Raw genomic sequence first — 42,130 nt, 5'->3', positions numbered from 1 at the left:
TTCGCTATCTGATCCGAGGATCAGCTCGCTTTCATCAAGCGCCCACACTTATCGGCTGTTAATTTTTAAAGAGCATTTCTGCGAGAAACTCCGTGTTTCCCAGCAGCGCTGCGTTTTCAGCAGCAGATAAGCGAGATTATGAACCGTGTTTCGCAGCTCGTCAACAACTTTCTGAACGACTTCGTTGCGACCGCGGGGCCCATCTTCCTGCGCCGCCGTGGCTCGCTACCACCGAACCTCTACAGCACCGCTTCCCTTCCTCCCGCGCCGCGTTTCCGTTAGCGCGAAAGAGGCGTGATTCTAAGCACCCGCCCCCATCCCCGCAAGCTCTTTGTGAAGAAAGTTTGAAAAGGCCTCCGTGCGCTGTCGCGCACGGAGGCCTTGGGCTCGACGGGCCGGAAAGGACAACGCGCGCCGCCCTCCAAAGATATGACGAACACCTCTCTTTCCTTCCGTATATAGAAAGAGGCGGAACGGGCGAGGAACCTGGCGCGGTCGAGTATCATGCCGCGACCGAACCACGCACTCATATCGATGATGGACAGCACGACTCAACCCGGCGACACCGACCTTCGCGACGAATATGCAGCCCTGCGCGAGCGTGCGATCCAGCTGGAACAACAAGTCCCGCCGCTTCTGCAACGCATCTCGGACATGTTGCCGCGCATCAGCGGCGAATCCGAACTCGCGGACACGTATCGCGAGCAGCTCGTCGGCGCGCGCAATGCGGCGCTGGTCTCGATCGAAAACTATCAGCAGGCGATTCCATTCCTGCAAACGGCCGACTCGATCATCGAGCAGCTGGACAAGGCGCCCGAGCGCGACGAAGACATCGAGTGGCGGGAGTCGCTGCTGCAACGGCTGGACGAACTGATCGACGTCGCGGTCGTGATGATCGACGATGCGGACAGCTACTTCGAGCACGCCCAAGCCTGCGACCTGTCCAGCGTGCCGAAATCCATCCTCGAGGATTAAGCAGGCTCAGCCGGAATCACGCGGTGCACGAGCTTCACGTCGTGCCCGCCGACAGCCGTTCTCATCCTCCCGCACGAAACGGCTTCCCCGCGATCGCCGCCTGGCCCGGAACCGCGCGTCGCCGCTACGGCGCATCCAGCACGATCGTCTGGCTCATCATCGGCACGCGGATATAACCGCCCGCCGCATCGCCATACGCATGCGCGTTGCCGTCGATCACGTATTGCGCCGTCAACGCACACAGGGCGGCGTCTCGCGCATCGACGGAACGCAGCGTCGACACATCGATCCCCAGCCGCTCCAGCAATTGCCGACGCTGGTTGCGCTTCTGCTTCGCCGACGCCACGGCCTTGCCCAGCATCGCGCAGGTGATCGCATACGGATAGGTTTCGAAACTCGCGCGCCCGCCCGCGTAGCGCGCGTCGGTCAGTAACGGATAGGCGTGCGCGAGTGCACGGTAGACGCGCTCGCCCATGAACATCCAGTCGAAGAAGCCCGACGTGCTCGCGATGGCCTGCTCCCGCGACGGCGTCGGAAAGCACGAGATCCGTTCGCGCGCGAGCGCCTGTTCGGCCGCGCGGCGGCCGCTCCCCGTCCACCACAGGCTCGGCGCGTCGACGCCGACGGCGATGACATCATGGGCGAGGCACAGTGAAGGCAGCGACTCGGGCGCGACCCGCGCTTCCTGGCAGACGATCGTCGAGCCACGCAGGATCACGAGATCGCACAGCTTCCTGTCGCCGCCGACGTCGACACCCGCCACCGCGGCCGGTTGCCGTGCGGCGGATCGGGCCGATCGCATGCGCGCGCCTCAGTCCGCCGGCCGTGCGGCGTACGCGGCATCGAAGATCGCCTCGAGACCGGGATGAACGCCGCGCATCGGATCGACGACCGACTTCGCCCAGTCGAAGTACGCCTGCTTGCGTTCGAGCGGCCAGTCCGCGGGCGGATGCCGGGCGATGTCGCGCAGGTTGCAGATCTTGTCGGCCAGCTTCACGAGCTTCGCGCGCCGGCTGATGGTGGCCGCGTGCTCGACCTGCAGACGCTTGCGCTCGTCCTTCGGCAGCGACTTGTCGTCGGTGACTTCCATCACGATGTCCGCCACGTCCTTGCCGAACAGCCGCAGCAACTCCTGCTCGGTCGTCTCCGTATCCTCGACCGTGTCGTGCAACACGGCCGCGACGATCACACGCTCGTCCTCGATGCCGGCCTCGTTGGCCAGCACGTCGGCGAGCGCGATCGGATGATTGATGTACGGCGACGCCTCTTCATCCTTGCGTCGCTGATTGCGATGCTTGTCCGCCGCGAACGCAATCGCGGCTACCAGCTTCTTCATATTCTCACCCCTCGTGTGGCCAGACCCGCGACCGTTGAACCGGCCGCGTGCGTTTCGGAACCGCTCATACTACCTGTACGCGACGCCCGTTCCCGTGCGCGGGCATCCCGACGCGCCCCGCATCACGCGCCGGCCGGCGCGCGCTGCAACTCGACCACGTTGACGCGCGCGCCGAATACGTCCCTCACGAGCGGCAACAGGTGGTCGTGGTGCGTCAGAAACAGCACCTGGGTACGCGTCGACAGATCGCGCAGCGCCGCGAGCCCCGCCTTCGCACGCGCATCGTCGAAATTGATGAACAGATCGTCGGCGACGAACGGCAGCGCCGTGCGGCTGCCGAGCTGCAACTCCAGCGCCGCGATCCGCAGCGCGAGGAACAGCTGATCGCGCGTCCCTTCGCTCAGCCCGGCGACCTCGACCGACGTTCCCCGCGTGCGCCGTGCATACAGCGCGGGCGGCGTCCGCTCGGTATCGACGGTCAGCTTCGCGAATTCACCCAGCGTGAGCACGGCGAAAATCTCGCCCGCGCGCCGAAGCATCGGCCCCTGCTTCTGGTCGCGGTAGCGATCCGTCGCCCACTTCAGCAAGCGGCTCGCCGTGGCCGCTTCCAGATACTGTTCGGCCGCGTCGCCCATCGCCGCCAGCGCCTCCTGCCGTTTCGACTCGGCGACGGCCGCGCTCGCCTGGCCGTCGATCGCGCCGAACGCCTGGTCGGCCACGACCTGCTGCTGCGCCAACTCGTTCAGCCGCTTGCCGATATCGGCCAGCGACTGCTTCACCGCTTCGAGATGCGCCGGCACGTCGGCAATGTCCTGTTCCGCCACCTCGGCCTCGACGGCGGACCGGGAAAGCCCGTCGCCGTCGCGCACCAGCGCGTCGTGCGCGGCATCGACCGCCTGCCGAAGCTGGCGCTGGCGATCCGAGCGCTCGGCCAGCGGCAGCGCCGCGTCGATCGACGCGACGCCGGCCAGTTGCAGCAGCGGCTGGATGCGCGCGTCGGCGCCCGCCACCGCGGCAGCCGCGTCCGCGACCTTGCCGTCGGCCTGCCGCACGGCCTCGTCGGCACGATCGATCGCACGGGCGATTTCCCTGGCGGCCGCGAGGCGCATCGTCAGCCGGCGCGCCACGTCCAGCCAGTCGCCGCTCGCCAGCCATTCCGGCGCGAGCGCTTCGGCAAGCCGCCGTGCGCCGGCCTCGAGCGCGTTCAGCTCCGCGCGGATCGCGGCAATCCGGTTGCGCGGCGCGTCTGCATCGGCCAGTTCGGCCGTCACCGTGTTCGCAAGCCCGAGCGCACCTTCCGCCGCGGCCAGCGTCGTCGCACTCGCGGACAGCTTCGCGTCGGCCAGTGCGTCGCGCCATTGCGCTTGCCACGCGTCGTAAGCCGCTTGCGCGTGATCGACCCGCGAACGCGCGGTCGCGCACCCGCGTTCGGCCTCCCGCGCACGATCGTCGAGGCTGTCCTTCTGCGCGGCCGCTTTCTCGGCCGACTGGACGAACGTCTCGGCGACGGCGACGAGCGCGACCAGGCCGTCCGACTCGCCGCCTCGCGATACCTTTAACAGCGCCGCACGCAGCGCGGCTTCCGCGCCGGCGCGGGCAGCGCGCATCGTGTCGAATTCACGGCGCTGCCGATCGAGATCGGCCTGTGCGGCGAACACCGCATCGCGCTTCGCGAGCCAGTCGCCCATCGCCGCCAGCGGCATGCCGGGCACCGCGGCCGCCGTCGCGAGCGCGGCCCATGCGTCACGTTGCGCGGCGAGCTCGCGCTCGCGTTCGTCCAGCGCGGCCTGCCTGCGTGCAACGCCGGCCCGCGCCGATTCGACCTGCTGGCGCAGCGACTGCAGCGTCGCCGCGGCCTGGGTCGCGCCGAGTTGCGCATCGACGAGCTCGTCGGCAAGGCGCATCGCGTCGTCGAGCGCCGGTGCGCCCGCGGCGAGCTCGACGGCGCCGCTGCGAATCTCGCCCCACGCGCCGTCGCGACGCGCACGCGCCGCCAGCACGTCGGCGGTCGTGACGACCTTGTGATTCTCCGCGAAATGCTTCTCCTGCAGTTCGAGCCGTTCGAGCTCTTCGAGCGCGCCATCCCGCGCGTCGCGCGCGGCAGCAGCCGCGCTGGCACGTTCGCTGTCTTCCTTGAGCAGCGCGCCGAGCCGCGCCGCCGACGGCACGTCGAGCGCACGCAGCGCATCGACCGGCATGCGCCACTGGCCGAGCGCGTCGAGCGCGCCGGCCAGCGTGCGTTCGGCGGCCGCGATTTCATGCGCCAGCGTCTGCTCGCGCGCGCCGCTGTTGCGAAAGCCCTGCGCATCGGCCAGCGCCGCGCGCAACGCCTCCGGCACGTCGACGGTCGACAGGCGCGCTTGTTGTTCCCGCACCTGCGCCAGCTCGCGTGTGCGCTCGTCGAGCGATTCGCGCGCGCCGGCGAGCGCCTGGTGCAGCGCGCCGTGTTCGCGCAGCAGGTTCGCGACGGTCTTCAGCGACAGCGCCGTGGGCAACGCGGCGCGCAGCGACGCTTCGTCCGCCGGCCAGCCGAGCTGCGCGGCCGCCGACAACGCGGCGGACAGGTGCCGCTCGACGTCCGCGCCGAGCAACAGCAGATCCTGCGCGTGATTCGTGCACGCGGCGCGCAGCCGATCGAGCGCCTCGATGTCGGCTTCGAGCGCCAGCGTGTCGGCGTCCGCGGCGATCGCATCGCGCGCCTGCTGCTTCGCGAGCAGGTCGGCCCGCCGCTCCTCGAGCACCTTCTGCTCGGCCGCGAGATCGCCCTGCGCCTTCAGCAGATCCGCATACGCGGTCGGCGGCAACTCGATCACCGCGCCCAGTTCGGCCAGCGCCGCATCCTTGACCGTCAGTTCCTTCAGGTACGGCGCGAGCCGCCGCACGCGTTCGAGCTTCGAGCGCAGCGCTTCGAGCCGGCGCTGTTCCGCCCGCGCCTGCTCGATCTGCTGCTCGACCGCTTCGCGCGCTTCCTTGCGATCGACCCAGTCGCGCGTGCGCACCTGGACCGCCTTCAGTTCAGCCACGGCTTCGTTGAATGCGGTTTCGGCCAGCGCAAACGCGCTGCCGCTGCGACGCGGCGCCCACAATTCGAGCGCGCGCGCGTCGAGCTCCTCGCGCACCGGCCCGAGGCTGCCGACGCCGGCAGCCGATTCGAACAGCACCTGGCCGAGCTTGTCCGATGCGTCGAGAATGCTGCGCCCGCCATCGACCAGCCGCCCGTGATCGAGCCCGAACATCTGCTCGAAGAATTCGCGCGTCGCGCCGTCGAGAATCGACGCCAGATAGTCGTCGGGCAGCTTGTCGTCGGCAGGCGTGCGCAACGGACTGCGCCCGCGCGCACGGTGGAACACGAATTCGCCCGCACCGCTCTCCAGCACGCCGCCGATCCGCAGTTCGGGCGTGCTGTGCAGGAAATCGAGCGGCGTCTGCAGCTTCATCCCGAACAGCAACTCGGACACGGCCGTGCGGATCGTCGACTTGCCGGCCTCGTTCGGCCCGACGATCACATGAAAATCCTCGCCGGCCGACGGGAAACGCAGCGTCTCGTCGGTGAACTTGCCGTACTTGATCAGATCGAGCTGGCGGATGCGCATCGCTTACTCCCCCCTCGCCAGCCGCGCGAGCAACGCGGGCCCGACCTGCTCGACCAGCGCCGTCAGTTCGCCCGCGCGCGCCAGCGTCAGCAACGGCACGTCCTCCTTCACGTCGCTGCGGACCTTGCCGACGAACGGCTTCAGGTCGCGTTCGAGCAGCGCGAGGAAATCCGGATCGTGCGCGGCGTCGGCCAGTATCTGCTTCAGGTCCTCCAGCGCTTCGAGCGGCTCGCTTTCGCCCGGCTGCCGATCGGCGACGGACGTCGCGAGCCGAACCTTCTCCAGCCACAGCCGCTCGTTGCCGATGATGCCGATCTGGTTCAGCACCTCCGCACGCAACTGCGGCGCGCGGCCGAAAAAGAGGCCGTGCGCGGGCGTGCGCCCGGTGACGGTGACGCGCACCGCGCGCGGCACGTGGCCGTCGACCGTCAACAGCGCCTCCAGCGACTGGCCGATCTTTCTCGACAGATCGGCCACCGACAGGCAATCGGACGCATCGACCGACACGGCTTCCCAGCGCAGCACGTCGAGATACAGACGCTCGACCTGCGTCCTGCCTGGCTCGACCGTCACGAGCACCGCGCCGCGCCGGCCCGTCTCGCGGATATGGCGCCCCTGCAGGTTGCCGGGAAACACGACGGTGGACGGGCCCGTCCATTGCTGGAATTCGTGCACGTGGCCGAGCGCCCAGTAGTCGTAACCCTTCGCGTGCAGTTCGGCCAGCGTGCAGGGCGCGTAGTTCGCATGCGCCGCATACCCTTCGAGCGCCGTGTGCAGCACGCCGATGTTGTAGTACCCGGGCACCGGGTCCGGATAGCCGATCGCGAGATTGTCGACGACGGCCTTGTCCTTGAAGCTCTGCCCGTGCAGCGCGACGTCGAATTCCGGCAGCGTGAAAGTCTCCGGCTTGCGGTGGCCGAACACGGTGACGTTGTCGGGCAGCGTCAGCTTCTTCGTCATCTCGCTTTCGGCATCGTGGTTGCCGCCGAGGACGAACGCGCGGATGCCGGCCTTGCGCAGGCGCCCCATCTGCTGGCCGAAGAAGATGCCCGTGTTGTGATCCTTCCAGTCGCCGTCGTACAAGTCGCCCGCGATCACGAGGAACGCGACTTCCTCTTCGATCGCACGATCCACGAGTTGCCGCAGCGCCTCGCGCGACGCGTTGCGCAACTGCGCGGCCGGCGCGTCGGGATACGCGCTCAGGCCGTGCAACGGGCTGTCAAGGTGAATGTCTGCCGCGTGGATGAACTTCACGAAGGTTCCTCTGTTTCATGGCGAAGGGGCGACGCCGCTCGCTCGGGCTCGCCCCGTCCATCGTCGTCCCGCCGGCCGCGGGGCCCGCCGCAACACATGCGACACATGCGGCGCGGCGGCCGGACCGGATCATGCCGCCCGTTGCAAGCGGGTCGGGATGGTACCTGAAAGCGGGTCGCGATATGCCGTTCCGCGTCGGTCCGGATGGTGGGCAAGCACGCGATACCGGCACGAACCGACATTGTGCCGCAGCACGGGCGGGCGACGGCAAAACCGCGCGCCGTGGAACGGGCCGCTCACGAAACGGTGGCCGCGCAATCGTGCGGTAGGGGCGATTGCGCTTCGGATCGTGTTTCGAGCGAAGCGAAACGGTAACGGCACGGCATGGAACGGGCGGCAGGAAAACCCACGGAATCGCCCGCGGGCAGCGCGATGCCCCGCGGGCGCCCGGCTACATGCCGTTACTCGCCGCGCGGAACGGGCGGCGGCGCATAGCCGTTGTCGTTGCCGGGAAACGGATTCGCATTGCGGCGCAGCGCGTCCTCGTCGTTTTCCTTCTGCGCGAACAGCGCGACGCCGATCACGCCGACGTTCGCGACATCACCGTACTTCGCGTTCGCGACATAGCTGTCGGGCACGGCCGCAAAGCGGAACGCGGCGACTTCGTCGCGGCTCTTGCGAAAGCCTTCGATCGTCAGCGTACGGCCCGGATACAGCACGTAGCCGCCGTTCGTATAGCTGCCCGGCCGCCCCGACCGCACATCGAGCCCGTCGACCGTCGACACGACTTCGAACGCGCGGTGCCCCTGGTTGCGCAACACGATCATATAGCGCGAGCCCTCGACGCCCGCCATGTGCCAGCGGCCGTTGCTGCGCGCGAGACGCAACGGCGCGCCCTTCTCGTCGGTAAACGACAACGCGATGTCGCCGTTCGCGAGCGCGACGCGGGTCGGCAGCCGGCGCACCTGCGACGCGGAAAGATGGCCGGGCAGCACGTCGTTGTAGTAGACCGACGCGAGATCCGTCGGATTCGCCGGATCCGCGCGTTCGAATTCGACCTGCCGGGTTTCGGATCGCACCGATTCGCCCCACGCGGTACCGAGCCCGCGGCGTTCGCCGGCGTCCGGTGCGGCGGCCGGCGCGGCGGCGCTGGAGGATGGCGCAGACGGCGGCGGGGCCGCGCAGGCGGCCAGCCAGAGCGCGCAGGCGAGCGCGAGCAGACGGAACAGGAGGGTCATGACGTGATGCCTCGGAATGTTATCGGACCGCGCCGGGCGGGCCGGAACGGCGTTTTCGTATCGTCTGTCGTCACGGTGTCGATCGGACATGCCGGCCCGTGCCGGCCGGCGCCGCCATCGCGGCGGCCGGCTGTCGGGGAGCCCTGCTATTTAAGCATGGCGCGCGGGCATTGGGCAGGGGGGGCGCCCCGATCCGGGGATGGATCGAATGCAATACTTCCCGGCACGCACCATTCGACGAGGATCGCTCGTCGCGGCCCGACGGCGCCGGCTTCAACTTATCGTCTTGCGCCCGGCCGCGCCGGCGAGCCGGCCGTCATGCGGTGGCCAGCCTTTCATGCGGGCGCTCGAGAAAACCGTCTTCGTAAAAGTAGTCGAAGAACGTACGCAACCAGTCGTTTGCCGGACGCAGGCTCGATGCGAGCACGTCACCCGCGAGCCGCTTCAGTTGGGTGACGTCGATCGGAAGAATGCGCCCGACCGTCGGATCCGCAACGGGGTTCAGTTTTCTGAGGACCGGGATCAGCATCGAAAGCGGATGCGCCGGGTCCTGCCGGACATGTTCCGCCAGCGCCGCGAGCCACGCGTCGTAGCTCATGCGTTCGATCGCGAACCCTTCGTCCTCGATGAAATCGACCAGTGCGTCGAGCGAGTTCCAGCGCGGGTTGATCACATGCACGCCCTGCCCCGCGGCGGTCGGGTCGAGCGACGCGCGTACGATGATCCGGCTGACAACGTCGACCGGAAGGATGTTGTCGAACCCGACGTCGCGCGGCGCCTTTCCAAACACGATGATGCCCTTGATCAATCGGCAGAACAGGTCGTCCAGGTTCATCCGCCCGCTCCCGGCGTGCCCGACGATCCGCGCCGGACGATATACCGTGACGGGAACGCCGCGCGCGTGCGCCTGCGCGAGCAATTGCTCGGCGACCCATTTGCTCTGTTCGTAGCCACTCGTCAGGTGTTCGTGGAACGGCACGGCGAGCGCTTCCGGCAACGCATCCGAATAACGGTCGAGCGTGCCGACGGTGGACACGTAGTGAATCGGCGCCACTCGATGCAGGCTCGCCAGCCTGACGATGTCCTGGGTCGCCAGCACGTTGACCTGCTTCAGCGTCGCGTACGGATAAACGAAGTTGACCAACGCCCCGTTGTGGTAGATCGCGTCGATTTCAGCGGCGAGCGCGTCGAATACCGCCGCCGACAAACCGAGGTTCGGCTCGGCAAGGTCACCCGGCACGGCGACGATCCGATCGCGGTGCCGCGCTTCCCACAAGCCATGCGACTGCATCGCGGCCTCGATGCGCCGTACGCCCGCCGCTGGCTCGTCGGCGCGAACCAGGCACATCACGCGTGCGTCGGTCGTCGCGAGCAGCGTATGAAGCAGGTGCACGCCCAGGAATCCCGTCGCGCCGGTGAGCAGCACCGTGCGATAAGGGCGCCACGAATACGGCTGCCGTGTCTCGATTGCCGGGTCGAGCCGGGCTTCACCCGGCAAATCGACGATCGCCGTATCGCGACGCACATTGCCGTTCGCGATACTGGCAGCCAGACCGGCGATCGTCGGCGCGGCGAGCAGCGTTTCCATGTCGATCGCATGCTGAAGCCGCTCGCCGATCTGATACAGCATCACGGTTGCCTGCAGCGAATCCCCGCCGAGATCGAAGTAATTGTCGTGAATGCCGATGCGTTGCTGCTTGAGCAACCCGCACCAGATTTCGTGAATCGCCGTTTCCACCATGTCGCGAGGCGCCGCATGGCGATCGTGCTTGCGCACCTCGACGTCGCCTGACAGGAGCCGGACGCGGTCGATCCTTCCTGTCGCGGAACGCGGCAAAGCGGCGAGCGCGACGATCGCGCCGGCCGACAGTGCCGGCACGCCGCGCTGTCCGGCCAGCCGGCGCGCGATGTCCGCGGCGTCGGCCGTCGCGTCCTGATGAAACAGCGCATAGTCCCATTCTCCGCTTTCGGCGATCCGCTCCACGAGCGCGACCTCGTCGACACCCGCGCGCCGTGCAATGTCGGCTTCGACATCCAGCCAGTCCGCCGTCCATTCCTCGGAACATGCGCTCCGGTCGGGCAGCCACGTATGACAGCCGCGCTCCGTCCGCCACGCGCCAAGCGTCGTGCGCAGCCAGGTACCGTCGCGCGTGACGGTCAGGCTGCCACGGTCCGGCTTGCCGTTGCGCAACATCAGATCGGGTACCGAATGCCCCGAGACGACGAGCGTACCGAGCGCGTCCGTACCGGCCCGGTTCAGATGGGTGTCGGCGACGAACACCGATTCATCCGCGGACACCACGCCCGATTCGAAGCGATCGAATTCGTCGGCCGATGAAACCGCATGCGGAAGCGACCACGCAGGCCAGCACAATTGCCGGAAGCGTTGCGCGCGGGGCGCGAGCTCGGCGAGTCGCGCGGCGTCCGCACGCGTCAGCGAGCGTGCGTCGGCCATGATCCAGTCGGTGCGAAGCGCGCCGGCCGACAGGGCGGAGGATGCGCGGACGATGTGACGCGTCGCCTCCGGACTCAGGACGATACCGTGCCAGTGCGCATCCGGAGACGCCGCTCGCGGCAGAAACGCGGGATCGCCGGCGCTTGCGAGCTGATGCACCGACAATCCGGCGCTCAGCGCGCCCAGTACCGCCCACAACGCCGTATGGGACAGCGGCCCCTCGCCCAACGCGACATCGCGCGACGTGCCGCCCGGTAACGTCCGTTCGAACGCGCGCGCGGCTTCGATCAGTCGTGCGTGCGTATAACGGATGACGCGCCAGTCGCCATCGACATCGCGCCGCAGCAACGAACAGGCGCCCTGCCCCGGATCCGAATGATCGTCGCGCGTACCGTCGATTTGCCCGTACATCGGATCGTGTTCGTCGAAGACGTAACACATGACACCGGTCAACGGCGTATGCTGCGCGGTCGTCACGCAGCTTCGCAGCGGTTCCGGCGACCAACCGCCATCGACGACCGCATCGAACGCGGACGACGGCAGGTTCGGGTCGGTCATCACGCAATCGACGCCATACGTCAGCCCGGACAGCAGCAACACCAGCCCGGAGACGGGGTCGTCGCATGCGATCAGCACGCGCTCGCCCGGCCGATAGCCGAAACGCCGCCATTGGCGAACGGCGCGCTGCACGCGATCGGCGATCATTCCATAGGTGACGCCGTGCGCGCCGACCGGCGAATGGCGGGCGTCCAGCCGGGAAAAGGCGATTTGGTCCGGCGCGCGAGCGGCATGCGCGGCAATCCGCGCCGACAACGTCGCGCCGCCGATCGACGCATGTTCGGACGCGTCGGACGCCCTGCCGGCCCCCGTCGACGATCCTGCATCGAGCACGAGATCGCCCACTTTGCGCGGGGTCGCGCCGACCAGCATTTGAAGTAGCCCGCGGTATTGCGCAGCCATGCGCTCAATGAACGCCGCATCGAATCGGGCCGTATCGTAGGTCAACTGGAACGTCAGCGTATCCGTCGGCAATACGACGAGCGCCAATGCGTAACTCGTTTCCTCGACGGCACGCGGGTCGTCGATCCGCCACCCGCAACTCGCGGCGAGCCGATCGAACGCATCGCGGCCCGGGTAATTTTCGAATACGTAGAGCGTGTCGAAGAGCGATTGCTGGCGCGGCACTTCGCTGCATTTCAATACGTCGGTGAGTGCGCTGTGCGCATGCTGTTCCAGCCGTTGCGTATCGGCCTGCAAGCGTCGCAACCAGTCGGCCATATCGAGCTCGCCGTCGAGCGTCGCGCGCCACGGAAGCGTGTTGATGAACAAGCCGGCCATGCGTTCGATGCCGTCCACCTCCGCGGCACGCCCCGATACGACGATGCCGCCGACGACGTCGTTGCAGCCGCCGTAGCGCGCGAGCAGCATCGCCCACGCCCCCTGGCACAGCGTATTGAGCGTCACGCGGGCGACGCGGCATGCCCGGCCGGCCGTCTCCATCCATTCGGCCGGCATCGTCTCGACCCGCGTCGAGCGCGTGCGGCGCGCCTCGGCGCCGGCTGCGGCATCGCTTGCCGGCGCCGGAAATACCGACGGCGCGAATCCCGCCGGCGTGCGATAGCCGCGCAACAGATCGCGCCAATAGTCGAGCGAACCGTCGCCATCCCGTGTGCGCAGCCACGCAACGTAGTCGCGATAGTCGCGCGCGATCGCTGGAAGCGGTGCGTCGGGGCGTGAATAACGCTGAAAGACCTCGCCGAGCAGCAAGGGCATCGACCAGCCGTCGAGGATCGCGTGGTGATAGGTCCAGAGGAATCGATGCCGCTCGCGACCGAGCTGGATCAGCGTGACGCGCATCAGCGGCGCGACGCTGAAATCGAAGCCGCGCGCACGATCGCTTGCCAGCAACTGTTCGAATCGCTCGGCTTGCTCGTCGGCCGCCCGATCGCGCCAGTCGATCACCTCGAACGGCAATCCGACCGTATGCCGGACGACCTGCAACGGTTGCTCTTCATGCAGGCGAATGAACAACGTCTTGAGTGTGTCGTGGCGATGCACGACCGTCTCCCACGCGCCGTGGAATCGCTCGAGGTCCAGCGAGCCGTGCAACACGCAGGAAAATTGCTCGACGTAGACGCCGGAGGCCGGATCGAGTCGCGAATGGTGGAGCATGCCTCGCTGAAGAGGCGTGAGCGGGTAAATCGTGTCGACGTTTCGGGTCATCCTGAGTTCCTGTTGCGGTCATGCTCGACGAACGCGCGGTATCGCGCGCCGCCTCGTTCAGCGCTCGAGTGCGTCGATTTCATTCAACAGCGCGTCAAGCGCATCCTGATCGACATCGAGTTGAGGAACGTCGTCGGGTGTCAGGCCGCCCGCTCCGTCGGCGCTGCAATGACGAATCAGCGTCGTCAGCGCCTCCTCGACGCGGCACATGAGGCAGCCGATGCTCTCGTCGACGCCCGGCACCCCGAAGAAGCCGGCCTCCACGGTCAGCCTGCCACGCGACACGTACGCGACGATGTCCAGCAGGTGCGTGCGCCGCTGGCGCGGGCTGCGGATGCCGGGCGCCGGTTCGGGCGGCCCGCCGTACAACGGCGACGACGGCCCCGACAATTGCTCCAGTTGACCGAGGTAGGTAAACAGGATCGGCGCCCGCGGAAACGACGTCAGCGCCTCGTCGCCAGCCTGCGGCTTCGTGTCGAGATAGCGGAGCACGCCATAGCTCGCGCCCTTGCGCGGCACCTCGCGCAGTCGTGCCTTGACCGACTTGATGAGCGTCGACGGATCCGCGACCGTAGCCGGCGTGTCGATCAGTACCGGATAGATCGACGTGAACCAGCCGATCGTGCGGCTCAGGTCGACCGCGTCGCCGAGTGCGTCCCGGCCGTGCCCCTCGACGTCCACCAGCAGCGCGTCGCAGCCGCTCCATGCATGAAAGCCCGCGTGCAGCGCGGCAATGAGCAGATCGTTGGCGTCGGTTCCATAGGCACGCGGCGCCGTGGTTCGGAACGCGTGCGTCAGATCCGCATCGAGCGTGATCGCGCAACTGAGCGACGATTCCTGATAAGCATGCTGAACGATCGAGGTCAGCCCGTGACGCATCAGCGCGACTCGCTTCGGCCCGGCCAGCACGTCGCGCACCCGTGCGTTCACGCTTCGCCAGTAGCGACGATCGTCGTCGAGCGCATCGCCCTGCGCCAGGGCAAGCCACTGGTCGACCCATGCCTTCACGGAGGTCGTCTTCGGCGGCAACGCCGCCGCCGTGCGGGCACGCAGCCGCAGATAGCAATCGGCCAGATCCTGCAGCAGGATGCTCCAGGACACGCCGTCGATCGCCATGTGATGGACGACGATCAGTAGCCGGCTGCTCGACACGCCGGTGCTTTCGAGCCACCTGACCGCCATGAGCCGGCCGCCCTCGAGGTCGAGGCCGCTCTGCGCCGCGTCGATCGCCGCGCGCCACGTGCGTTCGCAATGCCGGCCGGCCGAGTCGATACACGGAACGATCGCAAAATCGACGGTCTCGGCGCCGCTGTCGCCGGCAAACGCGTGCCGCATCCCGTCGCCGTGCGCGACGAAACGCGAGCGCAGCACGTCGTGATGGCGCACGACGACGCGGAGCGCCTCGGCCATGATGTTCGCGTCGGGCGTCTCCCCGAGCGGAACGAGCAGCGCTTGGTTGAAGTGCGACCGATCGACGTCGACGCGCTCGACGAACCATTGCGCCGCCGGACCGAGCACCGTCTCGCCATGCACGGGCCCCTGATCGACGTCGAGACCCGGCGTCTCGCGCACCACCGTCGCCAGACCCGCCACGGTCGTATGCAGGAAGATGTCCTGCGGCTTCAAGTACATGCCGTCGAGCGCGGCCCGCGATACGATGACCGCGGCGAGAATCGAATCGCCGCCCAATTCGAAGAAGTCCTGATCGACGCCGACCGAAGGCTGGCCGAGAACGTCGGCCCAGATCGTGGCGAGTTTGCGTTCGATGTCGGTCGACGCGCTACGGTCGGCCCGCTCGCGCGCGCGAGGCGGCGGAAGCACGCTTGCATCGAGTGCGCCGCCCGCGTCGAGCGGCAGCCGGTCGAGCACCATGATCGCGTCAGGGTGCATCGAATCCGGCAACGCATGCTTCAATGCCGAACGAACCGCGTTTTCGAGTGCATGCGCATCCGCGTGGCCATCATCCGCGACGAGATAGGCGACCAGCATTTCCTGTGTGTCCTGAACGACGCACGCGCATGCGACGGCGGCCACGCCGGGGACCGCGGAGATGGCCTGCTCGACAGTGCCGATCGCGATAGGCACGGGCCGGTGATGCGCGACCCGTAGCGAAGGATCCGCGCACAGCAGGGCGTCGCCGCGGCGGACGACCGGCACGCCGGTGGGTATCAGCATCCGGTCCGGTGGCGCGGTTTCGACTGAAGCTCCCCCAACCGACGCGCGGACGGACGCGCCGTCGAAGAAATGCAGTGTTCCGGCCTGACGATCGTCGGCGAACGTACCGGACGCGCCGAGCGCGAACGCAATGCGCCCCGGATACGACGGCGCCAGCAATTGCCAGCCTGCCGGCCCCGCCGCGAACGCGCACAGCGCCGAACCGGCGTCCGCGCACCGCACCGGGACGAAGTACGCCGCTGTGGGTGCCCGGCTGGTTGCGGCGAACGACGTCAACGGGTGCGGATGCTCGCCGTAAGCCACGAGCGCGCGTGCTCGCCCGATGCCGGCAACATCGGCACGCTGCAACAGAAGCGACGGCAGGATGAGCGACGGGCCGTCCGCGAGCAAGCGGTCGAGTTCGGCGTACGCGATCTTCGCGACCGCCGGATCGCCGGAAGCAAGCGCTTCGATCGACGCCCGCCCGGACAGTCGCGCCGCGCCGCCGACCACCACGGCCCGGGCCAGCGCCGCTGCCGACAGCCCGCCATGCGCGCCATGCGGAACGAGCACCGTTGCGTGGGCGTCGAGATGGAGCAATTGACCGACATAGTCGAGCAGCGGCTCGACCGCCGACGCTTCGCCCGCGGCAACGCCGTCGCCACGCGCGGCGACATCGCGCTCATGCACCACGTCGATCGCGTCGATCTCCCACCCGGACCAGCCGTCGCCACGCCCGCGGCACACGGCGTCGGCCGTGTCGCCCGACACGGTATGGCACGCGCCGACGGCGCGGATGGCGAGCAACGCGACCGCGCGCTCGGCAACACTGCGCATCCGGAGCTCGACGCGCTTGCCGACACCGATCCCGGCGGCATCCAGTTGTGCACGAACGGCGCGCACGGCATCGCGAATCTCACCGTGGCGGATCGCGCGATCGTCGAATTGCCAGACCACGCGCGATGCATCCTGCGTCATATCGGATTCGGCGCAACCCACGCGGCCGACGAACGCATCGGCCGCGGCAATGCGGTTTCGCGCATCGTCGACAGGCTCGGCCGCGAGCGCGTACTGGTGCAAAGGACGGCTCGCGTCGGCCACCACCTGTCCCACGAGGTGCGCATACTGGCTCGCGAATCGCTCGATCGTTCCGATGTCGAACAGATCCGTATTGAACGTCCAGGCGGTCAGATAGTCGTCGCCGAGATCCTGCACGTTGAGCGTCAGGTCGTGTGTCGCGCCACGCGTACCGGTGCTCGATGCGGCGAGGCGTTCGCGATAGAACGGCGCGCCGCTGCCGCCTTCGGCCGCGAAATCGCCGCGAGCCTGGTTCCAGTTGTACATCACCTGGTAGATCGGCGATCGGCTCGGATCGCGCGCCGGACGCAGTGCATCGACCAGCAGCGGAAACGGATAATCCTGGTGATCGAGCACGCGCAGCATCATGTCGCGCGTGCGTCGCAGCAGCGCGTCGAACGAATCGTCGGGCCGGACTTCGCACGCGAGCACGACCGTGTTCACGAAATGACCGACCACGCTTTCGCTGCCCGGCGCATTGCGCCCGGAAGTCGGTGCGCCGATCATCAATCGCGCCTGCCCGGTATGAAGGTGAAGATGCAGTTGGTAGACCGCGAGCAGCAGCATGTACGGTGTCACCCGCAGCAGCCTGGCCGTGTCGCGCACCTGATGCGAAAGCGCCACTCCGAGCGGCCGGTCGTAGACGCGGCCATGCTCGGTTTTGCGCGGCGGGCGCAACCGGTCGGTCGCCAGGCTCAACACCGGAAATCCGTGTGCCAGCTCACGCCGCCAGAACGCCGCGAGATGCTCGCCGTCCGCCCCGTCGAGCCGCGCGCGCTCGTGTTCGACACAATCCTTGTACTGCACCGGCAGCGGCGGCAATTTCAGCGGCTCCCCCGCGCAGGCGAGCCGGTAAAGCGCGCGCAGCTCGTTGAGCAGGATCTCGAGCGACCAGAAATCGGCGGCGATGTGGTGAACGTTCAACAGCAGCACCACGCGAATCGCGTCGGCGCCGTCGTGCTCGTTCAGCAGCAGCTTGAGGCGGATCGGCGACTGCGTCAGGTCGAACGGGCGATTCGATTCTTCGTCGATCCACCGGCGGATGGCGGCTTCGTCGGCCACGAACACGCGATCGACCGAGAACTGGGCGCGCGCTTGCGACCCTACCTGCTGACGCGGCTCGCCGTCGATCACGCGGTACGCGGTGCGCAGGATCGGGTGGCGTGCGATCAGATAGTCGACGCAGCGGCGCAGCGTGGATAGGTCGACGTCGTCGTCGAGGCGCGTTGCGTATGTCACGTTGTATGCCGCGCTGTCGGGATTGAGCTGATGCAGCGACCAGAGCGACTTCTGCGCAAACGAAAGCGGGTAGGTGCCCGCCGTTCCCGCAAACTGCTCGAGCAGCGCGATGAGCGTCGCCTTGTGGGTCTTCAGCTCGTCGACGAGCGAAGGTGTCACGGCGCCCTTCGGCGCCTTGTATTGCAGCTTGCCGTCCTGGGTCCACAGCTCGATTCCGCGCCCGGCCAGTTCGTTGATGAATTCGATCGAGCTCACAGCTCTCCTCCTTCCATTTCCACGCCGAACGTCGCTTCTGCCGACACCACGTCGATCCGGTCCGCGGCGCGCGGCGGCGATGGGCCATCGAGCGCCCGCGGCTCGCCGCGATCGAGCGTCGCCACGATGGTGCGCACGACGTCGTCGATGGTCGCGCCTTCGAGCAATCGTCCGAACGGGACGTCGACGCCCAGCTCGCCGCGCAATGCATTGCGGAATTCCGCGGCCATCAGCGAATCGAGCCCGAGCTCGATCAGCGGGATATCCGGCGCGATCCGCTCGGTCGACGTATGCAGGGTCGCGGCGATCGCATCGGTCAGGTATCCGCGCAGCACCTGCATGCGCGCGTCGTCCGGCAACCCCGCCATGCGCTCGCGCAAGTCGGGGCCGGCACCGGCCGGGCGATTCGCCGGCGGCGCCGGCGGCACGAGCGCGGACAACAGCGTCCCCATCGCCCGGCTCGGGCTGCGCTTGATCAACGTATCGACGTCCACGCTCCAGATCTGCGTCTGCCCGTCGGGCTCGGCCACCAGCGTGTCGAACAGGCGCAAGGCGACGTCCGGCTCGATCGGCTCGAGGCCGAACGATGCGATGCGGCGCAGTTGCCGCGCGTCGAGCTGATCGACCATCCCGTTGCCGCCCCACAGGCCCCAGTTCATCGTGTGTCCGGGCAGGCCGTCCTGGTTGCGCAACGCCGTCAGCGCGTCCACGTAGGCGTTCGCGGCGGCGTACGCACATTGTCCCGGCGAGCCGATGCAGGCCACGATCGACGAAAACGACACGAAGTGCCGCAGCGGCAGATGCGCGGTCGCGCGATGCAGATTCAACGTTCCCGCGACTTTCGGCGCGAGCACCTTCAATACGTCGGTCATCGGCTGGGTGGCAAGCAGGCCGTCATCCAGCATGCCCGCCGCATGCAGGACGCCCACGAGCGGATGCGCGGAATCCACCTCGAGCGCATGGACGAGCGCGTGCACGTCGGCGGCCGCGGCAACGTCGGCCGCCACGAATTCGACGATCGTGCCGTGCGCATCGGCGATCGAGGCCAGCCGTGCGCGTTCGCTGTCGGCGGGCAACTGACGGCTGGCCGACACGATCTTCGGCACGCCGTTGCGGATCAACTGCTCGATCACCCGCGTGCCGATCGCACCGCGCCCGCCCGTCACCAGATAGGCGCCGCGCGCGAGCGATTGCGCCGCGCCGGCGTCGCGTGCGACGAGCCGCGGGACGTATACGGCGTCGCCATGCGACACGAACTGCGTCTCGCCGCTCTGCGCGGCGCCCGCCAGCGCAGCCAGCGCGCTCGCGCACGACGTCGCATCCGGCGCCGGCAGATCGACCGCCAACACCGGCATGTCGCCGCTCTCGTGCATCAGGCTGCGGGCGATGCCCCAGGCGGCCGCCTGAAACGGCGACACGCGCACGTCGATACCCGGCACGCGCTGCGCCGCCTGGGTCACGATGCATACGGTCGGCGGGCCCTCCGGCCAGCCGGCCGACTGCACTTCGCGCCAGACGTTCGCGAAGCGCCGGTAAGCCGCGCCGACAGCGGCGAGCTCGTCTTCCGATGTCGCATCGTCGATTGACGGCCACGTGTAGAGCAGCACGGTGGGTCGCGCATCCAGGCCTGCGAGCGCCTCGTCGAGCGCGGCGCGAATGCGCCGGGCGCCGTCCTCTCCATCGAACGGGTCGTTGGCCGGCAGCGCCGCGATCGCACATGCGTCGCCGGCGCCTTCACATGCACGCGGCAGCATCGCATCCAGCGCGGAACCGTTGCCGATCAGCACGACGTTCGCGCGTGCGCCGGCCGCTTCATGCGTGAGCGCAAGCGGGCGCCAGACGAGCGTGTTCAGCGCGACAGGCCGCGCGGCCGGTTGAAATCGGCGCGGGTCGACGGCCATCAGCCGCAGTCCGGAGACGACGGCGACGCAGCAGCCCGCGTCGTCGTATAACCAGAGATCCGCGGTGGCCAGGCTTCGCTTCACCCGGGCTCGCACCGCGCACCACGCCGCCCGCACGCCGGGCATCGGCAAGCAGGCGATCCGTTCGATGCCGATCGGCACGAAGGCGGTGTTCAGCTCCGCATCCCACAGCGCGCCCGCGACGGCCTGAAACGCATTGTCGAGCAGCGCCGGATGAACGATGCGGACGAGGTCGTCCGTGCCATCCGGCTCCATGTCGATTCGGACCAGCGCCGCATCGCCGCCTCGCGACAGCGCGCGAATCGAGCGAAACGCGCCGCCATACGCGAGGCCGGTCGCATGCAAGCGCGCGTAGAAGCCGTCGACGGGCAACGCGTCGCGGCATTGCGCGCGCCATGCGTCGAGCGCCGGCACGTCGGGGACGACGTGCGCCGTCCCGATCCGCGCGGCGCATTGCAGCGTCCATTCGGGCTCGGCGGCGGCCGTGTCGTGACACGCATGAATGTCGATCCGCGCGCCTTCGTCGCCCGGCTGTTCGGCACCGGCCGCGTGCACGACGGTGCCGAATGTCACCGCCTTGCCCGGCTCCAGCGTGAGCGCGTGATCGAACGACACCGCTTGCGCGACGAGCCAGCGGCCGGCCGCGGATGCCGCGTCGGCGCCATCGCGTCGCGATGCGGCATCGAGCAGCGCCTCGACGAACCCTGCCGCCGGGAAAACGAGTTGCCCGTGCACCCGGTGCCCGCCCAGAAACGGCAGATGCCGATCGGACACCTGGCTCTCGTAGCGACGCGGGTCCGATCCCGGGATCGCGAGGCGCCGGCCCAGCACGCCGCGATCGGCGGCCCGACGCAGGTCGGCCGCGCGCGTCAGCACGTGCGCCCGCTGCGCCGGCTCCCGCGCATTCACCCAGTAACGGGATGCTTCGAGCGGGTACGGCGGCAGCACGCCGCGGCGCGCGGCCTGCCGCATCGGCACACCGGTGCGGGAGTGCTCGTATGCGTGCCAGTCGACACGACGGCCGCACATGTAGACATGGCCCAATGCGCGCAACAACTGCTCGGTCTCGCGCCCGTCGCTGTTCATCGACGGCAGCGCGATCACGTTGTCACGGTCTGCCCGCTCCGCCATGCATGCGGTGACGAGGCTCGAAAGCGTCTTGCCGGGCCCGATCTCGACGAGCGTCGTCACCTTGTCGTCGAGGAGCGCGCCGACACCCGCGCGGAAGGCCACCGTGGCCCGGACATGCTCGACCCAGTACGCGGGGTCGCACAGGCGCTCGACCTCGAATCGCCCCGTCACGTTGGACACGATCGGAATCGCCGGCGCGCGATACCGCACGGTCGCGGCGACCGCGCCGAATTCGGCCAGCATCGGCTCCATCAGCGGCGAATGGAATGCGCGCGATGCCGCCAGCGCCTTCGTCGCGATGCCGCGCGACGCGAACAGCCGCGCGATCGATTCGATGGCGTCCGGGTCGCCCGACACCAGCACGCTCTCCGGTGCGTTGTCCGCGGCGATCGCGACCCGTCCGGGGTAGTCGCGCACGGCATCGGCGACGTGACGCACGCTGGCGAACACCGCGAGCGCGCGGCCCGGCGCGGTGAGCGTATCCATCAAGCGCCCGCGCGCCGCCACGAGGCGGCAGCCGTCCTCGATCGAGAACACGCCGGCGATGCACGCAGCCGCGTACTCGCCGATGCTGTGGCCCATCACGACGTCGGGCACGACGCCCCAGTGCATCCACAAGCGCGCGAGCGCGACTTCGAGCGCGAACATCGCGGGCTGCGTGTGACGCGTATCGTCTATCCGGTCCTGATGGTCGCCCCACAGCACATCCGCGAGCGACAGTTCTCCTTGCGCCTCGATATGACCGTCGCACGCGTCGAATACGTCTCGAAACGGCGCGAAGTCCCGATAGAGCTGCCGAGCCATCCCGGCGCGCTGCGCGCCCTGGCCGGTAAACAGGAACGCAAGGCGGTCGCGCGCGCCGCCGGGCTGCCCGCCCAAGACGGCCGTGGCCCGCGCCGCGTCCGACAGCGCATCGAGCAGCGCGTCGCGAGAATCCGCGACGATCGCCACGCGATGCCGATGACTGTCGCGCGCGACGCGCAGCGCGCTGGCGACCGCGTCGGGCGCCAACGATGCGTGTGCCCGCACGTGCGCCGCGCAGTCTTCGATGGTCTGCTTCAGCATCGGCGCCGTGTGTGCGGACAACGGCCAGATGTCGTGACGCGCGTGCCCGGCTGGCGCGACGTCCGCATCGGGTTCCGCAGCGCGCGCCTCCTCCCACGCCTCGACGATCAGATGCGCGTTCGTGCCGCTCATGCCGAACGAGCTGATCGCCGCCACGCGCCGGCCCGGTCGCGACGACGGCCATGCCGCATGCTCGGTCGCGACGCGAATGCGGTTGGCATGCCAGTCGACGTGCGCGGTCGGCGTATCGAAATGCAGGTGCCGCGGCAGTTCGCCCTTTTGCAGCGCGCAAACGACCTTCATCAGCCCGGCGACCGCGGCGGCCGACTCGAGGTGCCCGATATTCGTCTTGATGCTGCCGACGTACAGGTCGCCGCTGCGATTCGCATCTCGGCAGTACACGTCCTCGAGCGCACGCAGCTCGATCGGATCGCCGAGCGGCGTGCCGGTGCCGTGCGCCTCGACGTAGTCGACGTCGGCCGGCGATACGCCGGCGTGCTCGAGCGCCTCGCGGATCACGTCGCGTTGCGCACGGCCGTTCGGCGCCGTCATCCCGTTGCTGCGCCCGTCGTGATTGACGGCGGAGCCGCGGATCACCGCCCGGATCGGCCTGCCCTGCGCGCGCGCATCGGACAGCCGCATCAGCGTGACGACGCCGCAGCCTTCGCCGCGCACGTAGCCGTCGGCGGCCGCGTCGAAGGTCCGGCAGCGACCGCTCGGCGACAGCGCCTGAAGCTCGCTCAGCGCGATCGTCATCTCCGGCGACAGCATCAGGTTGACGCCGCCCGCGAATGCGACATCGGACTCGCGGGTGCGCAGGCTGTGGCACGCCAGATGAACGGCGACGAGCGACGACGAGCACGCGGTGTCGAGATGCAGCGCCGGGCCATGAAATCCGAACAGATAGGAAATGCGTCCGGCCGCGAAGGGCCGCGCGGTCCCGAGCGACGTCTGCGCATAGCTGAGCGCGTCGCCCGACACGCTCTCGCTGACACGCGCGTAGTCGTCGACCGACGAGCCGACGAACACGCCGGTTCGGTACGACGCGATCGTTTCTCGCGAAAAGCCGGCGTCCTCGAGTGCACGCCACGTGCATTCGAGCAGCAGCCGCTGCTGCGGATCGATGTGCGGGGCCTCGCGCTCCGACACGCCGAAGAATCCCGCATCGAAACGATCGACGTCGTCGATGAACCCGCCATGCCTGCTGTAGCTCGTGTCGCGACGGCCCGGCCGCGGATCGTAGACCGCATCGGTCCATCGGTCGGCCGGCACGGGGCCGACGGCGTCGGTGCCGGCCGCGAGCATCGACCAGAGCGCGTCGGCGGAATCCGCGCCGCCGGGCAGGCGGCAGCCCATGCCGACGATGGCGATCGGCTCGTTCATCGCGCTGCGCGCCTGCGCCAGTTCGCGTTGCAGCGCGTCTATCTTCAGCAGCGCCTGCTTCACGGGGGTAAGGGGCGCGGCAGGCGCCCGATTGGACTCGATCATGTGTACAACTCCAGACGTTCGCGGAACGGGACTGCCGGGGGATGCGCTCAGCGCTGCAGCGCTTTGAGCAGTAGCGCTTCGGCCTGCTCGTCGGAGAGCGCCGCAAGCTGCTCCGCGGTGTGCGACGCCTCGGCGCCGCCGTCGACCGGCGCGGAACGCGCGTGCGGGGCGGCCGACGCGGGCGCGTCGCTCGATCGCAACGCATCCGCCGCGCCCTGCATCCGCGCCAGGTGCGCCGCAAGCTGCTCGACGTTCGAACAGTCCCAAAGCACGGCCGCGTCGAACGTCAGCCCGATCGCGTGCTGCACCTTCAACGAAAACTGGAGCGCGCTCATCGAATCGAAACCCATCTCGACCCATGCGGCCGTGCGCGACACCTGCGTCTCGGCGATCCTGAGCCGCTCGGCGACGATCCGTACGATCCGGTCCGCGATCTTGCGCTCGAGCAGCATCGGTCCGGAAAGGGTCGAGGCCGGAGAAACGCTCGGCGTCACCGCGCCGCCCCGCGAAGCGCCGGCATCCTTCGCATAGGCGCCGTCGGTCCAGCTGGCGACGGCGCGCAACTCGCCTTGCAGGTACGCACGGCGACACAGCGCGCGCGCGATCTTGCCGCTGGAGGTCTTTTCGATGGTCGCCGGTTCGACCAGCACGATCGCGTGCGGCGTGACGCCGAAGTCGTCGCCGATCGCGACCACCATCGCGCGCAGCGTTGCGTCGAGATCCATCGTCCGGCGCGCGGTGCGACCGACTTCCTGGATGATCACGAGCTTCTCATCCCCGTCCGCCTGCACCGATACGGCGGCGCCACACCCGCGGCGCAACGCCGGCACGGCGTCCTGCACGCACGCCTCGATATCCTGCGGATACAGGTTGCGCCCGCGAACGATCAACATGTCCTTCACGCGGCCGGTCACGTACAGGCGGCCGTCGACGATCGCGCCCAGGTCGCCCGTGCGCAGGAACGGACGTGCGTCGGGTTCGGCGCCGGGTTCGTCGTCGAAGAGCGCGCCGAACGTCGAGCGTGTCGCTTCCGGGTTGCCGTAGTAGCCGACGCCGATCGCGCCGCCGCGCACCCAGATCTCGCCGACACCGTTCGGGTCGGCCACCGGCCGGCCATCGGGGCCTGCGATCCGGATTTCGGTGCCGGGCGGCGTGCCGCCGCACGACACGAGACTCTTCGCGTTCGCGTCGCCGGGCCGAACCGGTTCGACGATGCCCGCGGCGAGCTTCACGTTATCGACGTCCAGATAGTAGGCGCCTTCGCCACACGGCACGCCCGATACGATCAGCGTCGCCTCGGCCATCCCGTAGCACGGATAGAACGATCCGGGCGCGAAGCCGTGCGGGCGTGCGGCGTCGATGAAATCGGTGACGGTCTGGCGATGAATCGGCTCCGCGCCGCAGAAGGCGACGCGCCAGCTGGACAGATCGAGCCGCGCCCCGTCGTCGGTTCCGTTGAGCGCGGCGGCGGCCAGCGCATACGCGAAATTCGGCCCGCCGGACGTCGTCGCACGGTGCGCGGAAATCGCGCGTAACCATCGGCCCGGCTGCTGGACGAACGCCACGGGCGACATCAGCACGACGGACAGCCCGATCGACGCGAGCTGCAACGGCATGGACAGTCCCATGTCGTGATAGAGCGGCAGCCACGACAGCATGCGCGTGTCGCGGTCATGCTGCATCAGCGTGGCGATCGACCGTTGATTGTCGATGATGTTGCCGTGCGTGATCATCACGCCCTTCGGCGTGCCCGTCGATCCGGACGTGTATTGGAGGAACGCGATATCGTCCGACGCCGGCAGGCGCGGCAACGCCGACGTATCCCGCGCGCCCGCCTCGACGAGCGCCTCGTACGTGACGAGCCGGCAGCCGGTGAAAAGCTGCTGCGTCGTGCGCAGGGTCTCGAGCGTAGCGATCGACGTCGCCGGCGCGACGATCAGCGTCGCGCCGCAATTGTCGGCAATCGCGTGCAGCTTGGCCCATTGCGCGACCTTGCGTACCTGTTGCGGATGATAGGCGGGCACGGCGACGCGCCCCGATGCCAGACATCCATAGAAGGTGCAGACGAACTCGGCGCTCGTCGGCAACAGCAGCAGCACGCGCGCGCCCGGCTCGGTCAGTTGCGCGAGTCCGCGCGCAACCCGCATCATGCCGGCATGCAGATCGCCGAACGTGCTTTCGCTTTCGATCGCTTCGCCGTCGCGCAGGATGGTCAGCGCGACACGATCGGGGTCCCGCTCGGTGTGATGGGCGAGGGTCTCGATGATGGAGGTCGGTTCGACTTCCATCTGAAACACGTTCGGATTCGGATGCGTCGTCATGGTGTGTCCAGAATGAGGTCCGTACGAGCCGCCGCGCGACCGCGGCAGCCCGCGCACGGGTGTGATCTCACGCGTCTCGCAGGAATGCGTCCGCGATCGCGCGGCGATTGAGCTTGAGGTTGCGCGTGCGCAATCCGCTTTCGACGTCGAATGCGCGGTCGGTGAAAATCACCTTCACCAGTTGCCGTTGTGCCGGCAGCGTGCCGTTGACCGCACGGACGAGCTCGCGCAGCGCGTCGGTGACTTCGGGATCGTCCGGCCGGCGCGTCGCGATCACGACACTGAGCCCCGCCTGCGGGCCCGCCATCACGACGGCTACTTCGACACGCGGATCGCGATACAGCAGCGCTTCGATCGGCTCGGGATGGAATTTCTCGCCGTTGCTCGTGATGATCGCGTCCTTCTTGCGGCCGACGACGCGCAAAAAACCGTCGCCGTCGAACTCGGCGATGTCGCCGGTCGCGACCGCGTTCGGTGCGATGAAGGTCGCGCGACTATCCTCTTCCGGCGCATCGAAGTAGCCGAGCGACAGCAGGGCGTTTCGCGTGACGACGACTTCGCCGTCTTCCAGCAACGAGACGCTGCCGGGCTCGGCCGGCTGGCCGACCGTACCGACGCGCACCTGTCCCGGCTTGTTCCACGCGACCATGCCGGCTTCGGTGATCCCGAATGCCTCGTACAGCTCGATCCCGCAATCCCAGAAGAAATCGAGCGCTGCGCGCTTGATCGGCGCCATCCCGGTGACCATGTAGCGGATGTTGCCGCCGGTCAGCGCGCTCAGCCGCTCGGCGAGCGTCGATGCGTCGCTGCCGGGCCCGGCAGCCGCGCGCGCCAGCGTATGCAGCGTCTCGTACAGCACCGGCGGCGCGATCACGAACGTCGGCCGGTGCCGCTTGAGCCCCGGAAAGAGCCCGTGGAACGGCACCGACACGAGATCGATCCCGTGATACAGGCAGAAGTAGTACGTCATCCGTTGCTGATAGTTCGCGAACGGCAGGAACGTCAGAAATCGCTCGCCGGGCGCGACGCCGAATGCGTCGCCATACAGACCGAGCAGGTGCGCGGTGCCGCCGCGGCTCATCACGAGCCCCTTGGTCCGGCCCGTCGTGCCCGAACTGAACACGAGCGAATGGGTATCGGGCACATGCTCGACGCGCACCGGCTCGATACGCGTGTGCGAATCGCCGCGGCCGGCTGGATCGATGTCCACGATCCGCCCGCCGATCGTCTCGGCGGCATCGAGCCATCGAGCGTCGACGGCCAGCGCGCTCAGCCGGTAGCGCTCGATCAACGCGCCGCACGTGTCGGGCAGGCCGTCGTTCGGGAAAGCGACCGACACGCAGCCGAGCTCGATGCACGCGAGATCCCACACCATCCACGGATAGCCGTTCGGCGCCGCGATGCCGACGCGCGCGCCCGGTACGAGGCCGATCGCCTTGCCACGCTCGACCGTGGCGAGCACGTCCTCGAACAAGTCGTGAAAGGTCCGGACGGTTTCGGCGCCCTTGTCGTCGACGAAGGTCAGGGTATGACTGCTGCCGCGCAAACGCGCGACGAGATCATCGAAGGTCATCATCGGCGTTTTCCCGTCAAGCGTGCGCGACGCCCTCCGCGGACACGTAGTACTTTTGCGCGGCGCTCTCGTACATGTTCCAGAACAGCTTGCACGTGTGGCGCACCGCGAACAGCGCTTCCTGTTGCATCTGCGCGGTCGTGCACAGGTCGGTCACGAGCGAGATGCCCTCGGCGACGTGCGCGACGTCCTCTTTCTGGTGAACCGAGAAAAACCGCGTGTCCTCCTCGGTGAGCCCGTAGCACTTCGCCAGAATGGAGTGGCGCGCGTCGCCCGCGCGGGTTTCCAGGCTCTGCCCTTCGCTCGCGATCATCACCGCGGCGGCGCCGATATGGTAGGCGCCCTCGCCCTTGCAGTTCTCGAGGCGATAGTCGATCAGTTCACGCGTGGCCGCGGACGGCGTCCATGCATCGCGCTCCTCGTCGCTGATGTTTTGCGCGCGAATGAAGTCTTCCATGAGCTCGACATGGTTCTTCGTTTTCGAGAAGCGTCCGGTTTCCTCTTCGAACAGGTTGTACAGCAGCCGGCGCTTGTGGTCGGGAAACGGGCAGCGGAAGTACAGATTCTCGATGTACTCGAGAAAGTACCGGGTGATCTGGTATCCCTCGAGCGTGATGATCTTCAGCAACCGCCAGTTTTTCTGAGGCGTAAACAACTCCGCGAAGATCGGATGATCGAGCGTGAGCTGCTCGTCCAGCGTGTCGCGCAACGCGCGGGAAAACGTCGCTTTGTCCATCAGCACGGCTTCGTTAGTGAGGGTCATGATCGTTCCCTGTCGGTGAGGTAACCGGCAATGTAATGGCGGCTTTCAAGGCTGAAACCTGTCCGTTCGGGCGAGTGTCTCGCCTGTACGCCAACCCTGTACGTCAGTGCAGGTAGGCAGTGCGATGGCATGACGCTATAAAGCGGAACCCCTACGGCACTTGGAGAATCCGATGGACGATCACGCGACCGTGTTCGCTACGCTTACCGAACTGATTCCGCAGATTGCCGCGCTCGATATCGCGCCGGACATGCTGACGCGGGAAACGTCGCTCACATCGGATCTGATGCTCGATTCGATTTCGCTGCTGTCGCTGATGGCGCTGACCGAGGATCGGCTCGGCGTCAGCTTTGCATCGCACACGGAACAGGTCGCGAACCTCGAAACCATCGGCGACGCGGTCGATCTGGTGGAAATGCTGTTGTCCGTGAAAGCGTAACGAGATGACGATGAACGATCATCCGCTCGATGCACGCATGATGCCGTCGGCCGGCGGCTACGGCCGCGTCTGCCTGCTGGATGCCGGCGACCTCGACGCGCTGCGTGCGGCGGCCGACGGCAATGCGACGACGGGCACGTACGCGCGCCTCGCGAAACTGGGCGAGGCATTGAACGCATCCGGTTCCGGGCGGCTCGCCATCGTGATCGACGGTCCCGACCTTCGTCGCACACGCGAATTCGCGTCGTTGCCCCGAACCCTTTCGGCCGCGCTCGACGTCGCGGCGGCATCCGTCGCGAACGCATGCATCGTCGTGCTCGGCGATGCGCTCGCCGATGGCACGACGGCCTTCGGCGACGCGGGCGCGTCATCGCTATCATCCGTCGACACGCTCGCCGACGCGGTTGCCGACACCGTGTTCGAGGTACGCCGCCGTATCGATACGTACTTCGAGCAAGCGCCGCTGGCGTTGCCTGCCGACGCTGCCGGCGCGGCTTGCCTGCTGACGGCTGAAGCCGTACTTGCGTGGCTTGCGACGGAAGCGTCGCCCGGCCTTCACGTCGTGCATGGCGAGCGGCGCATTGCGTGGCGCGAACTCGCCGAAACCGTCGCGCGACGGGTGCCGATTCCGACCCGAACCGATGCTGCCGAGGCCGAAGCGGACGCCGTTCTCGCGCTGCTCGAAACGAATCTGAAGCATGCCGAACGGTTGCTCGGGTACGCGGACGGCGCGCACGTGCCGCCGCCCGGCATCCCGTCTCACCGACTGCGCTGCGACGGCTTCGACTGGCAGGGCCGGATCGCCGCGCGCGTCGCCGCTCACGCCGCCCGGCACGAACGGCGCGACGCGCCCCGATTTGTCGACCTGCCGTCCGCGCGCCGGATCACGACCGGCAGCGGGCACGCGTACCTGAGTGCCGGGCGCGGCCCCCGCGCCATGTTGCTGATCAACGCATTCGGCATCCCGCACGACGTATGGCACGACTTCGCGGCCGGATTGGCGCCGGATTTCTCGCTCTATCTGGCGGACGACGCCGACGATGCACCGGCCGACGCAGGACTGACACGCGCGTACTATTCGGGCCCCGATGCGCCTGAGCGCTATGCGCGAAGCGTGACTGAACTGCTCGACGTGGAGGGAATCGACGCGATTCATGTCGCGAGCTGGTGCGGAGGCGCCCGATATGCGCTGGCGCTCGCCCGCGCCCTGCCCGGCCGCATCGCGTCGATGAGCCTGATCGCCCCGTCGTTTGCCGGCGCTCAGGACTACGACGGCGCGGACAGCGCCTACGAAAACAATCTCAACACGATGTGCTCGCTCGTCGCGCGCATGCCGAAGGCCGCGGACAGCATGGCCAGATCGATGACGGGGCTTCTGGACAAGCGGGCGCGAAACGACGCGCTCGAAGGCGGCCATGCGTCGATGTTCGCGCTACCCGACTCCGCGACCCGTCACTGGCTGCACGCGCCGTTCGTGTCGGCGGCGAACATGATCGAGTACAGCGGGCAATTGCTGAATTTCCGCGCGCACCGCATCGAGGCCGAACGCGACACGTCGATCGCCGGCATCCCCGCGCTGCTCGTGACCGGGGAATACGACGAAATGACGTGCGCGATCCGCGCGCGAGCCATTACGTCGGCACAGCTTCGTCCGATCCAGGTCGAGCTTCAAGGCGGCAGTCATCACATGGTTCATCAGAATGCGGCGCTCCTGGCAAAGCTCGTCGGCATTTTCGTCGACGCTCCGGCCGTGACATCCGACGCACTGCCGCATCCGAGACTGCGAATCGTCCCGGCGGCCGACCGTGTCGAAATGGAGATGGAAATGGAGTCGGGCGAACTGTGACGTACGAGCCTCCGGATGCCCGTTCGGACAGTTACAGGCCCGGGGCATCGATCACTAAAGTCGCACTGTGGCAGCAAGCCGGATCCCACGCGGCCGATCGCGTCGTGTCGCTCGCGAACGACGCGCAAGCCAATGCCAACCCGCTGGTCGGAGATTTCGAATGTACGCAAACAGCCTTGTCGAACTGATCGGCGATACGCCGCTGCTGTATCTGAAAAGCCTGTCGAACGAGCACAGGAAAATCCGCGTGTACGGAAAGCTCGAGTGCTACAACCCCGGCAACAGCGTCAAGGACCGGAGCGCGCTTCAGTTGCTGCGCCAGGCCGAGCGCGACCACGGCCTCAAGCCGGGCTGGTCGATCGTCGAATCGACGTCCGGCAACATGGGACACGCGCTGGCGATGCTGTGCGCCACGCGCGGCTATCGCTTCATTTGCGTGCTCGATCCGAAAACACCGAAGACGAATGCCAATCTCGTGCGGGCATTCGGCGGCGAGGTCGAGATGGTCGAACACCCCGACGAAACGGGCAGCTATCAGCGCAAGCGCATTGCGGTCGCGAAAGCGATCGCCGCGAGCGTGCCGAACTGCGTGAACCTCGATCAATACAACAATCCGGCCGCGATCGACGCCCACTATTACTCGACCGGGCCCGAAATCGTCTCGCAGCTCGCCGACCGGCTCGACGCCGTGATCGTGTCCGCCAGCACCGGCAGCCATCTGAGCGGAATCGCCCGCTACGTGAAGGAGCGCGATCCCGCAACCCGCGTGATCGGCGTCGAGCCCGACGGCTCGGTCGTGTTCGGCGGCACGTACCGGCCGCATCTGCAGAACGGCGCGGGGCTCAGTTTTCAGCCCGGAAACATCCTGATCCACCTCGTCGACGACACGATGCGCATCGTCGATCGCGATGCGTTCATCGGCTGCCGCCGCCTCGCGCTCGACGAAGGCCTGCTGCTCGGCGGCTCGTCCGGCGCGATCGCGCAGGCCGCACGCCGCTACGTCGCCACCCTGCAAGGCCCGGCCAACATCGTGCTCGTGTTCCCCGACAGCGGTACCAAGTATCTCGACACGATCTACGACGATCAGTGGCTGATCGATCACGGCCTCCAGGCCGTGCTCGACGACCTGTGCACCTCCGCGACACCGCCACGCGCCGAAAGCGCAGTGGCCCTCGAAACCACGTGACCCAGGGACACCCATGAACGACTCCATTCGCACCTTGCTTGCCGACGGCGCACGGTATCCGATCGCGTTGCCGAAGGCCAACATCACGCACGTCACGTATCGCTGGACGAACGGCGTCGACGATGCGCTCGGCGCGCAGATCGTCGAACTGATGCGGCGCACGAGCGAAACGGCGCCGATCATCGGCTTCGCCGAGACCATCACGGACGCGGAAGCGGACCGCTATCTCGACGAACTGCGCTCGAATCTCGCCGCGGAGAAGGTTCGCCTGCTGACGATCTTCGCGAACACCGGGCAACTGATCGGCCTGTGCACGCTGCGCCGCAACGTGAATCCCAACAACCGCCATATCACCGATCTCGCGAAAGGCATGATCCACGACGCCTGTCGCGGCGGCGGCGTGCTGCCTGCCGCGTTCGTCGAGATCGCGTTGCAATGCGATCGGGACAATGTCGAACTGGTGACGCTCGACGTGCGAGACGGCACGCCCGCGCATCGCGTATGGGAACACTACGGCTTTCAGACGTGGGGCACTTTGCCGGACTACGCCCGTGCGAACGGGAAGGTCCATGCCGGCCACTTCATGATGCAGCGCGTGGCGGACCTCAAGGAACGCGCGCTCGGCATGCTCATGGGCCGCGACGCCAACCGAACCGCCGCCAGCGCATCGGCATGAGCGACGCCCTCTACACCGGGCCGATCATCGACTCGCACTGCCACATCGCATCGACGCGCTTCATTCCCACGGCGTTCCTCGAGGGATTCTGCGCCAACATCCATGTGCGGCTCGTCGCCAACGGCATACGGAAATCGCGATCGGAACTGCTCGATACCTACCTCGCGCAAAGTCAGGACCACTTCGGCGATGCACTCGTGGCCGACATGACGTCGGCCGGCATCGGGCAGGCCGTGCTGTTGCTGCCCGACTTCACGTACGTGATGAAAAGCGATCTCACGATCGCCGAGATGTATGCCGAGCATCATGCGATCCTGCAGCGTCACGGCGAGCGCTTTCACGTGTTCGGCGGCATGGATCCGCGCTGGGGAGCGGACGGTGTCGCGTTGTTCGAGAAAGGCGTGACCGAGTACGGCTTCTCCGGATTGAAACTGTACCCGCCCTGCGGCTACAGCCCGAGCGACAAGCGCCTTTACCCGCTGTACGAAATCTGTCGCGCCCATCGCTTGCCGGTTCTTCTGCACGTGGGTCCGACCAGCCCGGCGCTCGAGTTCGCGTACTCGCACCCCGATCTGCTCGACCGCGCGGCGTTCGATTTCCCCGACGTGAACTTCATCCTGGCGCACGGCGCCGTCCATCACGTCGACGCCTGCGCGCGACAGTGCGCGTATCGGCCCAACGTGTATCTCGACGTCAGCGCGTTTCTCGGCTCCCAGCATCCGCAGGGGTGGTCGGTCGCGCTCGCGGAGCTGTTCCGCATGAACATCAATCACAAGATTCTGTTCGGCACCGACTGGCCGGTCTTTCGCAACTCGGGCGGCCATCGCAAGGTCATGGAGCAGTTCCTCGCGCCCGACGGCCCGCTCGCGTCGGTCGCGCCGGTACAACGCAAGTGGCTGATGTCGGGCAATGCGCGCGCACTGCTGCCGGCATCGCGCACGATCGATGCGATGGCGTGATTCCGGCCGTCGCGTGCGACGGCCGTCCCGCACGCACTACGGGCTCGCGGCTGCCTCGATGATCGGCGCCCTGCTCGTCTGGACCGCGTGGCCCGGGCATCGGGCCGACGCGATGGCGGAAACCGCCGACACGCTTGACCACTGGCGCGCCGACGAACGGGCGCAGCTCGAATCGATGCGCCTGCCCGCGAACGCCGGCGTCAAGGTTGACCCGTCGAATCGCGTGGCCACGTCCGCACAAGCAGCGCAGCTTGGCAAGCGTCTGTTCTCCGACCCCCGGTTCAGCCGAAACCGCGCGATCGCCTGCGCGAGCTGCCACGCCCCCGATCGCCAGTTCGAAGACGGGCGCCCGCTGGCGATCGGCGTGGGCGTCGGCGTGCGCCGCACGATGCCCGTCGTCGGCGCGACCGATGCGCCGTGGCTGTTCTGGGACGGCCGCAAGGACAGCCTGTGGTCGCAGGCGATCGGGCCGATCGAGGATCACAACGAGCACGGCGGCACCCGGCTGCGCGCCGCCCATGTGCTGGCCGAGCACTACCGCGACGCCTACGAGCCTCTGTTCGGACCGCTGCCCGACCTGAGCGCGCTGCCCCGTGACGGCGGCCCGCTCGGCACGGACGCGGAGAAAGCTGTCTGGCAGGGGCTCGACGAACGCACCCGCACCGACGTGTCGCGCGTGTTCGCGAATCTCGGCAAGGCGATCGCGGCGTACGAAGCGACGCTACGGTACGGGCCTTCACGCTTCGATACCTATGTCGACGGCGTCCGGACCGGCGATCCGGTCAAGCTGGCCGCGCTGACCCCGACCGAAAAGGCAGGCCTCCACCTGTTCGTGAGCAAGGGCCAATGCATGACCTGCCACACCGGGCCCATGCTGAGCGACCGGCAATTCCACAACATCGGCGTACCGCCGCGTAGCGGGACGGCTGCCGACACCGGTCGCGCGACGGCGGTCGACAAGGTGCTGCACGACGAATTCAACTGCATGGGGCCGTTCAGCGATGCGAAGCCCGAGCAGTGCGAGGAGCTGCAATTCATCTCGACCGACGACCCGCAGATGCTCGGCGCATTCAAGACGCCCAGCCTGCGCAACGTCGCACTGCGGCCGCCGTACATGCACGCGGGTCAATTCGCGTCGCTGGACGCCGTGATGCGCCACTACGCGGACGCACCCGCGGCCGCGATCGGGCATAGCGAACTGAAGCGGATCGCATTGTCGGACGACGAGCAACGGCAGCTCGTCGCGCTGCTCGGTGCGTTTTCCGGCCCTGTCGTCGAGCGCTGATCGTCCGCGCCGCCGCCCGTCAGCGTGATGCGTCGCGAACGGCGACGCCCATCACCTTGACCTGGCCGCCGAACGGCAACGCAGCCGCCTGATAGACGGTCCGCGCAGGCCGGCGATCCGCGGGAAACAGATCGGCATACACGCCATTCACTTCCGCGAGCGCGCCGATGTCGGAGAATGCGATGTCGACGAACACGAGATCGCGTGGGCTGAATCCCGCCGCTTCGAGCGCGCGGAACAGGTTCGCGAACGCGCGTCTCGCTTCTTCGGCCGGCGTACCCGGCACGTAGCGGCCGTCGGCGTCCAGCGAAAGCTGGCCGCTGAGATAGCAGGTGTCGTTGGCGACAACGGCATGGCTGATCGGCGACGGCCATTGCGGCAGATCGTTGCCCGACGTCACATAGCGTTTCATGCGCTTCCTCTCCTCGAATCGGGCGGTGCTGCCCGTCACGCGATACGTACGGGCATCCGTTCCCGCGTTACAAATAGTGCTTGACGAGCAACTGAAAGAGATTCGACTGCGGCAGCGCGCCGTATTCGGTCGTCGACGCGCCCGCATTGATCTGCCATTGCAGCGCGACATCGGTTCTGGCGAAGCGATAACGCGCCTCGAGCCAGGTAAGCCGGCTGCGATCGGCGAGGTTCAACCTGACGAAACCGGACAGATCCAGACGCTGGATCCAGGCATCCTGCCACCTGACCATCGCGAAGAGCCCGTCGCGCGTCGTGGCGTCCTGCTGGGCGGCCGCCAGCGTTCGATAGGCGGCGTAGCCGGCCGGGGGGCCGTTGCGCAGCGCCTGCCAGCCCGCGCGATCGAGCGCGGCGCCGTCCCGGTCGTACTCAAGCGTGACGGAAAGATTGCGCGACGTCGTGCAGGTCGCGCCGGTCGCGAGCTTCCAGCGGAACGCGACGTCGCTGTACGGCTGCCCGAGCGCGCGTGCAAGCGTCGACGGCCCTCGCCCGCCCGACCACTCCACGTACCCGACGCACGCGTTGTTGACGAGATGAACCAGATTGACGCCGAACTGCGGCGAACTGCCGGGCTTTCCGTCGTCGTAGATCACGATCTGCGGCGACAGATCCGAGATGACGCGCTGGCTGAACTGGAGCATCCAGCGCGTGCGCTGATTCGTCGCGCCGAAGTCCGGCGAGAACGACGCGTCGGTTGCGCGATCCGCGATCCGCGGTGCGACGAGCGCGCTGACGGAACCGTCGGCCCACAATTGCTGGCCGCGCAGCATCACCGTACCGAGCCGGTTCTCGCGCAGGCTCGCGGGATCCACCGACGTCACCGAACGGACCGCGTTGTCGCGGAAAAAGTCGGTGGGGTTGTAGCCGGTGGCGACACCGAGCCGCACATTGACGCGGCCGGCCTGCAGCAGCGTGCTGCCGCCGCCCACGCGGCCGTCCACATACAGTTCCTTCAGCGTATTGATCGCGCCCGAGTCGCCGTCGAAGCGCCACGGACCGTTCAGGTCGAGTCGATCGGCGAAACTGACGCCCCAGCCGTTCGAGAATGCATGGCGCGCACTCAGGTCGAGCGACAGGCGCGTGGCCGTGCGCGTGCCGCCCGGCCGCAGGGTGGCGAAACGCAAGCCGGGTTCGAGACTGAACTGGTACTTGCCGTCGTCGACCTTCTGCACCGGCGTCGCGTCGGCAAGCGCGAGTCCGGCCTCTTCCGCATCGTTTGCATGGCATACGCCCGCCATGCCGGCCAACGCGATACAGGCGATGCCGATTCGCGTCATCATTCCGGCTGGAAACGCGCCATGAAATCGGACTGGAACCAGGCATCCGGAATCTCCCGCGCCACGTAGTCCGCGTATCGCATCACGGTCACGAGATTCGGATTGAGCCCGTCGATGATCACGATCTCGGTCGGCCGCAACGCGCCGAGCTGCTGTTGAAAGCGTCGATAGAAGGCCGTCTTGAGAAGCTTGCCGCTTTCGCTGAAGAAACGTGCCTTCACGGGGCGCGAATCCGTCGTATCGATCCACATCTCGATCGAGTGATAGGTCATGTCGGATACGCTCTGGACGAGCTTCAACCGGTACGCGCGGCGCATCTGGCGCTCGCCGTCCTGCACATCCTCCTCCGCCTCGACCTGCGCACGATATCCCTGCGCGAAATTGACGGTGACCACGTCGCCGTTCGACGCCTGCCCGAGCAACCGTTGCTGCGGCGAAATGCGGATCGTCGCCTTGCTCGCCGGATCGAAAAACCACAGATCGTTGCCGCTCTTGAGCATCAGCTTGTTCGCATCGCGCGCCGGTGCCGCGAATCGAATCAGGCTGCGAAACTGGCCGCTCGCCGGGTTGATCCGCGAATAGGCGGTCAGTGCGTTCGAATCGGTTTGCTTGCCATCGGTGTATTGGGTCAGCGTGACATTCAGCGTGAACGGTTCGCTCGGGTTGCGAACGGCATCGCTCGCGGCGAGGATGCGCTGCGGATCGGGCGCGGCGTGCGCGGTACAGCAGGCGAGTGCGAGGATCGCGGCGGCGCCCAGGCGCGCCATCGAATGCGTCTGCATCGGAATCTCCGGGGCAAATACGGAATGACGGGGACGAGTGCGGCCCCCGCCCGGAACGGGCGGAGAACCGACTGGCTAGAGGACGTACGGGGACGCTGCGACGCGCAGCTCAGTAGCCCGGATACTGCATCTGTAGCGCGACCCAGGCGGCCGTGCGCTTGCCGAATTCGGACGAGATCGCATTCAGCGATGCATCGAGCGCATGCAACGGATAGCGCGTGACCGGTGCGGACAGCATCCGCGTCGGCGCGTCGACGCCGGCCACACGATCGGGAACGATCGTCAGCCCGCGCCGGGTGCGCACGGGTTCGCGGCTCGCGGCCACCGTGTAGGCGGTCGAGCGGAACGTCGTCGAATAGGCGTCGGCCTCGAGCACGAGCGCAATTTCGTCGACGCCCGGCGCGATCGGGATACCGAAATCCTCGTGCGACCAGAACGACACATAGTTGGTTGCGATCGTCGCCATCGCCGGCAATCCGAGGCTGAAGCGGTCGGTCGCGATCTCGGACGACCATGCAGGGCGTCCGAGCCGCTCGGCGACCTGCAGCGCGCGTTCGTGCCCGGCGAGCGCCTCGACGAGCGCCAGCGATACCGGAATCGTCGCGGTGACGCCGGTCGTCGTGACGACCTTGCCGTCGGCAACGTAACGCTTGCCGTCGACCCAGCGCGTATCGGCGAATTTCTTGCGCAGATCGTTCATCGAGTACCAATGCCCCGTTGCGCGGCGGCCTTCCAGCAGCCCCGCGCGTGCAACGACCCAGACGCCGTCGCACACGCCGATGATCGTCGCGCCCTTCTTCGCCTGCCCGGCCACCCATGCAAGCAGCGCCGGATCGCTGTCGCGATGCACGGCCGGCACGATCACGTAGTCGGCCCCTTGCGGCACGCGCTCGTCGAACTGCGCGGTGGTTTCGTCCGGAATGACGTTCATCGGCGCCGGGAACATCCGGATCGGGCCCGGCTTCGTCGCGAGCGCGACGAGATCCGCCGCGCCCGATTCGGCCACGATGCCATAGGGAACGACGTAGTCGGTCAGCTCGGTATAGTAGTTTTCGCCGACGACGGCGACGATCGGGCGCGTGCGCCCGAAGCGCGGCTGATAGGCGGGCAGCCGGTCGGCGCGTGCCGCCGCGGGCGCGGCCGCTGCCGGCGCCGACGCTTCGCTCGCGGGCCCCGCATGGGCAACGTTCGCGATGCCCGATGCAAGCGGCGCGAGCAGCAACATCATCCAGTACAGCATGACTTTTCGCATTGAAGCCTCTCCGTGTATGGAACTCATCCAGTAATCAGGCATGGCGCCCGTGCCGGCCGTCACGACGCCACCACCGGCGGCAACACGACGTTGAACGTCACGTCGTCGTCGCGCTGCGCGTCCCGGACCTTCAGCGTGATCGTCCACCAGCCGGGCATGCTGAACTTCATCCCCTGCAGCCGATACGCACCCTTTCCGTCGCTCTCGACCACGCGGGGGCGCGTCGGCAGACCGTGCCCGTGCTGCGGCATCCCGCCGCTCACGTCGATGCGCGCACCGCGCACGGGCTCGCCCGACGCACGGCTCACGCTGACCGTCCAGACATGGATCCGGTTCAGCGGCGGCGGTGTCGTGGGCGGCTCGAGCGTCACGACGTATGCGCCCGACGCCGTCGTTCGCGTCAACGACAGATTCAGACCCGCGGGAACCGACTGCTCGGCCGGTGCGCCGCATGCGCCGAGCATGGCGATGCAGCTCCCGGCGAAGGCTAACATGACGATCCGCCGACGAATCGATTTCATTGACATTTCAACGACGCCCGATCCGGCCGCTCGATCACGCGTAGCGGAGCGCATCGACGATCTCCATGCGCGACGCGCGGCGCGCGGGCAGCAACGCGGACAGCATCGACACCACGAGCAGGCCGATCGCGGTGCCGACGATCAGGTCGTTCTCGCCCCACACGCGAATGATCAGCGGCACCGGCGAACGGCCCGGCGGCGTCCACGTCAGACCGCTGACGTTGATGACGCCGGCGAGCAACGCCGCGCTGGCGACGCCGAGCACCGCGCCGATCACGCCGAGCAGCAGCCCTTCGCACAGGAACAGGCGCCGCACGCCGGCGCGGCGCAACCCCATCGCGCGCAGCGTTCCGATTTCGACCGTGCGCTCGAACACCGCCGTGCTCATCGTGTTGCCCACGGTAAACAGCACGATCGCGGCGATCAGCAGTGCGACAAAACCGAACAGCGTCGCGAACATCGCAAGCGCTTGACCATAGAACGGGTTCAGCACCGTGTAATCCACGACTTCCGTGTCCGTACCCGCGAATTTCGTTTTGAGCAGCGTCTCGAGCCGCGCCTTCGCGGCAGGCAAATCCGACGTGTGGCGCAACTGGACGACGATCGCCGTGGCCTTCGGCTGCTCGGTGCCGTACACGAGTCGTTGCGCTTGCGCGAGATGCAGGCCGACGTACATGTCGTCGTATTCCTTGATGCCCTGTCGTTCCGCTTTCACGACCTGCAGTTCCGCCACGTTCGGCGCACCGCGCGCGGTCGCCGCAAGCAGTTCGATCCGCCGGCCGCTCGTCCCGGCGGCCGGCGCCGCGCGCGTTCCCTCGGCAAGGGCCGCGATATCGCCCGGAAGCGGCGAGGCAGGCGTGGCGTCCGCGGACTTCCTGGGCGGTTTGCAGTCGGGCACCTTGAGCGGCCCGCACAGTTCGAGTACACGCGCGAGGCCCGTACCGATCACGGCTGCGTCGCCCGTCGTTCCGGTCAGCGCCATCGGCGGGATCGTCACGGGGAAGCGATAGTCGTTCCAGGCGCGCATCCGGTTCTGGTCGTCCACGCGCACGCCGAGCGCGAGCGCGGTACGCGACAACCCCGCGTCGAAGTTGCCCGCGATGCCCTGCAACTGCAGCGTGGGCGTCGCGACGAGCACCATCGTCGCCAGTACCGGGTCGGCCTTCACCGCGTCGATGATCGCTTCGTAGTTGTCGATCCCGTACTCGGAAGGATTGCCGCTGCCGAACTCGTAGAACCCCTTGCGTTCGATCTGCAGGTGGCCGCCGTACTTCACGTAATCGGTTTGCAGACCATACGTGATGTTGCGCGTATAGCCGCCGAACAGCAGCACCGCGTGCGCGCCGACGATCATCGCAAGCAAGGTCGTGATCGAGCGACGGCGGTTGCGCAGCAGATTGCGGAGCGCGAGCGAAAATGTCTTCATGCGAACGCCTCCTGCTCGTCCGTGCGGGTCACGTCGGACACGATCCCGTCGGCAATATGGACGACGTCGTCGCCCGCCGCGATGACCTGCGGATCATGCGACGAAATCACGAACGAGACGCGCCGCTCCCGCTGCAAGCGCCGCATCAGCGCGATGATCTGCTGGCCGGTCTTGCTGTCCAGATTGGCGGTCGGCTCGTCCGCCAGCACGAGGTTCGGCGACGCGACGAGTGCGCGTGCGATCGCGACCCGTTGCCGCTGGCCGCCCGACATCTGTCCCGGACGATGGTGCGCCTTGTCGGCCAGGCCGACCGCATCGAGCATGTCCCGCACCTTCAGCGCCCGCTCGGACTCCGTCAATCGCGTGCCCGCGAGAAGCAGCGGATATTCGACGTTTTCGTGCGCCGTGAGCACCGGCAGCAGATTGAAGTTCTGGAAGACGAAACCGAGCCGGCGGGCACGAAAATCCGACAGCGCGTCGTCCGACAAACGGCCGACCTCTTCGCCCGCCACGACGATGCGGCCGCGATCGGGCCGGTCCACGCACCCTACAAGATTCAGCAACGTCGACTTCCCGCTGCCGGACGCGCCGGCAATGACGGTCAGTCTTCCGTCACGGATGTCGAGCGTGACGTCGCGCAGCGCGGTCACGTTGACGGAGCCCATCAGATACGACTTTTCAACGGCTTCGAGTATTACGGCGTTCATGGTCTCGATGTACGAAGTTGGCAGGCCGCGACAGCACGGTGCAGGACGATCGCGCAGCGCAGAATACCAACTTGCGTGTACGGAAAAACCTGTTCGTTGGGGCAGCGTCCGGGCGCGAACGCGATGCCGGGATGGCATGTCGCGTCCCGCATTCGCGAACAATCACGGCCGGGAGGGACCGTCAACCTGTACCGTCGGACGGCACACGTCGCCGCCCCTTGCGATTACGCTGCACCGTCATCGGCGCGCCGCCCCGGATCGAATCGCGGCCGCGTCTCGTCACGACTTCCGTTCCCAATCGGCATGCCAGTCAAGATCACGCCCTGGTTCATCCTGCATCGCCCGCAACCCGCGGCCACGCACCGGCTGTTCTGCTTCCCGTACGCCGGTGCCGGCTCGCTGCTCTATCGGCGCTGGGCGCTCGATCTGCCCGACTGGATCGAAGTCGTCGCAGTCGAACTGCCGGGACGCCAGACGCGTTTCTCGGAAGCGCCGCCGACGTCGCTGGATGCGATGACGGATGCGTTGGCCACGGCCGCGAGCGGGCTCCTCGACAAGCCATTCGGCACCTTCGGGTACAGTTTCGGCAGTGTCGTCGGTATCGAATGGTTGAAGGAGCTCGATCGACGACGGCTTCGCGGGCCCGTTCATGCGTTCTGTGCAGCGCACCGCGCGCCGCATGTCGCACCGCGTCCGCTCTCGATTCATCGGTTGCCGGAACCGGACCTCATCGGTTGGCTGAAAACGATGGGCGGCACACCGGATGCGTTGCTGTCGGAGCCGGACTGGCTTCGGCATTTCCTGCGCGCGCTGCGCGCCGATCTGGCGCTCGCCGAAGGATATTGCACCGATGCGCCATTCGCGTTGCGGTGCGGGCTGACCGTATTCGGCGGCCTGCACGATCCGCATGTCGATATCGACGCGCTGCGCGAATGGCGCCGCTACAGCGACGGACCGTTCTCCCTTCATCGGTTCGACGGCGATCATTTCTTCATCCATGCCCGGGAACGCGAGCTTCAGGATCGCGTGGTCGCGACGCTGGCCGCACAGGCATAGCTTCGATACGGAGAACCGGTCGCGCCGCATCGGCTGCGAGGTCGTCCCGTCACAGCATCACGCGCTCGATCCCGCCATGGTTGGCCCGTGCGACATAATCGGCCATCCAGTTCTCGCCGAGCACCTGGCGCGCGATCTCGACCACGATGTAGTCCGCTTCGAGATTCGCGTCCTCGCCGTAGCGC

27 protein-coding genes are annotated in these 42,130 nt (G+C 67.6%); 8 read left to right on the top strand and 19 right to left on the bottom strand.

The window, feature by feature from the left end; all coding sequences use genetic code 11:
- Positions 1-537: 537 nt before the first annotated feature.
- Complete coding sequence (locus tag LGN10_RS31715; RefSeq protein ID WP_226226106.1) at positions 538-975, top strand: ATPase; 438 nt, start codon at positions 538-540, stop codon at positions 973-975.
- Positions 976-1,099: 124 nt separating this feature from the next.
- Here LGN10_RS31715 and LGN10_RS31710 read toward each other — a convergent pair whose 3' ends face one another.
- The 11 genes from LGN10_RS31710 to LGN10_RS31660 all read right to left on the bottom strand — a co-directional run bounded on the left by LGN10_RS31710 (position 1,100) and on the right by LGN10_RS31660 (position 28,062).
- Positions 1,100-1,777: a DUF429 domain-containing protein gene (locus tag LGN10_RS31710; RefSeq protein WP_226226104.1), complete on the bottom strand. Its 678-nt coding sequence runs from the start codon at positions 1,775-1,777 to the stop codon at positions 1,100-1,102.
- Positions 1,778-1,786: 9 nt separating this feature from the next.
- Positions 1,787-2,311, bottom strand: a complete 525-nt coding sequence (locus LGN10_RS31705) for an HD domain-containing protein (protein ID WP_059583821.1) — start codon at positions 2,309-2,311, stop codon at positions 1,787-1,789.
- A gap of 122 nt (positions 2,312-2,433) precedes the next feature.
- Entirely contained in the window at positions 2,434-5,904 is a 3,471-nt protein-coding gene (locus tag LGN10_RS31700) for an ATP-binding protein (RefSeq protein WP_226226103.1), read from the bottom strand.
- 3 nt (positions 5,905-5,907) lie between these two features.
- Positions 5,908-7,158, bottom strand: coding sequence for a metallophosphoesterase family protein (locus LGN10_RS31695; protein WP_226226102.1), 1,251 nt, complete (start codon positions 7,156-7,158; stop codon positions 5,908-5,910).
- A 461-nt stretch (positions 7,159-7,619) separates the two neighbouring features.
- Positions 7,620-8,396, bottom strand: a complete 777-nt coding sequence (locus tag LGN10_RS31690; RefSeq protein ID WP_226226101.1) for a hypothetical protein — start codon at positions 8,394-8,396, stop codon at positions 7,620-7,622.
- 316 nt (positions 8,397-8,712) lie between these two features.
- Positions 8,713-13,074, bottom strand: a complete 4,362-nt coding sequence (locus LGN10_RS31685; RefSeq protein ID WP_226226100.1) for a thioester reductase domain-containing protein — start codon at positions 13,072-13,074, stop codon at positions 8,713-8,715.
- A gap of 57 nt (positions 13,075-13,131) precedes the next feature.
- Positions 13,132-17,799, bottom strand: coding sequence for a condensation domain-containing protein (locus LGN10_RS33775; RefSeq protein ID WP_226226099.1), 4,668 nt, complete (start codon positions 17,797-17,799; stop codon positions 13,132-13,134).
- Positions 17,796-23,405 carry a type I polyketide synthase gene (locus tag LGN10_RS31675; RefSeq protein ID WP_226226098.1) on the bottom strand — a complete coding sequence of 1,870 codons (5,610 nt, stop codon included), beginning with the start codon at positions 23,403-23,405 and terminating at the stop codon, positions 17,796-17,798. The genes LGN10_RS33775 and LGN10_RS31675 overlap by 4 nt, the downstream gene beginning before the upstream one ends.
- A gap of 47 nt (positions 23,406-23,452) precedes the next feature.
- Positions 23,453-25,726 (bottom strand): AMP-binding protein, encoded by a 2,274-nt coding sequence (locus LGN10_RS31670; RefSeq protein ID WP_226226097.1) that lies wholly within the window; start codon positions 25,724-25,726, stop codon positions 23,453-23,455.
- 67 nt (positions 25,727-25,793) lie between these two features.
- Positions 25,794-27,302 carry an AMP-binding protein gene (locus LGN10_RS31665; protein ID WP_226226095.1) on the bottom strand — a complete coding sequence of 503 codons (1,509 nt, stop codon included), beginning with the start codon at positions 27,300-27,302 and terminating at the stop codon, positions 25,794-25,796.
- 13 nt (positions 27,303-27,315) lie between these two features.
- Positions 27,316-28,062 (bottom strand): TenA family transcriptional regulator, encoded by a 747-nt coding sequence (locus LGN10_RS31660; protein ID WP_226226094.1) that lies wholly within the window; start codon positions 28,060-28,062, stop codon positions 27,316-27,318.
- 172 nt (positions 28,063-28,234) lie between these two features.
- On the opposite strand from LGN10_RS31660, the gene LGN10_RS31655 reads away from it, so the two are divergent.
- From LGN10_RS31655 to LGN10_RS31630, 6 genes are all read left to right on the top strand, one after another.
- On the top strand, positions 28,235-28,501 hold the full coding sequence (locus LGN10_RS31655; protein ID WP_060010806.1) for an acyl carrier protein: 267 nt from the start codon (positions 28,235-28,237) through the stop codon (positions 28,499-28,501).
- A 10-nt stretch (positions 28,502-28,511) separates the two neighbouring features.
- On the top strand, positions 28,512-30,347 hold the full coding sequence (locus LGN10_RS31650; protein ID WP_226226092.1) for an alpha/beta hydrolase: 1,836 nt from the start codon (positions 28,512-28,514) through the stop codon (positions 30,345-30,347).
- 160 nt (positions 30,348-30,507) lie between these two features.
- Positions 30,508-31,533, top strand: a complete 1,026-nt coding sequence (locus tag LGN10_RS31645; protein ID WP_059583841.1) for a PLP-dependent cysteine synthase family protein — start codon at positions 30,508-30,510, stop codon at positions 31,531-31,533.
- A 13-nt stretch (positions 31,534-31,546) separates the two neighbouring features.
- The gene (locus LGN10_RS31640; protein ID WP_226226091.1) at positions 31,547-32,209 is read left to right on the top strand and encodes a GNAT family N-acetyltransferase; all 663 of its coding nucleotides are present in this window, start codon (positions 31,547-31,549) and stop codon (positions 32,207-32,209) included.
- Positions 32,206-33,168 (top strand): amidohydrolase family protein, encoded by a 963-nt coding sequence (locus LGN10_RS31635; protein ID WP_060315601.1) that lies wholly within the window; start codon positions 32,206-32,208, stop codon positions 33,166-33,168. Before LGN10_RS31640 ends, LGN10_RS31635 begins: the two co-directional genes overlap by 4 nt.
- A 58-nt stretch (positions 33,169-33,226) precedes the next feature.
- On the top strand, positions 33,227-34,453 hold the full coding sequence (locus LGN10_RS31630; RefSeq protein WP_226226089.1) for a cytochrome-c peroxidase: 1,227 nt from the start codon (positions 33,227-33,229) through the stop codon (positions 34,451-34,453).
- Positions 34,454-34,472: 19 nt separating this feature from the next.
- Here the strand turns inward: LGN10_RS31630 and LGN10_RS31625 are convergent, their stop codons facing one another.
- The 7 genes from LGN10_RS31625 to LGN10_RS31595 form a co-directional block, all read right to left on the bottom strand.
- Positions 34,473-34,865 (bottom strand): RidA family protein, encoded by a 393-nt coding sequence (locus tag LGN10_RS31625; protein WP_059583847.1) that lies wholly within the window; start codon positions 34,863-34,865, stop codon positions 34,473-34,475.
- A 67-nt stretch (positions 34,866-34,932) separates the two neighbouring features.
- On the bottom strand, positions 34,933-36,204 hold the full coding sequence (locus tag LGN10_RS31620; RefSeq protein ID WP_226226088.1) for a hypothetical protein: 1,272 nt from the start codon (positions 36,202-36,204) through the stop codon (positions 34,933-34,935).
- The gene (locus LGN10_RS31615; protein ID WP_059642217.1) at positions 36,201-36,983 is read right to left on the bottom strand and encodes an outer membrane lipoprotein-sorting protein; all 783 of its coding nucleotides are present in this window, start codon (positions 36,981-36,983) and stop codon (positions 36,201-36,203) included. The genes LGN10_RS31620 and LGN10_RS31615 overlap by 4 nt, the downstream gene beginning before the upstream one ends.
- Before the next feature lie 109 nt (positions 36,984-37,092).
- Positions 37,093-38,235 (bottom strand): DJ-1/PfpI family protein, encoded by a 1,143-nt coding sequence (locus tag LGN10_RS31610; protein ID WP_060967281.1) that lies wholly within the window; start codon positions 38,233-38,235, stop codon positions 37,093-37,095.
- Positions 38,236-38,294: 59 nt separating this feature from the next.
- Positions 38,295-38,729, bottom strand: a complete 435-nt coding sequence (locus tag LGN10_RS31605; RefSeq protein ID WP_226226086.1) for a FixH family protein — start codon at positions 38,727-38,729, stop codon at positions 38,295-38,297.
- A gap of 61 nt (positions 38,730-38,790) precedes the next feature.
- Complete coding sequence (locus LGN10_RS31600) at positions 38,791-40,182, bottom strand: ABC transporter permease (protein ID WP_059642209.1); 1,392 nt, start codon at positions 40,180-40,182, stop codon at positions 38,791-38,793.
- Positions 40,179-40,889 carry an ABC transporter ATP-binding protein gene (locus LGN10_RS31595; RefSeq protein ID WP_059583855.1) on the bottom strand — a complete coding sequence of 237 codons (711 nt, stop codon included), beginning with the start codon at positions 40,887-40,889 and terminating at the stop codon, positions 40,179-40,181. The genes LGN10_RS31600 and LGN10_RS31595 overlap by 4 nt, the downstream gene beginning before the upstream one ends.
- 123 nt (positions 40,890-41,012) lie before the next feature.
- On the opposite strand from LGN10_RS31595, the gene LGN10_RS31590 reads away from it, so the two are divergent.
- Positions 41,013-41,945, top strand: a complete 933-nt coding sequence (locus tag LGN10_RS31590; RefSeq protein ID WP_226226084.1) for a thioesterase II family protein — start codon at positions 41,013-41,015, stop codon at positions 41,943-41,945.
- Positions 41,946-41,994: 49 nt separating this feature from the next.
- Here LGN10_RS31590 and LGN10_RS33875 read toward each other — a convergent pair.
- A partial coding sequence (locus tag LGN10_RS33875; protein ID WP_155753829.1) for a DUF3400 domain-containing protein occupies positions 41,995-42,130 on the bottom strand: 136 nt, incomplete at its 5' end.

This window comes from Burkholderia sp. AU32262 (genome assembly GCF_020419985.1).
Taxonomy (GTDB): domain Bacteria; phylum Pseudomonadota; class Gammaproteobacteria; order Burkholderiales; family Burkholderiaceae; genus Burkholderia; species Burkholderia semiarida.
Note: the sequence above shows the minus strand (reverse complement) of the source record. Positions and strands in the feature narration are given on the sequence as shown.

What these genes read in the sequence shown, in the direction of transcription:
- LGN10_RS31715 (WP_226226106.1), top strand. Translation starts at nt 538, where the DNA reads ATGGACAGCACGACTCAACCCGGCGACACCGACCTTCGCGACGAATAT.
- LGN10_RS31710 (WP_226226104.1), bottom strand. Translation starts at nt 1,777, where the DNA reads ATGCGATCGGCCCGATCCGCCGCACGGCAACCGGCCGCGGTGGCGGGT.
- LGN10_RS31705 (WP_059583821.1), bottom strand. Translation starts at nt 2,311, where the DNA reads ATGAAGAAGCTGGTAGCCGCGATTGCGTTCGCGGCGGACAAGCATCGC.
- LGN10_RS31700 (WP_226226103.1), bottom strand. Translation starts at nt 5,904, where the DNA reads ATGCGCATCCGCCAGCTCGATCTGATCAAGTACGGCAAGTTCACCGAC.
- LGN10_RS31690 (WP_226226101.1), bottom strand. Translation starts at nt 8,396, where the DNA reads ATGACCCTCCTGTTCCGTCTGCTCGCGCTCGCCTGCGCGCTCTGGCTG.
- LGN10_RS31685 (WP_226226100.1), bottom strand. Translation starts at nt 13,074, where the DNA reads ATGACCCGAAACGTCGACACGATTTACCCGCTCACGCCTCTTCAGCGA.
- LGN10_RS31675 (WP_226226098.1), bottom strand. Translation starts at nt 23,405, where the DNA reads ATGATCGAGTCCAATCGGGCGCCTGCCGCGCCCCTTACCCCCGTGAAG.
- LGN10_RS31670 (WP_226226097.1), bottom strand. Translation starts at nt 25,726, where the DNA reads ATGACGACGCATCCGAATCCGAACGTGTTTCAGATGGAAGTCGAACCG.
- LGN10_RS31665 (WP_226226095.1), bottom strand. Translation starts at nt 27,302, where the DNA reads ATGATGACCTTCGATGATCTCGTCGCGCGTTTGCGCGGCAGCAGTCAT.
- LGN10_RS31660 (WP_226226094.1), bottom strand. Translation starts at nt 28,062, where the DNA reads ATGACCCTCACTAACGAAGCCGTGCTGATGGACAAAGCGACGTTTTCC.
- LGN10_RS31655 (WP_060010806.1), top strand. Translation starts at nt 28,235, where the DNA reads ATGGACGATCACGCGACCGTGTTCGCTACGCTTACCGAACTGATTCCG.
- LGN10_RS31650 (WP_226226092.1), top strand. Translation starts at nt 28,512, where the DNA reads ATGAACGATCATCCGCTCGATGCACGCATGATGCCGTCGGCCGGCGGC.
- LGN10_RS31645 (WP_059583841.1), top strand. Translation starts at nt 30,508, where the DNA reads ATGTACGCAAACAGCCTTGTCGAACTGATCGGCGATACGCCGCTGCTG.
- LGN10_RS31640 (WP_226226091.1), top strand. Translation starts at nt 31,547, where the DNA reads ATGAACGACTCCATTCGCACCTTGCTTGCCGACGGCGCACGGTATCCG.
- LGN10_RS31635 (WP_060315601.1), top strand. Translation starts at nt 32,206, where the DNA reads ATGAGCGACGCCCTCTACACCGGGCCGATCATCGACTCGCACTGCCAC.
- LGN10_RS31630 (WP_226226089.1), top strand. Translation starts at nt 33,227, where the DNA reads ATGATCGGCGCCCTGCTCGTCTGGACCGCGTGGCCCGGGCATCGGGCC.
- LGN10_RS31625 (WP_059583847.1), bottom strand. Translation starts at nt 34,865, where the DNA reads ATGAAACGCTATGTGACGTCGGGCAACGATCTGCCGCAATGGCCGTCG.
- LGN10_RS31620 (WP_226226088.1), bottom strand. Translation starts at nt 36,204, where the DNA reads ATGATGACGCGAATCGGCATCGCCTGTATCGCGTTGGCCGGCATGGCG.
- LGN10_RS31615 (WP_059642217.1), bottom strand. Translation starts at nt 36,983, where the DNA reads ATGCAGACGCATTCGATGGCGCGCCTGGGCGCCGCCGCGATCCTCGCA.
- LGN10_RS31610 (WP_060967281.1), bottom strand. Translation starts at nt 38,235, where the DNA reads ATGCGAAAAGTCATGCTGTACTGGATGATGTTGCTGCTCGCGCCGCTT.
- LGN10_RS31605 (WP_226226086.1), bottom strand. Translation starts at nt 38,729, where the DNA reads ATGTTAGCCTTCGCCGGGAGCTGCATCGCCATGCTCGGCGCATGCGGC.
- LGN10_RS31600 (WP_059642209.1), bottom strand. Translation starts at nt 40,182, where the DNA reads ATGAAGACATTTTCGCTCGCGCTCCGCAATCTGCTGCGCAACCGCCGT.
- LGN10_RS31595 (WP_059583855.1), bottom strand. Translation starts at nt 40,889, where the DNA reads ATGAACGCCGTAATACTCGAAGCCGTTGAAAAGTCGTATCTGATGGGC.
- LGN10_RS31590 (WP_226226084.1), top strand. Translation starts at nt 41,013, where the DNA reads ATGCCGGGATGGCATGTCGCGTCCCGCATTCGCGAACAATCACGGCCG.